The sequence below is a fragment of the Hyunsoonleella rubra genome (assembly GCF_042684665.1).
Classification (GTDB): Bacteria; Bacteroidota; Bacteroidia; order Flavobacteriales; family Flavobacteriaceae; genus Jejuia; species Jejuia rubra.
On the sequence record NZ_JBHULY010000014.1, the window covers coordinates 1 to 57,671 of the forward strand.

At 38.3% G+C, this 57,671-nt stretch carries 55 protein-coding genes (1 of these 55 running past the window's edge); 27 read left to right on the forward strand and 28 right to left on the reverse strand.

The features are described from left to right. Window positions 1–138: 138 nt before the first annotated feature. The 4 genes from ACFSR8_RS07530 to ACFSR8_RS07545 all read left to right on the forward strand — a co-directional run bounded on the left by ACFSR8_RS07530 (window position 139) and on the right by ACFSR8_RS07545 (window position 5,163). Window positions 139–504 carry a BlaI/MecI/CopY family transcriptional regulator gene (locus ACFSR8_RS07530; protein WP_380290645.1) on the forward strand — a complete coding sequence of 122 codons (366 nt, stop codon included), beginning with the start codon at window positions 139–141 and terminating at the stop codon, window positions 502–504. 2 nt (window positions 505–506) lie between these two features. After that, complete coding sequence (locus ACFSR8_RS07535; protein ID WP_380290647.1) at window positions 507–3,182, forward strand: M56 family metallopeptidase; 2,676 nt, start codon at window positions 507–509, stop codon at window positions 3,180–3,182. Window positions 3,183–3,187: 5 nt separating this feature from the next. Beyond that, entirely contained in the window at window positions 3,188–3,928 is a 741-nt protein-coding gene (locus tag ACFSR8_RS07540; protein ID WP_380290649.1) for a TlpA family protein disulfide reductase, read from the forward strand. A gap of 134 nt (window positions 3,929–4,062) precedes the next feature. After that, window positions 4,063–5,163 (forward strand): DUF4407 domain-containing protein, encoded by a 1,101-nt coding sequence (locus tag ACFSR8_RS07545; RefSeq protein ID WP_380290651.1) that lies wholly within the window; start codon window positions 4,063–4,065, stop codon window positions 5,161–5,163. Between the two features lies 1 nt (window position 5,164). Here ACFSR8_RS07545 and ACFSR8_RS07550 read toward each other — a convergent pair whose 3' ends face one another. Beyond that, complete coding sequence (locus ACFSR8_RS07550) at window positions 5,165–5,443, reverse strand: STAS domain-containing protein (protein WP_186558069.1); 279 nt, start codon at window positions 5,441–5,443, stop codon at window positions 5,165–5,167. A gap of 215 nt (window positions 5,444–5,658) precedes the next feature. Here ACFSR8_RS07550 and ACFSR8_RS07555 point away from each other — a divergent pair, with 215 nt between their 5' ends. Continuing rightward, window positions 5,659–6,090: a YybH family protein gene (locus ACFSR8_RS07555; RefSeq protein ID WP_380290654.1), complete on the forward strand. Its 432-nt coding sequence runs from the start codon at window positions 5,659–5,661 to the stop codon at window positions 6,088–6,090. Between the two features lie 7 nt (window positions 6,091–6,097). On the opposite strand, the gene ACFSR8_RS07560 is transcribed toward ACFSR8_RS07555, so the two are convergent. Further along, on the reverse strand, window positions 6,098–6,373 hold the full coding sequence (locus ACFSR8_RS07560) for a DUF1272 domain-containing protein (protein WP_380290656.1): 276 nt from the start codon (window positions 6,371–6,373) through the stop codon (window positions 6,098–6,100). 47 nt (window positions 6,374–6,420) lie between these two features. Between ACFSR8_RS07560 and ACFSR8_RS07565 the strand changes: the two genes are divergently transcribed. Further along, window positions 6,421–6,558, forward strand: a complete 138-nt coding sequence (locus tag ACFSR8_RS07565) for a hypothetical protein (protein WP_186558066.1) — start codon at window positions 6,421–6,423, stop codon at window positions 6,556–6,558. 31 nt (window positions 6,559–6,589) lie between these two features. Here ACFSR8_RS07565 and ACFSR8_RS07570 read toward each other — a convergent pair whose 3' ends face one another. From ACFSR8_RS07570 to ACFSR8_RS07600, 7 genes are all read right to left on the reverse strand, one after another. Then, the gene (locus ACFSR8_RS07570) at window positions 6,590–7,414 is read right to left on the reverse strand and encodes a hypothetical protein (protein WP_380290658.1); all 825 of its coding nucleotides are present in this window, start codon (window positions 7,412–7,414) and stop codon (window positions 6,590–6,592) included. A 353-nt stretch (window positions 7,415–7,767) separates the two neighbouring features. Next, window positions 7,768–8,136, reverse strand: coding sequence for an MmcQ/YjbR family DNA-binding protein (locus tag ACFSR8_RS07575; RefSeq protein WP_380290660.1), 369 nt, complete (start codon window positions 8,134–8,136; stop codon window positions 7,768–7,770). 1 nt (window position 8,137) lies between these two features. Beyond that, complete coding sequence (locus tag ACFSR8_RS07580) at window positions 8,138–8,746, reverse strand: DUF4230 domain-containing protein (protein ID WP_380290662.1); 609 nt, start codon at window positions 8,744–8,746, stop codon at window positions 8,138–8,140. Then, the gene (locus ACFSR8_RS07585; RefSeq protein ID WP_380290871.1) at window positions 8,746–9,495 is read right to left on the reverse strand and encodes a cyclase family protein; all 750 of its coding nucleotides are present in this window, start codon (window positions 9,493–9,495) and stop codon (window positions 8,746–8,748) included. Before ACFSR8_RS07585 ends, ACFSR8_RS07580 begins: the two co-directional genes overlap by 1 nt. 2 nt (window positions 9,496–9,497) lie before the next feature. Next, window positions 9,498–10,667 (reverse strand): radical SAM family heme chaperone HemW, encoded by a 1,170-nt coding sequence (gene hemW, locus ACFSR8_RS07590; RefSeq protein ID WP_380290664.1) that lies wholly within the window; start codon window positions 10,665–10,667, stop codon window positions 9,498–9,500. Then, window positions 10,664–11,254 carry a crossover junction endodeoxyribonuclease RuvC gene (ruvC, locus tag ACFSR8_RS07595; RefSeq protein WP_380290873.1) on the reverse strand — a complete coding sequence of 197 codons (591 nt, stop codon included), beginning with the start codon at window positions 11,252–11,254 and terminating at the stop codon, window positions 10,664–10,666. Before ruvC ends, hemW begins: the two co-directional genes overlap by 4 nt. Window positions 11,255–11,258: 4 nt before the next feature. After that, the gene (locus ACFSR8_RS07600) at window positions 11,259–11,897 is read right to left on the reverse strand and encodes a cell envelope biogenesis protein OmpA (RefSeq protein ID WP_380290666.1); all 639 of its coding nucleotides are present in this window, start codon (window positions 11,895–11,897) and stop codon (window positions 11,259–11,261) included. 74 nt (window positions 11,898–11,971) lie between these two features. On the opposite strand from ACFSR8_RS07600, the gene ACFSR8_RS07605 reads away from it, so the two are divergent. The 3 genes from ACFSR8_RS07605 to ACFSR8_RS07615 all read left to right on the forward strand — a co-directional run bounded on the left by ACFSR8_RS07605 (window position 11,972) and on the right by ACFSR8_RS07615 (window position 14,779). Continuing rightward, window positions 11,972–12,895, forward strand: coding sequence for a lysylphosphatidylglycerol synthase domain-containing protein (locus ACFSR8_RS07605; protein WP_380290668.1), 924 nt, complete (start codon window positions 11,972–11,974; stop codon window positions 12,893–12,895). A 91-nt stretch (window positions 12,896–12,986) separates the two neighbouring features. Further along, on the forward strand, window positions 12,987–14,024 hold the full coding sequence (locus tag ACFSR8_RS07610) for a glycosyltransferase family 2 protein (protein ID WP_380290670.1): 1,038 nt from the start codon (window positions 12,987–12,989) through the stop codon (window positions 14,022–14,024). Between the two features lie 20 nt (window positions 14,025–14,044). Further along, on the forward strand, window positions 14,045–14,779 hold the full coding sequence (locus ACFSR8_RS07615) for a Bax inhibitor-1/YccA family protein (protein WP_380290672.1): 735 nt from the start codon (window positions 14,045–14,047) through the stop codon (window positions 14,777–14,779). Here ACFSR8_RS07615 and ACFSR8_RS07620 read toward each other — a convergent pair. Next, the gene (locus ACFSR8_RS07620; protein WP_380290674.1) at window positions 14,776–15,252 is read right to left on the reverse strand and encodes a hypothetical protein; all 477 of its coding nucleotides are present in this window, start codon (window positions 15,250–15,252) and stop codon (window positions 14,776–14,778) included. The two genes, ACFSR8_RS07615 and ACFSR8_RS07620, sit on opposite strands and share 4 nt — an antisense overlap. 109 nt (window positions 15,253–15,361) lie before the next feature. On the opposite strand from ACFSR8_RS07620, the gene ACFSR8_RS07625 reads away from it, so the two are divergent. Beyond that, window positions 15,362–15,859: a DUF456 domain-containing protein gene (locus tag ACFSR8_RS07625; RefSeq protein ID WP_380290676.1), complete on the forward strand. Its 498-nt coding sequence runs from the start codon at window positions 15,362–15,364 to the stop codon at window positions 15,857–15,859. A 265-nt stretch (window positions 15,860–16,124) separates the two neighbouring features. Here ACFSR8_RS07625 and ACFSR8_RS07630 read toward each other — a convergent pair whose 3' ends face one another. From ACFSR8_RS07630 to ACFSR8_RS07685, 12 genes are all read right to left on the reverse strand, one after another. Beyond that, window positions 16,125–16,799, reverse strand: coding sequence for a DNA-binding response regulator (locus tag ACFSR8_RS07630; protein ID WP_380290678.1), 675 nt, complete (start codon window positions 16,797–16,799; stop codon window positions 16,125–16,127). Further along, window positions 16,799–18,634, reverse strand: coding sequence for a tetratricopeptide repeat-containing sensor histidine kinase (locus ACFSR8_RS07635; RefSeq protein WP_380290680.1), 1,836 nt, complete (start codon window positions 18,632–18,634; stop codon window positions 16,799–16,801). Before ACFSR8_RS07635 ends, ACFSR8_RS07630 begins: the two co-directional genes overlap by 1 nt. 126 nt (window positions 18,635–18,760) lie before the next feature. Next, window positions 18,761–18,913, reverse strand: a complete 153-nt coding sequence (locus ACFSR8_RS07640; RefSeq protein ID WP_380290682.1) for a hypothetical protein — start codon at window positions 18,911–18,913, stop codon at window positions 18,761–18,763. 389 nt (window positions 18,914–19,302) lie between these two features. Continuing rightward, window positions 19,303–20,307: a LacI family DNA-binding transcriptional regulator gene (locus tag ACFSR8_RS07645; protein ID WP_380290684.1), complete on the reverse strand. Its 1,005-nt coding sequence runs from the start codon at window positions 20,305–20,307 to the stop codon at window positions 19,303–19,305. Between the two features lie 79 nt (window positions 20,308–20,386). Next, window positions 20,387–21,412 carry a Gfo/Idh/MocA family protein gene (locus tag ACFSR8_RS07650; protein WP_380290686.1) on the reverse strand — a complete coding sequence of 342 codons (1,026 nt, stop codon included), beginning with the start codon at window positions 21,410–21,412 and terminating at the stop codon, window positions 20,387–20,389. Beyond that, window positions 21,405–22,661 (reverse strand): MFS transporter, encoded by a 1,257-nt coding sequence (locus tag ACFSR8_RS07655; protein WP_380290688.1) that lies wholly within the window; start codon window positions 22,659–22,661, stop codon window positions 21,405–21,407. The genes ACFSR8_RS07650 and ACFSR8_RS07655 overlap by 8 nt, the downstream gene beginning before the upstream one ends. After that, window positions 22,654–24,066, reverse strand: coding sequence for a four-carbon acid sugar kinase family protein (locus ACFSR8_RS07660; protein WP_380290690.1), 1,413 nt, complete (start codon window positions 24,064–24,066; stop codon window positions 22,654–22,656). Before ACFSR8_RS07660 ends, ACFSR8_RS07655 begins: the two co-directional genes overlap by 8 nt. After that, window positions 24,066–24,701 (reverse strand): cyclase family protein, encoded by a 636-nt coding sequence (locus ACFSR8_RS07665; RefSeq protein ID WP_380290692.1) that lies wholly within the window; start codon window positions 24,699–24,701, stop codon window positions 24,066–24,068. Before ACFSR8_RS07665 ends, ACFSR8_RS07660 begins: the two co-directional genes overlap by 1 nt. Window positions 24,702–24,712: 11 nt before the next feature. Next, window positions 24,713–25,759 carry an isocitrate/isopropylmalate dehydrogenase family protein gene (locus ACFSR8_RS07670; RefSeq protein WP_380290694.1) on the reverse strand — a complete coding sequence of 349 codons (1,047 nt, stop codon included), beginning with the start codon at window positions 25,757–25,759 and terminating at the stop codon, window positions 24,713–24,715. Next, window positions 25,756–26,397 (reverse strand): GntR family transcriptional regulator, encoded by a 642-nt coding sequence (locus tag ACFSR8_RS07675; RefSeq protein WP_380290696.1) that lies wholly within the window; start codon window positions 26,395–26,397, stop codon window positions 25,756–25,758. Before ACFSR8_RS07675 ends, ACFSR8_RS07670 begins: the two co-directional genes overlap by 4 nt. A gap of 292 nt (window positions 26,398–26,689) precedes the next feature. Then, on the reverse strand, window positions 26,690–31,570 hold the full coding sequence (locus ACFSR8_RS07680) for a LamG-like jellyroll fold domain-containing protein (protein WP_380290698.1): 4,881 nt from the start codon (window positions 31,568–31,570) through the stop codon (window positions 26,690–26,692). Between the two features lie 655 nt (window positions 31,571–32,225). Then, window positions 32,226–33,542 carry a hypothetical protein gene (locus ACFSR8_RS07685; protein WP_380290700.1) on the reverse strand — a complete coding sequence of 439 codons (1,317 nt, stop codon included), beginning with the start codon at window positions 33,540–33,542 and terminating at the stop codon, window positions 32,226–32,228. Window positions 33,543–34,201: 659 nt separating this feature from the next. Between ACFSR8_RS07685 and ACFSR8_RS07690 the strand changes: the two genes are divergently transcribed. The 9 genes from ACFSR8_RS07690 (at window position 34,202) to ACFSR8_RS07730 (ending at window position 45,004) form a co-directional block, all read left to right on the forward strand. After that, a complete protein-coding gene (locus ACFSR8_RS07690) occupies window positions 34,202–34,861 on the forward strand; it encodes a tRNA1(Val) (adenine(37)-N6)-methyltransferase (RefSeq protein ID WP_380290702.1) in 660 nt (219 codons plus the stop codon). A 168-nt stretch (window positions 34,862–35,029) separates the two neighbouring features. Further along, window positions 35,030–36,208 (forward strand): acyl-CoA dehydrogenase family protein, encoded by a 1,179-nt coding sequence (locus tag ACFSR8_RS07695; RefSeq protein WP_380290704.1) that lies wholly within the window; start codon window positions 35,030–35,032, stop codon window positions 36,206–36,208. Window positions 36,209–36,229: 21 nt separating this feature from the next. Further along, complete coding sequence (locus tag ACFSR8_RS07700) at window positions 36,230–36,913, forward strand: hypothetical protein (RefSeq protein WP_380290706.1); 684 nt, start codon at window positions 36,230–36,232, stop codon at window positions 36,911–36,913. Between the two features lie 189 nt (window positions 36,914–37,102). Then, the gene (locus ACFSR8_RS07705) at window positions 37,103–40,561 is read left to right on the forward strand and encodes a hypothetical protein (protein WP_380290708.1); all 3,459 of its coding nucleotides are present in this window, start codon (window positions 37,103–37,105) and stop codon (window positions 40,559–40,561) included. Window positions 40,562–40,668: 107 nt separating this feature from the next. Further along, window positions 40,669–41,043, forward strand: coding sequence for a hypothetical protein (locus ACFSR8_RS07710; RefSeq protein WP_380290710.1), 375 nt, complete (start codon window positions 40,669–40,671; stop codon window positions 41,041–41,043). A 201-nt stretch (window positions 41,044–41,244) separates the two neighbouring features. Then, a complete protein-coding gene (locus ACFSR8_RS07715) occupies window positions 41,245–42,282 on the forward strand; it encodes a transporter (RefSeq protein WP_380290712.1) in 1,038 nt (345 codons plus the stop codon). Window positions 42,283–42,489: 207 nt separating this feature from the next. Beyond that, the gene (locus ACFSR8_RS07720; RefSeq protein ID WP_380290714.1) at window positions 42,490–43,263 is read left to right on the forward strand and encodes an SGNH/GDSL hydrolase family protein; all 774 of its coding nucleotides are present in this window, start codon (window positions 42,490–42,492) and stop codon (window positions 43,261–43,263) included. Window positions 43,264–43,295: 32 nt separating this feature from the next. Continuing rightward, window positions 43,296–44,195 (forward strand): serine/threonine protein phosphatase, encoded by a 900-nt coding sequence (locus ACFSR8_RS07725; RefSeq protein ID WP_380290716.1) that lies wholly within the window; start codon window positions 43,296–43,298, stop codon window positions 44,193–44,195. Beyond that, window positions 44,192–45,004 (forward strand): DUF1853 family protein, encoded by an 813-nt coding sequence (locus tag ACFSR8_RS07730; RefSeq protein WP_380290718.1) that lies wholly within the window; start codon window positions 44,192–44,194, stop codon window positions 45,002–45,004. Before ACFSR8_RS07725 ends, ACFSR8_RS07730 begins: the two co-directional genes overlap by 4 nt. A 134-nt stretch (window positions 45,005–45,138) precedes the next feature. On the opposite strand, the gene ACFSR8_RS07735 is transcribed toward ACFSR8_RS07730, so the two are convergent. Both ACFSR8_RS07735 and ACFSR8_RS07740 read right to left on the reverse strand, forming a co-directional pair. Next, window positions 45,139–45,888 carry a uroporphyrinogen-III synthase gene (locus ACFSR8_RS07735; protein ID WP_380290720.1) on the reverse strand — a complete coding sequence of 250 codons (750 nt, stop codon included), beginning with the start codon at window positions 45,886–45,888 and terminating at the stop codon, window positions 45,139–45,141. 14 nt (window positions 45,889–45,902) lie between these two features. Continuing rightward, the gene (locus ACFSR8_RS07740; protein WP_380290722.1) at window positions 45,903–46,550 is read right to left on the reverse strand and encodes a DUF4271 domain-containing protein; all 648 of its coding nucleotides are present in this window, start codon (window positions 46,548–46,550) and stop codon (window positions 45,903–45,905) included. 135 nt (window positions 46,551–46,685) lie between these two features. Here ACFSR8_RS07740 and ACFSR8_RS07745 point away from each other — a divergent pair, with 135 nt between their 5' ends. From ACFSR8_RS07745 to ACFSR8_RS07755, 3 genes are read left to right on the forward strand one after another with little or no spacing between them, the layout of a single operon-like run. Next, window positions 46,686–47,414: a polyprenol monophosphomannose synthase gene (locus ACFSR8_RS07745; RefSeq protein WP_380290724.1), complete on the forward strand. Its 729-nt coding sequence runs from the start codon at window positions 46,686–46,688 to the stop codon at window positions 47,412–47,414. Then, on the forward strand, window positions 47,415–48,761 hold the full coding sequence (locus ACFSR8_RS07750; protein WP_380290726.1) for a dihydroorotase: 1,347 nt from the start codon (window positions 47,415–47,417) through the stop codon (window positions 48,759–48,761). Window positions 48,762–48,796: 35 nt separating this feature from the next. Next, entirely contained in the window at window positions 48,797–49,267 is a 471-nt protein-coding gene (locus tag ACFSR8_RS07755; protein ID WP_380290728.1) for a DUF4296 domain-containing protein, read from the forward strand. Here the strand turns inward: ACFSR8_RS07755 and ACFSR8_RS07760 are convergent. Continuing rightward, a complete protein-coding gene (locus tag ACFSR8_RS07760; RefSeq protein WP_380290730.1) occupies window positions 49,227–50,276 on the reverse strand; it encodes an NAD-dependent epimerase/dehydratase family protein in 1,050 nt (349 codons plus the stop codon). The genes ACFSR8_RS07755 and ACFSR8_RS07760 overlap by 41 nt on opposite strands. 99 nt (window positions 50,277–50,375) lie before the next feature. Here ACFSR8_RS07760 and tyrS point away from each other — a divergent pair, with 99 nt between their 5' ends. Then, window positions 50,376–51,671 (forward strand): tyrosine--tRNA ligase, encoded by a 1,296-nt coding sequence (gene tyrS / locus ACFSR8_RS07765; RefSeq protein WP_380290732.1) that lies wholly within the window; start codon window positions 50,376–50,378, stop codon window positions 51,669–51,671. A 116-nt stretch (window positions 51,672–51,787) separates the two neighbouring features. Here the strand turns inward: tyrS and ACFSR8_RS07770 are convergent, their stop codons facing one another. Together ACFSR8_RS07770 and ACFSR8_RS07775 are read right to left on the reverse strand one after the other, a co-directional pair. After that, window positions 51,788–52,768: a LuxE/PaaK family acyltransferase gene (locus tag ACFSR8_RS07770; protein ID WP_380290734.1), complete on the reverse strand. Its 981-nt coding sequence runs from the start codon at window positions 52,766–52,768 to the stop codon at window positions 51,788–51,790. A gap of 108 nt (window positions 52,769–52,876) precedes the next feature. Beyond that, on the reverse strand, window positions 52,877–53,221 hold the full coding sequence (locus ACFSR8_RS07775; RefSeq protein WP_380290736.1) for a T9SS type A sorting domain-containing protein: 345 nt from the start codon (window positions 53,219–53,221) through the stop codon (window positions 52,877–52,879). A gap of 431 nt (window positions 53,222–53,652) precedes the next feature. On the opposite strand from ACFSR8_RS07775, the gene ACFSR8_RS07780 reads away from it, so the two are divergent. Both ACFSR8_RS07780 and ACFSR8_RS07785 read left to right on the forward strand, forming a co-directional pair. Continuing rightward, window positions 53,653–54,330 carry a response regulator transcription factor gene (locus tag ACFSR8_RS07780; protein WP_380290738.1) on the forward strand — a complete coding sequence of 226 codons (678 nt, stop codon included), beginning with the start codon at window positions 53,653–53,655 and terminating at the stop codon, window positions 54,328–54,330. Next, window positions 54,330–55,373 carry a sensor histidine kinase gene (locus ACFSR8_RS07785; RefSeq protein ID WP_380290740.1) on the forward strand — a complete coding sequence of 348 codons (1,044 nt, stop codon included), beginning with the start codon at window positions 54,330–54,332 and terminating at the stop codon, window positions 55,371–55,373. The genes ACFSR8_RS07780 and ACFSR8_RS07785 overlap by 1 nt, the downstream gene beginning before the upstream one ends. Here the strand turns inward: ACFSR8_RS07785 and ACFSR8_RS07790 are convergent. Continuing rightward, the gene (locus ACFSR8_RS07790) at window positions 55,347–56,402 is read right to left on the reverse strand and encodes a glycosyltransferase (protein ID WP_380290742.1); all 1,056 of its coding nucleotides are present in this window, start codon (window positions 56,400–56,402) and stop codon (window positions 55,347–55,349) included. The two genes, ACFSR8_RS07785 and ACFSR8_RS07790, sit on opposite strands and share 27 nt — an antisense overlap. A 187-nt stretch (window positions 56,403–56,589) precedes the next feature. Here ACFSR8_RS07790 and trmB point away from each other — a divergent pair, with 187 nt between their 5' ends. Both trmB and ACFSR8_RS07800 read left to right on the forward strand, forming a co-directional pair. After that, the gene (gene trmB, locus ACFSR8_RS07795; RefSeq protein WP_380290744.1) at window positions 56,590–57,267 is read left to right on the forward strand and encodes a tRNA (guanosine(46)-N7)-methyltransferase TrmB; all 678 of its coding nucleotides are present in this window, start codon (window positions 56,590–56,592) and stop codon (window positions 57,265–57,267) included. Further along, window positions 57,267–57,671, forward strand: partial view of a LysE family translocator gene (locus tag ACFSR8_RS07800; protein WP_380290746.1) — the 5' portion only. Its footprint extends 225 nt past the window's final position; 405 of the gene's 630 nt are visible here — the first part of the coding sequence; the start codon lies at window positions 57,267–57,269; the stop codon falls past the right edge of the window. Before trmB ends, ACFSR8_RS07800 begins: the two co-directional genes overlap by 1 nt.

Below are 57,671 nucleotides of genomic sequence, written 5' to 3' on the forward strand. Positions count from 1 at the left end.
GTTTGTCTTTGATAGAAATATCAACAATATTAAAACTAGCATTATTTAAAATGCACAACGGGTTAATATTATTGTTCTACGCTTGTAGAATTGAATTTTTATTCTACATTTGTAGAAATAATTCTAAACTTATAGAAGATGCAACTATCAAAAACCGAAGAAGAATTAATGAATCATTTATGGAAGCTAAAAAAAGCCTTTATGAAAGATCTATTAGAAGTTTACCCTGAACCAAAACCAGCCTCAACCACCGTAGCTACATTGTTAAAACGCATGACGGATAAGGGGTTTATCTCCTACAAATTATTTGGAAAATCACGACAGTACTATCCCTTAGTGAAGAAAAAGGACTATTTCTCAAAGCACGTAAAAGGATTGGTAAAAAACTTTTTTGATGGAAGCGCAACACAATTTGCGTCATTTTTTACACAAGAAACCAATCTTAGCAAGGAAGAATTGGAAGAGTTAAAAGCCCTAATCGATAGTGAAATTAAAAAGAAATAGTTATGCTTTTGATGATTTTAAAATCCAGCGCCTGTTTAGCCATCCTAATGCTGTTTTACAAACTTTGTTTAGAAAAAACCAGTGCCCATACGTTTAAACGCTTCTATTTGATAAGCATCGTATTACTATCTGCCTGCATCCCTTTTGTAACATATACGGTATATGTTGATGTACCTATACAAACCGCTTCTTTTGATACCAGTTATGGGCAAGGTGAATCCATTATACAACATATTGAAACTGCCGAAGTAAAGTCAACAAAAGACTATCTTCCCAACATTTTATGGGGGATTTATGCGTTAGGTGTTATATTATTTTCTATAAGATTTTGCATCAATCTGTATCAACTCATTCAAAAAATCAGGCAAAATCCGAAGCATAAATCCCAAAGTTTTTGGTATGTTTTACTGAACGATTTAGAAACACCTCATTCGTTTTTTAGCTATATTTTTTTGAATAAATCTCTATTTGAAAAAAAGGTCATTCCCGAGGAAATTCTTTTACATGAGCAAACACACGCGATTCAAAAACATTCCTTGGATATTCTCTTTATTGAAATACTTCAAATTGTATTTTGGTTCAACCCTTTGTTGTTTCTAATAAAAAAAGACATCAAACTCAACCATGAGTTCATAGCAGACCGGGCGGTTCTGAAAAACGGTGCTGATGTTTCCGCATACCAAAATATAATGCTGGAATTTGTGGCTTTGGTTTCCCGCACCACTCTTTCCAGTAGATTCAATTTTTCACCCATCAGAAAAAGGTTTGCCATAATGAAAAACAGCACTTCTAAAAAAGTTTTATGGGTCAGAAATATGGGGCTTCTTCTGTTGGTTTGCGGGTTAGTTTTTGGATTTGGCCAAAAAAATACCGTAAAAAGAAATGTTGAAATACAGCGTATTAATCTGGACCAAATACCTCCGGGGGAAGGCGTAAGCAAATCGATGATGAAAGAGTTTATCGATTTTAATGAGAATTTCAAACGCACCAGAGGTTTTGCCCATGAGAAGCTGTCAAGGATACAAACCATTTATAAAACGATGACCGCTGAACAGCGTAATTCTATCAAAGATTTAGACTTAAAATGGATGACTTATCAGCGGAATTACGCTGTCCCGCAACATCCCTCCCAAGAAGAATTTGATAGTTGGAAAAAAACGACAAACTATGTCTTCCACATTGATGGAAAACCAATCCCAACTTCAGAATTAAATAAGTACTCGCCCAAAGATATTTATAGCTACACCAACAAATTTGCTATCGATGGCAATCCAGATAATGGCACTTACAACTCCAACAATTTTATGTTATTGACCAAAGAAGGGTATCGCTTATCCATGCAGGACAATAGAGCGAGATCATACAATAAAGCACTTCTAAAGTATAAAAATGAAATTGAACATTTTCTAAATTCTGAAAACAAAGACGACAGTGAATTAAAACTCCTAAAGCATCTATTGGATGATTTATACAATGATTTACAACCTGAAGATTTCAACAAATTCAACATACGACAAGCTCCTGAAATTCCTAGTTTGACGTACACAAAGCCCAACCTTTCAAAAACATTGTCCGACGAAATCGTTGAATATAATACTCTGGCAAAAAAATATAATGACCAAAATGTTCAAAAGAAAATATTCATTAAATCTAATGAAATAAGACGCTTGTATTTTCTTTATGAGAACATGACCGATGACGAAAAAAATATTGCTGAGCCCTTCCCATATTTCCACAATAAATCCTTAGAACACAATTCTATAGGAAATATTAGAGTCCAAAGCAAAGAAAGAAAAAGTGCAACACCAGCCATGATGCAAGAATACAATGCATTTATGGACAATTATGAAAAAACCAAAAGAATTCATCACGACGAATTGCGCAGGGCCATTGCTATTTATAAAATCATGACCAAGACTCAACAGGCTACCGTTAAAATGTATCCCGACGTAAAATCCTTTAAAAATCCCGAACCAACAAAATTAGAACAGCCAACGCAAACTCAACTTGAACAGTGGCAAAATGACACAGATATTACTATATCCATTGATGCCCATAGGATAAAAAACATAGAGTTGAAAAACTATAACCCAAACGACTTCGTTTTTTATCGCATGGCTAAAAGTGCTAAGTCTAAACATGAAGCCCTTCAAATAAAGAAACCGAATTCGTGCGCATTATATACTAAAGATGGCTATGAAAACATTGTCTTGAAGGCAAATTATAACAGCTATCATAAACTATACGTAAGATATCTAAATGAAATTGAAAAACATCAAAAAGGGGATAATCCGGACGCTTCAGAATTGTTAATTTTAAAGAAGCAACTGGATAACTTATACGGTAATTTCTCTGAAAAGGAATTAGAGTCCTTTAAACCGCGTAAAGCACCTAAACTACCTTCAAATTCTGTTAGGAATGCATCCATAAGCACCATAAAAAATCTATCCAAAAATGCCAAAGCTTATAATATTTTGGCAAAAAAATACAATAACCCCAATCCTAACGGGCAAAGATATCCCCGTCCTGAAATAGATAAATTATTCCTGTTCTATAACCTACTGAGTGAGGAAGAAAAAGAATCGGTTGAAATTTTCCCAAACCTGCCATATCCCGTCATCAAACAGTATGAAATAAGAAGAAAAGTATTTCCAACAAAACAAATTCAAAATAAATAAGTTACATGAATAAAGTTATCTCCATATTAGTTATCGCATTCATTTTTATTTCAAATATTGAAGCTCAACAAAAAGTATATTACAAGACGAATAGCTCAACAACAATTCACTCTGAGGAATCCTATCAACTGCTAAAACAACACATTAGAAAGAAACTCAGTGAAGATGGAACAGAAGTGACAATAAACGAAATCTTGACAGACAGTGTTGTATCCAATGATTCTATAATTAAGACGATGGAACTACATATTAAAAGAACAAGACACCATAAAGGCTCAAAAAGACTTCCCGAAAAAATCAATACTTACCTCAATAAAGAACTGCCAAATTTTAGCTTAACCACAGCGGAAGGAAAGGAACTTAACTCAAATGACCTTAAGGGCAAACCTACACTTATAAATCTATGGTTTACAAGATGTAAGCCTTGCGTTGAGGAAATCCCCGTTTTGAATGAGCTGTCAAAAAAATATGCTGATAAAGTAAATTTTGTCACAATAACTCCCGATCGCAAAGAAACAACCTTAGAGTTTTTAAAAAATCAGCCATTTCACTTTATTCACTTAACCGATGCCAGGGCATATTTAGAAAAAATTGGCAATAGTTCTTACCCGAAAAATTTATTCATTGACAAGAATGGCGTTGTTAAAAAAATTGCGCGAGGGCTCCCCCATTTCAAAAAAAATGGTAAAATGGAACTTGGCAATGGGGAAATGTTTGAAAAATACATTTTAGAACTGCTTGAATAATTTAATTGGAAGTTTTTAGCAAAAAACATGTAACAAATCCATCGCTTTAACGTTCTAATAGTCAACCTGTGCTGAGCGCAGTCGAAGTATCAACTTGCCCTGAGCTTGTCGAAGGGTCAAAAAACGACCACATCATGTTAAAGCGCTTTTTCATCCTCTGCTCTGGGGCAGATACTCATATTTTAGAAGAATGTTCTGTTGGAGAGCAAAACAAATATGCTGGTATTGGAGCTACTGTTTTCTTTACAGCTATTATGGCTTTTATAGCGGCGAGTTATGCGCTCTATACTGTTTTTGATAATCTATATACTTCCGTTTTCTTCGGACTTATTTGGGGACTTCTCATTTTTAATTTAGACCGTTATATTGTATCTACCATTAAAAAGACAGGGAGTGCGCTGGACGAATTCATTCAAGCCCTGCCACGAATTATTTTAGCCTTCATCATTGCTGTGGTTATCGCTAAACCGTTAGAACTGAAGATTTTTGAAAAAGAAATCAATCAGGTGCTTTTAGAAGAAAAAAATGAAATGACACTTGGCAACCAAGAGCAAATCGCGCAACGTTATACTCCTGAAATCACTTCGCTTCAAAGTGACATTACAGCCTTACAAAAAGAAATTAATGATAAAGAAGCAGAAGTTAATAGCCTATACGACATATATATTTCCGAAGCAGAAGGTACTGCCGGCACAAAGCTTTTAGGCAAAGGCCCGGTGTATAAGGAAAAAAGAGAAAAACATGATACCGCATTGGCAGAATTGCAAGCCCTTAAAGAAGAAAACAAAGCCAATATATTTGCCGCGGAAAACGAAATCGCATCCTTAAAAGAGGATTACAATACACAAGTGGTTAATACCCAACCCATCATCAATAATTTTGATGGATTGATGGCGCGGGTTAATGCCTTGAACAAACTGCCATGGTTGCCTTCTTTCTTTATTTTCCTTTTGTTCCTTGCGATTGAAACCGCCCCCATCTTTGCAAAATTATTAGCCCCAAAAGGTGCGTACGACCATCATCTTGAAGAACAGGAAGACACCGTAAGGAGCATTATTCTTCAAAATAAAGCACAACGCGCCAACTTGATACAAACCGAAAATGCCTTAAACAACAGTGTTTATACCGACATTAAAAATGACGAAGAACTATACGCATATAAACACAAAAAGGCTCGCGAATTGATGCAATTGCAAGCCGATGCGTTTTACAACAGGCAGAAAACTGCGCTTTGACCTAGGCCGCTTCGTTAGTTTTAAAGTGGTCGTAAAGTTCTTTACAACCCAAACCAACAATAGACAGTTGCTTGGCAGTTTTTAAAGACTCCTCGTGCAAATCCATTAGGGCGTTAACACCATAGCGGTCCACACTCTCCAGACCTTCAATACTAATGGTCAGGTTGTTAAATTTTTGAAAAGCGTCTTTGAATTCTGTTTGAAAAGCGTCAACATTTGATTTGTTGAGCACACCTTTTAGTTTGTAGAAATTATTACAACTAGTAATTCTTAATTCCATTATAAATGATATTAGTTCGACAATAAATTTGGGCTATTAATAGTCTGATAATGTTGTAAATATAAAAAGTAAATTTGATTACGCAACAATTTATCGACAAATTGGTTTTTACACTAGTTGAAAAATCAGTCGGTGTCAATTTCATCGACGAGTAGCAAGTTTAGCATAATATTTGATTATTTTAGCCTAGTTTTACTTTTGAAAAACCTACAACAATGAAAAAAATAGTTACACTTTTTTGTCTGCTAGTTTTCAGCATATCATATGCCCAGACCCCAGAAAACGAGGACACCAAAGCCATCAACAAAGTTTTAAAAAACGCCCGTATCGCATGGTCCAATAACGATATTGAGGGTTTTATGGACAGCTACTGGAAGAGCGACTCCCTAGCGTTCTACGGCAAAAAGGGGGTCACCTACGGCTGGCACGAAACCTTGGACCACTACCAAACTTATTACCCCACGGCCGCCTATACCGGCAAGTTGAGTTTTAAAATAAATGCCATCAATAAAGTTTCCTCAGATTCCTATTACGTTTTGGGCGAATATCATATCAAGCGCGATATCGGTAATGCCGATGGTATTTTTATGCTGGTATTTAAAAAAATCAGTGGGGAATGGAAGATTATTGCGGATACTTCGGTTTAGACAATCTTTAGGAGTTAGTAGTTTTGTTCAATAGTTTTTGATGGTTGATAATATCCACAGGCCTATAAACCACCACCTCAGAAACCGGATACTTCTCCAACAAATGCTCTGGCCGAATAGGGCGTTTTTCAAAATTACCACCACAGTTTGGGCAAACCTGTTTTAAAACCGTTTCCACACATTCCCGGCAAAAGGCACATTCAAATGTGCAAATCATAGCGTCTTCGGCATCAAAAGGCAAAGCCTTGTTACAGTTTTCGCAGGTGGGTCTGATTTCTAACATATCGATTGATATTTTACACTTTGAAAATAGTCAATTATTTTTGCCCTATGAAATATAGCTACAAAGTTATACTGATGGTCATTCTGGCCGGCATCACCATTTACGGATTGATTACGGGCAGATATCTCTTTTTGGTATTTATGTTTCCCTTTGGCCTGGGGCTTTTCAAAAAAAAGGACACTTAAGAAGTGCCCTTTTTACATACCTAAGCAAAAATTATTTGGACAAACCAGCCACAAACTTGTAAATAGCATCTCCGTGTACCCCCGTAAAATATTTTCGGAGCACCTCATCCCGCTTTTTTCTATCGGCTTCATCAGGGTATGCTTTTTCTAAAGCGTCACCAAGGCCTTTAAAAACAGCATCCAGATCCGTCATCGAATCCAAAAAGTAGGCTTCCATTATTTCCCTGCCATCACTGCCCCAAGCGTGTCTGTGCGGATAATACCCTTTAATCAATGGGTTGTCCTTAATCATTTTATTAAAATCATCAGTCATCACCTTTTTGATTTCATCATCATCGCCATCATCCGGAAACGCCAAATGCGATGTCCTAACATAACAAATCATGTCTTTTGAAGCATCTTGTACCAGTTTTACCAATGGCAAAGTCGCAAATATTTCATCCGTATGATAGCTGGAATAATAGGTATTGCGCTTTTTCATGTAAGCATTTCTGGCATCCTCATCGGGCCAGCCCTCCTCCTCCAATTCACCATTTCTTTTTTGAGCTTTCTCGATGTCAGCCCAAGTATTATACACCCTAACATACACCAACTCCCGGTTATCAGGTGTCAATTGGTGCAAATAAAATGACGAGGCCGCTACGTGCTCATTTTTGACGGTTACTTTGTCCAGGTATTCCTTTTCAACGGATTTCCACTCATCCATATCAAAATCCTCCATGTCCATGTTCCAGTGCATGGTGGTCATAGTCATGTACTGCGGGCGAGGCGCCTCTTTTTCATCTTGTGCAAAAAATGTGGCAGGAGCCATCAGCAATACAAAAAGCACTGCATAAAATTGGTTGGTAGTTTTCATAATTAGTAAAAATTAAAGTTAATATATTGATTAATCACACTCTACTTTAACCTGATTTCGAAACAGTATTATTCATTTGGGCGTTACCCCAAGGGGTCGGGCTTTCACTACTCGCTCTCTCCCGATAGCTATCGGGAGAGAGCTCAAACAGGCCGTTCAATCCCTAACGCGGGGCAAACCTGCCAATGCTTTTAAAAAACCTCAAACAGCATAACCTATCCGCAAAATCCATTTCAAACTCACGTAACATTAAGATTCGGGGCTAAATTCTGGTGCTATTAAAATGTGATGGAGAATTGAGAGTATCTAAATATACAATAAAAAAACGGCTGTTTTAATAAATCACAAATGTTTTAGGAATTTTGAAGTTTCTCCCGCATCTTTTTGGTCATCCCTTTTACAACCATCTCATAGGAATGGTCAATTAATTCCTTTATAAACTGCGGTTTCAATTCGCCTTTGTAAATATCGATGGTGTTCCAATGTTTGTTGCTAACGTAGGGCCCGGGGTAAATACTTTCGTAATCGACCCGCAGTTGCTCGGTGTATTCTGGGTCGCATTTTAATGTGATGGTATTCTCGCCCTTATCCCATAAGTTTAATGGAGCCATCAAAAACATTTTGGTCAACACTTTAAAAACCAAAGTGCTTTCATCAAATGGAAAACTTTCTGATGCGCCTTTTTTACTTAAGCAATGTATTCTGATTTGCTCTATGTCCACCTTATTCCAGTTTTTTAACTTCTTTGCTTTCGATTTTTAAAGCCGAATAATCCAATGTCCAGCCAATGGTTTCTACAATGGTTTCAATCAACAAAATGGTTTCCAAAGCTTCCTGTTGTGCTATTTGAATAAGCCCACTTTCAGGAATTTTATCCCGAATATGCAACTTGGCTTCATTGTGCAAATCGGTTAAATCATTCGCTTCAAACTTATTAAAATACCCGTCGCTTTTATCGTAATAATTCAAATTGGTTTCAATGGATAAAACCTCGGGTTGCGGAAAATGTTCTAAAATAATTTTGCGGTTGTCATTGTCAGCCTTCAACTGAATTTTTGATAAATCGTACCCAACATGTGCCTTTGCATTGATCACCACTAAGGCTTTCTTTTTACTGGAAATCAGTTTTAAAAACTTTTGTTTTACGTCCTCGTAATGGTAAATCTCAGCAAAATCACCCTCTACAGTGATGAACTTGCATACCTTTTTAATTTTATTGAGAAGAATGGTGGACTGCGCATTGACCAACTGCTTTTTCTTAAAGGACTTCACAACAGTAACCACACCAAGGGTGACCAAAATTGCTATGATAATTGCAATAAATACTTCCATTAATCTATCACTTCAAATAATACAGGACGACTTGGTGAGGCATCATTTTCAAAAGGAGCCACCTGTAAATTCAAGAAATATTCCCCATCCTTAATCCGGTTATCCACATAAATAAACTCCGTTATGGTAGCATCCATCCGTAATTTTCCTGACGTATTCCAAAAAGCGTTGTGTCCCAATAATTCACATTCATCCTTTTCCCTATCAATACTCGGGGTATCTATCAAAAGGTGTTTGATGCCTTTGCTTACCAGAAACTCCACCGCCTCTTTCATTAAATACGGCCAGTTGGTATTGGAATGTTGTCGCGTCAATTTTTCCCTGGTATTGGGCATGGTGCGGACAATCAAAGCGTCCCTTTTTTTGTGCCCCAGTGCAAATTGGAGCTGTTTTTTGGAAATCACTTTGTCCTTCATATAGTTTTCCGGGGCCACAGTAATCACTTCGGCCAAAAAGAAAAACTGGTTTAAATTTTGGTTAATCGAATGTACTTTTTCTGTAATATGCCCCACGCATTCGGTATGCGTCCCATGCGAATGTGGATTGAATTTTATATTATTAAAATTGATACATGCCCCATCCTTTACCGTAGCTACCCACTCGCCATCTCTTACAGGCTCAACACTGGGTTTATCAATGTACCAAGCATTTACATTGTCCTGTCTATCACTTACGGGAATGGAAATATCCAAGGGTTTGGACAAATCTATCCGCAATTTTCTGGAATTGTATTGTACGGTTGCAATCAACATTAGGTGATTTTAAAAAGGTGTGAGGCGATACCATCGCTCAAAAATTTACCCTTTTTTGTGGTTAATAATTTAGCTCCATCAATATACAATAAATGTTCGTTAATATAAATTCCTGACTGTTTCAAAAGGTAATTTTTGTAATCCAAACCAAAATCCTGCTCTACTTTTTCCAAAGAAACACCCCAAATGGTGCGCAAACCGGTCATAATATATTCGTTAAATCGGTCCCGTTTAGTTAGGGTTTCAATTTCTTGGGGCAATTCCCCTTTTTGAATGGCTTTGATGTACTTTGTATTATTGGACACGTTCCAACTGCGCTGGTCACCATTAAAGGAATGCGCCGAGGGCCCAATGCCCAAATAGGGTTTTCCCTGCCAATATGCTGAATTGTTTTTACTGAAATAATTTGGCTTCCCGAAATTGGACAATTCATAATTGATAAAACCTTCCGTCTCCAATTTATCAACCAAAATATGATATTGTTCCTGTGCCATATCGTCGTCCACATTGTCTATAATGCCTTTTTTGATGAATGAGGCCAGTGCCGTTTTTGGTTCAACGGTCAAAGCGTATGCTGAAATGTGGGGGACTTTAAACGATAAAGCTTTCTCGATATTTTCAATCCATTCTTTATTGGACAACCCTGGAATACCATAAATCAAATCGATGGAAATATTTTCAAAATGACGAACCGCCTCCGATAGACAGTCTTCCGCTTCTTCAGCATTGTGGGCACGGTTCATCAGTTTTAAGTCTCGCTCGAAAAAGGATTGGACACCAATGCTCAGTCTGTTTATTTGTAAAGTTGTTAAAGCGTTAAGTTGTCCTATGGATAAGTCATCGGGATTGGCTTCAAGGGTGATTTCTGGAGTTTTACAAACCTTAAAATTCATATAAACAGAATCAATCAAAAATCGTAATTCGGCATTCGGCAATAAAGACGGTGTACCTCCCCCAAAGTAAATGGTTTCAACAGTGTCTCCTCCCAATTCATCTTTGCGCAATTCAATTTCTTTGGCCAAGGATTGTACCAATTCATCCTTCTTTTTTAAGGATGTTGAAAAATGAAAATCACAATAGTGACAGGCCTGTTTGCAGAAGGGGATGTGGATGTAGATGCCGGCCCCTCCCTTCCTCCCCAAAGGGGAGGAGTACTCACTCGAACTCATTTATCAGGCTGTTTTATTCCCCCTTTGGGGGTTAGGAGGCTTGTTCTTTGCGGATTCTGTTTCACAAAAGCACTCCATCCAGAATAACTCTTCCCCACCTCAACTCTACCGGAATTATAAAAATGGCAAACCGCGGCGGCCAATCCATCGGTGGCATCCAAATTCTTTGGAAGCGTTTTAAGCCCCAATAAACTTTGGAGCATTTTTGCCACCTGCTCTTTGCTTGCATTTCCATTGCCTGTGATGGCCATCTTAATTTTTTTTGGAAGGTATTCGGTAATGGGTATCTGTCGGCTCAATCCGGCGGCCATGGCCACACCTTGTGCTCTGCCCAGCTTGAGCATACTCTGCACGTTTTTACCATAAAATGGAGCTTCAATCGCAATTTCATCGGGATGATGAGTATCGATTAGCTCGATGGTACGCTCAAAAATCAATTTTAATTTTAGATAATGATCGTCGTATTTTTTCAAATCCAATTCGTTCAACTGCATAAACTGCATGGTTTTACCCACTACTTTTATAAGTCCAAAACCCATAATGGTCGTTCCCGGATCAATGCCTAAAATGATTTTCTCTTTCATAATTTTTCTAATTTCCACAATAATAACACCCGCTGAGCGAAATGGAAACACCAAAAGTGATGGCCAGCAAGTTACCGTTAAATGAACCAAAGCCATCAGAAACAGGGCTAAAATCCTTTGCAAAACCAAAAACATAAGAGCCGTCCAAATACACAGTCAAGGTATCTGAAATGCCATAGTGCAATTCCACACCGCCTATCGTATTAAAAAAAGTGGTTTTGTTGGCCCCAAAATTTCCTAGTGGTTTTACAAACGACAACCCTGGGCCTGCATGGAAAAAGGTGCCCATTCGCTGTGAAAATGAAATCAGCCTCGAGGCATCGTAAACCAATTGGACGTTGACTCGCGAATAGTTCAACTTAAATTCCTGCGAATTGGAAGTATTGGAAATTCTGCTGAAACCATAATCCAATTTACCTCCCAGTCTGGGTTTAAACATATATTGAAAACCTAAACTCACAGATGGAAAATTTACAGATTTGCCTTCAAAACCATCCACAAATCCTCCACCGGACGGACTGCTAACACCTAAAGCAACCTGCCCTTTTATTGTGCTGGTATCCCCTTGCCCAATAGCCCTAAAACCGCAAAACAAAACACACAACCATAGCAATACCGCGGTAAGTTGATTTATTTTTGGGTTCATAAGGACTTTAAGGTTATTTTGCAAGCTGAAACATGCACAACTCGCTTCCATACAAAACTAAACAATTCTTTTTTGTGCTTATTAAATTAAGCATCGTTGCGGGTGCATTTTATTTTGTGTATCAAAAGTTGACAGAAAATCCCGATTTAAATCTTTCTGAATTTATTGCATTTACTACAGAAAATAAGGTGTTATCGAGTAAAAACGTCCTTATTTTGGTGTTGCTCTCTATTCTTAATTGGTGTTTTGAAATTTTGAAATGGAAGTATTTGACAAGCTCTGTTGTAAGACTAAATTTTAAACAAGCCATGGAACAAAGCTTAGGGGCATTGATCGCCTCCCTTTTTACTCCCAACAGAATTGGGGAATATGGGGCAAAAGCTATTTACTTTGAAGGCTCAAAAAGGAAATCTATTTTGATGGTGAACCTATTGGGGAATATGCTACAGATGGGAATAACAGTTATTTTCGGCATCATTGGCCTTAGTTTTTTTATGAACCGGTATCATCTCGAAATTGACTTTTATAAGTTCGCCCGATTACTTGTCATTTTCCTTATTGCGATTGCCCTTGTCGGATTCGGCATTCGAAAAAGTAAATTTTCGATTAAAGGATTTTCTTTTGAAAAGGTGAAGCAGTTCGCTTTCAGCTATCCCAAATCCACGCTAAGTTTAGGGGTTTTGTTTTCATTGCTTCGGTATCTCATCTTTTCGTTTCAGTTCTATTTGTTGCTGCATATTTTTAATACTGATTTGGGGTATTTTGAAGCTATGATGGCCATTACATCCATGTATCTTTTAGCTTCATTGCTCCCCTCAATTTTTATTTTCGATGCAGTCATCAAAGGTGGCGTTGCCGTTTATTTGTTTTCATTTTTAGGCATCAACCCACTCATCATTTTAAGTACGGTGACCATAATGTGGCTATTGAATTTTGCCCTCCCGAGCGTATTCGGCAGTTACTATGTGCTGAATTTTAATGTTCCAAAAAGCGAATAATATGGTCGTTTTCAGCATAATTGTCACACTTTCTTATTTGCTTTTGATAGGAAGTTTTATTGTGGGGTTTGACAAAGTCAAATCGTTTCATTTGAAAGACGTTACCGCCAAAACGAAATTTACACTGGTGATTCCTTTTAGAAATGAAGCTGAAAATCTGCCAGAATTATTGCACTCCATAAATCTGCTCAATTACCCAAAAGATCTATTTGAAGTGATTTTGGTGGATGATACTTCGGAAGATAATTCAAAAGAAATCATTGAAACATTTTTGGAGGAAAATGCAATTCTCAATATCCAGATTATTGACAATGAAAGGCGCACCAAATCTCCAAAAAAGGACGCCATCGATACAGCAATAAACAAAGCAAAGCACGAATGGATAATGACCACCGATGCAGACTGTGTTTTGCCGAAATTCTGGCTGGAATGCTATGACGAATTCATTCAGCAAACCGATTCAATATGTATTGCCGGCCCTGTAATGTATCATGACGGCACAACATTTTTGGGCAGGTTTCAACAATTGGACCTCTTCAGTTTACAAGGTGCGGGCATTGGTAGTTTTGGTTTAAAAAAACCATTTTTGTGCAACGGGGCAAATTTCGGTTATACCAAAACTACTTTTCAGGAAGTAAACGGTTTTGAAGGCAACACTAATATTTCAAGTGGCGATGATATTTTTCTATTGGAAAAATTCGCATCAAAATTCCCAGATAAAGTGCATTATTTAAAATGTGAAAAAGCCATTGTAAAAACCAATCCGCAACCCAGTTGGCATGAACTTATGCAACAGCGGTTGCGCTGGGCGTCCAAAGCCAAGGCTTACAATAATTGGATTGGAAAATTGACGGGCATCATTGTCCTTTTAATGAATATTTTGGTAGTGGCACTTCCACTTTTAGCCATTGCCGGTCTATTCAATTTTAAAATCTGGGTGTATCTTTTAGTAATTAAATTGAATATCGATTTTTTGCTACTATATAAAACGGCCACATTTTTTGGCCAGAAAAAAGCATTTCTTAGTTTTTTGACCAGTTTTTGTTTCTATCCGTTTTTTAGTGCTCATGTTGGGCTACTATCAATGTTTGGCGGGTATAGTTGGAAGGGCCGTAAATTCAAATTATAATTTTTAGTAGATTTACCCTAATGAAACTACTTGACAAAACAAGCAATCCCGCTTTTACCGATTACTTTTTTAACAACGATAGTCCTTCTTCCGATACAATGACGGTGACGGGAATCTTCGTAAAATCTTTACTTTCCATCACCATTATTATCATTATTTCCATCGGTATTTGGAAATTATACACTGAGGGTACGGATGTAAAATGGTACTCCATGGGCGGAATGCTGGCCGCCATCATTATCAGTATTGTGATTTCCGTGCGCCAACATTGGGCACATGTTTTAGTACCCTTGTATGCCATTGCAAAAGGCTTTTTCCTGGGAGCTACAACAGCTTATGCCCATGCCCGTTTTCCCAACTTGCCATATCAGGCTATTGGAATAACTATGGTGACATTTCTCGTTATCCTTTTATTATATCAAACCCGAATTATTGTTGTTACAAAAAAGCTTCGAAGCGTAATTATAACAGTCACCGCAAGCATTTTTATTATTTATATCATTTCGTGGATTCTCGGTTTTTTCGGTATTAAAGTATTTATATGGGGCACCTCATGGCCTGCCATCATTTTCAATATCGTGGCTGGTATTTTTGCCGCCCTTTCCTTGCTTTTAGACTTTGACTACATTGAACGCCATAAAAACTCCTCACCAAAATATAAGGAATGGCTGGCTACTTGGGGGCTTTTGGTAACGTTGGTTTGGTTGTATATTGAAGTGTTGCGCCTGATGCGAAAACTGGCTATTCGGTTTTAATCCACTTTTACGATCAAGGGGAGTTTGAATTCGGTCGTTACCTGTTGGCCACGCTTTATGGCTGGATAAATTTTAGGCAACGAATCCAAACTTTTTTGCAAGAGGCTTTCCAATTCGGGAATTTGCTGTTGTGTCAGCGAATCCATTTCAGTTTTCAGCAATACGAGTTCACCTTGATCGGATAATTTGAATTCCAATTGCAACGTATCATTAACATCTTCAGTCACTACGATGATTTGATTCTGAAGAAACCCACTAATCTCAGCATACAGAGTACTTTCAAAGCACGATTTTTTTTCGGCCCTTGATTGTAGTTTATCGCATTCCGAAAAGCTTGGATAAGTATCCACCTCATCCCAATTAAATGTCTTTAGTTCCTCCTTTAAAATAGCTTCGGGAGTTGTTTTTTTTACGTTGAAATACTCGCAGGAGGAGAGGGCAAAAAAGAGTATTAAAATCAAAGTTGGTCTCATTGAACTATTCTGAAGCCGAAAAGTACAATTTTTTTGTTTCTCAAAGAATACAAGGACTTACTTTGTAACAATAATAAGCTCAAACCGTCAAATTAGTAAAAATCAATACATGGATATTATTTTAATCATCATAGCGGGCCTATTTATGATTCTGGGGATTTTGGGCAGTTTTCTACCTGTTTTGCCAGGTCCTATTACCAGTTGGGTAGGCCTTTTGCTCATACATTTTACGGATGCCATACCGATGAACAAATCCTTTTTAGCGGTCACATTTATCGTGGCAGCCTTAATTTGGCTAATGGATTATATTATTCCGGCAATGGGCACGAAACGTTTTGGCGGGTCAAAATATGGGATGATCGGCACTACGATAGGGTTAATTGTTGGACTGATTGCTCCAATTCCTGGAGGCATAATTATTGGTCCATTTTTCGGAGCATTGATTGGTGAACTTATCAACAAAAATGATTCTAAAACTGCTGTTAAAGCCGCCTTCGGTTCTTTTATCGGCTTTCTCACATCAACTTTCTTAAAATTTCTAGTTGCAATCATTTTCCTCGGGCTATACATTGGAAAATTCATAGAATATGGAGGCAGTATTTTCTAATGCTTGGAAAGAAGTAGCCCTGTGGGTCTCTCACCTCCACAGGGCATTTGTAAATTGCTATTATCAACAAAAAAATCGAGGGATTAATTAATCTGATATGTTGACAAAACAAAGATAACCATAAGATATGGCTTTGAGCTGCGGAAAAACCGTAACAGAATTACGGTTTAGTTATAGAATGTACTGTTTGAGGTACTTTTGGGAGGAAAAAAATGTGTTTTTTTTACTTTATTTCACGTTTTAATTCTTTTCTGGATTGGAAATATTAAATAAACCCTTTGTCACGGGCTTCTTTAAGTAAGGTTTCATCCTTTCCGTCCTCAACCGAAAAAATCTCCTTTAATTGCTTTTTGCGCTTTTCAACAGCACTTAAAGAAATATCCAAGTGGGACGCCAAGCTTTTGGTTTTGATTCCTTGAGACAACAAATGTAAAATCTTTCGATTTCTATCATCGATAACTATATCACTGGTAATGGATTTCCTGATAAAACTATTTACAGTACCACTATAAAATGGTGGATTATTCAAAACAGCCTGAAAAGCACTGGCCAATTCGCTGGAGGTCAAATCACTTTTTATCAAAAAACCTTCGGGATCGATATTTTTCATGATGTTGTGAATCCTGAAAGATTCGTTGAACATGGTAAGAATTACGATTTTGGCATCTGGCAATACCTTTCGGGCATATTCTGCCAAGTCTTCCCCAGAACTCATTTTTCCATCGGAAGAGGGGGGTAGGCTTATGTCTACGAATAACATATCATAAGGCAAACCATTGGAGACGGACTTATCCATAAATATTATGGCCTCATCGCAATTGTTAGCAATATCGATACTCAGTTCTTGATTTTCTTTCTTAGTAAACAACAATGTATTTTGATACCCCTCAATAATCATTGGGTGATCATCAATCATTAAAATTTTGATGTGTTCTGTCATTATACTTCTATTTTAGTTGGTATTTCAATGGTTACTGTCGTACCTTTTTCTTTTTCCGACTCTATATGCAAGTTGCCCTCAACTTCACCTATCCTGGAATTCATGTTCTTCAAGCCAATCCCAGATTTGGCCTTGTTTACATCAAACCCGGACCCGTCGTCCTTAATTATTAGACAAATTACATCATTTTTTAATTTAAAACTAACGTCAACTTTAGTCGCTTCTGCATGTTTATAAATATTGTGCAGTGCTTCTTGTAGCATTCTATATACATGTATTTTGTATTTGTTAGAAACGCCATCCCAGTGAATGTCATCGTCATGGGATAAATCATATTCAAGTCCATATGCATTGGTTTGGGTTTCAACAAGTGTCTCGATGATATCTACAAACCCTGAACCTGAAACAAAATCAGTATTCAACTCGTGGGATACCTTTCGGATATCCTCTTCGATAGTCTTCAATTCGTCAATATACTGTCCTCGGGTTTTAATAGCCTCAACCGAAGGGTTCAGGTTTAAACTATCCAAACTCAAACGGGTTCCGAATAGTCGCCCTAAAACCCCATCATGCAGTTCTTCTGAAATTCGTTTTTTCTCAAGAGCTCTAGCTTCCTCGATTTTATCATTTTGAGCAAGCATCAGATTATAGATTTCTTCATTGGCTTCTTGTTGTTGCCTATTGAATTCCAACTCTTTATTCTTAGCCCTTTGAGATATAATCACATAAAGCAGCAGTGCCGCCACCAATAAGATGACCGAGATAATGATCAACCACATGCGTTCTCGGGCTATACGTATGTTTTCCTGCTCTATCTGTTGGGTTTCAAACCTTATTCTTGCAAATTTATTTCTGATGGCACGTTCAGCCTTTTGCAGGCTATCGCTTAGTGTAACATACTGTTCAAGAAATTTAGTGGCCTTTTCACCTTCTTCAATTTTTGAGAGCAGCATCAGAGATTTCAATAAATCGTCATTGGCATAATCCTTGGAAATTTCTTTTGCCTTATAGGCATAGTATTTTGCGGAATCTGTGAGATTATTATCATTATAATATTCGGCAAGATGCTGGTGCAAGATTATTGAATTATAGCTGTCATTTATACTATCGGTTATTTTTAAAGCTTTTAAATAAATTCCTGGAAGTTGTTCCAAGTCGCCTGACTCATAAAGTGTTTTGCCGTAATTTCCAAGTGCCAGAACGTAGATATCAGGATGACTATTAACAAGACTTTTGTTGGAAATTATTTGATTGTAGGTATCCTTTGCAAGCTGAAATTGACCTGATCTTCTATAGACTTTCACCAAATTATTTAAAGTTGCTCCTATGCTCCTTTCAAAGTCTCCTTCAAGCCCCATTTTAATAGACAGAGCTAAATCGTAATATTTTATAGAATCTTCAAAAAGTTCAAGTTCATCAAAAATAATTCCCAAAAGATTATAATTATATGCTTTAAACTTTCTTATTTCATTAGTTTGTGGCAAATCCTCAAGCAGTGCAATAGATTCGAAAGCACTAACCTCACTACCAGTATAATCCTTATCATAAGCTTGCATCCCCGCAAGTCTGTACAGGGTGACTGAAGTCTCAAATCTGTTGTCAAACTGTTTAAATACTTTTTTAGCCTTTTGGTAATAATAATATGCGCTATCATTTATTAGTGCATACCTATATAGTTCACCGATTTGGTAGTGCTGATGCGCAATTGAAAGTGAATCCGATGACTTTATTGAAGATATATATTTATGAATTGAATCTATCTTATTTAAATTCTCACTTTGCTGAGCATTTAGAATGCATATACTAAAAAACAAAAACAACAAAGTAAATTTCAACTTCAAAATAAATTAATTGCGCTACTTTCCCTCAAATGTATTTATTATTTGTCAAAACAAAAAAGCCCTCCAGAATAATCTGAAGGGCTTTTTCTTAATTCTATGCTAATCTTGAAATCTAATATTTTAGTTGTCAAGAGCATTACCTCCTGTAAAAGGAGCTGGCTTACTGGTATCAGGTGATACTAAAACATCATCTTCATTCAAATCCTGCTTTACGCAAGAGGTTAAAGAGGCAGCTAAAAAGGCTAAGATTAAGGTAATTTTTAGGGCTTTCATATTCATTCGAACATTTAAGGTTAAACTATTTCTCTTTATCTAAGTTTTAAAAACTTACACGTTAAAAAAATCAAGATTTTAATTTAAAATCTTAATCAAGGGAAAATGGAATAATTAACTTTAAAAATCGGATGCATAAAAGCATACGAAATGATTTTTAAATTTTTGAGGGAGAATGACCTGGGTCAAAAAAAGGATTAATTAACATAACGTGCAGAGAGGGAATATAGCTTGCTCGTTATATGGTACGAAAGTAGAGGCGAGAGGTAGTATTTGATAAAATAATCGATAAAAAGCATATTTTATCGACAAAAAACATCGATTAACTGCATATTGTGTTTTTTACCTGTATTTTCTTTCAACTAAGCCCATCATTCCAACCCAAAGGTTTATAAGGTCGATTCGCTTTTTACAAAACTGGTTTTTATCACCTTTGTTGAAAAATCAGCTTGTGATTCAGTAGTACTATTTAAACGCGCAATAAGCATCTCTGCTGCCATGGCTCCGATTCTTTTGGCATGTTGTCTGATAATAGCCAATCTAGGTACCGAGTGATTGGATACAGCTTTACTCGAAAAACCAACTACTGAAATATCTTTTGGCACTTTTGTCTTCAGGTTTATCGCCATATTAATGGAAACAACTCCAGAGGCACTCTCTGCGGCCACAACTCCGTCAATAGTTTTATTCTTTTTTAAAAGCTTTTTAATTTTTTGTTGGATATCATCGCCTTTCTTAATTTTTAAAACCAAAGGCGACATTTGAGCTTCTAAAATTGCTTTGTTATAGCCACGTTCCCTTAATTTACCAACACTTATGTCATCTATTTTACTAATAAAGACAATATTTTGCCTTCCTTCGGCAATTAAATTCTTGGTCGCATTATAGGTTGCTTCAAAATTATCCACAATTACCTTATCGCACATGACGTCATGGGCTACCCTGTCAAACATCACAATAGGCAATCCCTGCACCATGGTATCCCTTAAATGCTGTACTTCATTTTTTATTTGGGTTTCTTCAGCCAAACTCAAAATAAAACCGTCCACGCTCCCATTGGCCAAAAGTTCCAGGCTTTCCTTTTCCTTTTCCAAGGATTCATTGGAGATACATGTGATAATATTATAGCCATGCTTACTGGCCTCCCGCTCAATCCCAAAAAGTACTTTGGATAAAAAATGGTTTAGGATATCCGGGATGATCACCCCAATGGTTTTCGTTTTGTTTTGCTTTAGGCTCAGCGCTACCTTATTGGGCTTGTAGTTATACAATTCAGCTAGCTCCTTTACGCGCTTCCTGGTATCCTCACCTATTTCTTCACTATCGTTAAGTGCTTTGGAAACGGTAGAAATTGAAACGTTAAGTTCCTTTGCAAGCTGTTTTAAAGTGACCATCCGGATTATATCTAAGTAAAACGAAGATGCAATTTACAAAAATAGCATGCTAAACAACTAAGTTTTACAAAATTGAACCCTAAATTATTTTGATTGATGAGTTGGTTTCAGCAGATTTATATACGGCTTCCTGGATTTTCAGTGTCTTTAAATAGCTTGGGCCATTGGTTTCAAAAGATGCTCCTGAAATCAGTTTATCGATAAAATCGCGTTGAAAGATATAGCAACAGTCTCCAGCGAAACCAATGTTGCGATGTTCATATTGATGCTCTTTTTCAGTTTTTCCCAAATGCTGTACAGTAATTTTACCATCATTATATAAACGGATAGAGCCCTTTGAACCTTCCACCAAATACTCACCAAAGGTATATCGGAAATTTTCAATATTACTCTCATTGTATCGGTTGGCATCCCACACTGCAGTAGCTCCCGATTCAAAATTCATCACCATTAATCCAGCATCTTCACCTTTAATGACGGGATTATGTCGTTTTAAAATGGCGTATACATTGTTCACCTCTCCAGCATGATATCTGAAAGTGTCAATAAAATGGACACCCGTTTCATAAATCAATAGTTTTTTATAATCCCGAAAGTAGGGCTGGCGGGATAGGTATGCATCCTCTCCCCATCCATCACCCATGCGAGACCTAAAATTAAGATTGAAAAGCGCTCCGACTTCGTCATTTTCAATCAGTTTTTTAATCTCCCTGTGCCAAGGTTGAAATCTGAAATTTTCGTGAACCACGAAACGCACATTCTTTTTCGAAACGTAATCCACTATTCGCACTGAATCTTCGTAAGTTGGTGCCATGGGCTTTTGGCAGATAATATGAACGCCATGGTCTGCAGCAAACTTGCACATCTCAAAATGCGTTTCAGGTGGTGTGATGATGTCCACAAAATCAGGTCTTTCTTCAAGAATCATTTCTTTATAATCGGTATAATGTTTCTTTACACCATAAGCATCCATAATCCCTTTTGCCCGTTCTTTGTTGGAATTACAAAGCGCCGTGATTTCAACTTCTGGAATTCTAGTCCACGCCTGATACTGAAACTGACTAAAATACCCGGCCCCTATTGCAACTCCTTTTAATTTACGCATCACTTAATTTTTTATTGGGGTTCATAAAATACCAGCAAAATATGGCCACAAATCCAAGCGCGGCGGCAACATAGAAAAATGGCTCATCGGCTCCAGTCCATTCACGAAGGTATGGAAAAGCCAATGCCGTTGTAAATGCACCGATATTCCCAGCCATATTCATCATTCCAGAAACCTTTCCGGAATTTTCTTCACCAATATCCATACAAAAAGACCACGATGGGCTCAAGGTCATATCTGCTCCAAAAATAGCAACCGATAAACATAATACCGCGCCCAGAGGTGTATCCATATACAGACTGGAAAGTATACCTATCACCACCAAAACAAATCCAATGGTAGCGGGGATTTGCCGGGACTGCTTCCATTTTCCTGTTTTGTAAATACTGTCCACCATAAAACCTGAAACCCAGTTCCCCAATGCACCTGCCAACAAGGGCATCATGGCATAAAAACCAGTGGCTACAAGTCCTAATTCATACTTCGCTTTGATATACGGAAACAACCACGTCAACATAAAAAAGAAAATAAAGTTACTTCCGATATACTGTATCATGGCCAGTATGACATTGTTTGATCCAAGAATAGTGCCTATTGAAAGATTACCTCCTTTTTTCTCAACGGCCTGTTGCCTATTGTTCACGATATATTCCTTTTCGGCATCGGATAACCCGGGGTGATCTTCCGGTTTGTTTCTAAACGCCCAGTAAAAGATAACAGCGAATATAATCCCTATGGCTCCAAAAAAGTAAAAGATATTCCGCCACCCCCAAGCATCAATAAGATAGGCCACCAATGGCAGAGCGAAAGCCGCACCTAATCGGGATCCAGAAAAGTTTATGCCCTGAAAGAGGCCTCTTTCCTTTGTTGGTATCCATGAGAAAGCAGCCCTTGAAATATTGGGAAATGCTCCCGCCTCTCCTGCACCAAAAGTAAATCTGAAAAATAACATAGATATGTAGTTCCACGCCGCTCCGGTTAATGATGTAAAAATGGACCACAATACCATAATCCATGTCATCACTTTCCTAACCCCATATTTGTCTCCTAATGCACCTCCGGGCACTTGAAACAATGCATATCCAAGGGCAAAGGCACTGAGTACCCAACCCATTTGGATATCGGTCAAAACTAAATCGCCGGCAATAGAATCCTTAGCCGAAGAAATACATACCCTGTCCACGTAAAGCAACAAAGTAATTAAGAATGAGCCAAGGAAAAACCTATAGCGTTTGGAGTTTCTAATCATGGTGTTTTAGTTTAGTTATAATGGTTTTTAAAGTATTGGCATCCCCAACATTTCCAGGAAAAACAATGTATGGCAATCTTGGAAAACGGGTGTCCTCGCCCATTTCCCATAGAGGGATTCCAGGTTGTACCTGCCCCAAAACTTTGGATCGTTTCATACCAAGGCCTTTTGTTGCCAAATCGTGGGATGTAATCCCGCCTTTTGCAATGATGTATTTCGGGCGTATAGAAATGCCGCTCACGAGGGTTACCAAAGCGTTTGAAATCTTCATGGCAATATCGACTGTGTCATTCTGGGAATTCCCCGTTATCAGTTTTCTACTGGTATAAACGATAACATCTATGCCATGAGAAATATGAGCATCTATTCTCGAAATCAGGTCATTCAAATATGCCTCATATTCAGTGGAAAGTACTTGAGATACATCTACTTCTACGATGCTCTCCTTTTGAAAAACAGAAAGGGCATTACTCAATTGTTCTGAAGATTTTTTTACGTAGGATCCTACAATGGTCAAACCTCCATTAGTGTTGTGTTCAGAAAACACATCTTTTGAAGTTAGTAATCCTCTGGGTTCTAACCCGATATATGATGGCACGAAAGAACTTGAAGTCCTATAAACTATTGGTTTGCCTAAAGACTCCGCTCTTAGTAATGCCTGAGATACTTTATCCAAATCGGCGTAATTCAAACTATTAAAAATACAGTAGGCCATTGCTGGGATTTCCAAAATATTTTCAGCAAGGACGTTTACGTCCAATTGCCTAATATCCTCCAATGAAAAAGAGAAAACATCAGAAACCTGAATATCGCCATTTGTTTTTTCTGCGATATAGGCTTTTAAATTTGCGTTTGAATATTTAAAGGAATGGTCTTGGGCAAAAGGGGTTTCATTAACCGGGGTGAGGTCATCCCCATTTTTAATAAAATGGACATCCTCCACAGTAACACGATTGCCCTCAAACATTACCGGAATAAATACGGTAATGGCCTCATTTAAATTCAAATGTTTCTGCAGCATTTTAGGCTCCAATGGAAAATGACCGCGTAATGTGGAATCGCTTCTGCTAACTATGCTGAACTTTCTTTGGGTAACCTTTGATGCCTTCAAAATATTTTGGGCTATTTCCTCATAAATTTTTGAAGTGGCTTCCGGTGTTAAACTTCTTGAATTTGTCAATACATAAAACACTGGCGTGCCCTCAATAAATTCCTTTATAAAGACGTCCATGCTCCATTCTGTCAATAATGGAATGTCATAAACGGTTTGATTCCCAGTGGGGTCATCGTCAATAACGATGCAGGTTTTATCCAATTTGGAAAACAACGCTCTGTTTTCGGAGCGATAATCATTCGTATCTTCAGAAGGAAGATTGCTTAAAATATGTTTAAGGCTTTTTGGCATCAATAATTTTCAATGGCGATAACACGTGCGGGAGCTCCGTCACCTTCTTTAATCTTTAATGGCAAGGCAATAAGCTGAACGCAATTGGATTTTAAACTTTCAATATTGGTAATACCTTCGATAATCACCACACCAGCGAGAAGAATCTCATGGATTTTGGTCACCTCATCCAGATTATTTACATCTGCCACCGACGGTGGTTCCACCGCAATCATTTTTACTTTATGTTGGATACACCAATGGGCAAATTGCTCACTGATTCGCGGTAAATTGTCCCGATACTTTTGTGTTCCAGCATGTTTAGACCATTCCGTCCAAATGATCAAACTATCGCCCTCGATAAATTTTTCACGAACTTCATTAGGAATATGATTTACCTCAATCAACCCCTTAGGTCCTACCTCCCGTGCATCAATTACATAAGCACGTCCAATAAAATCTGACACAGGGATTTCATCAATGGTTTGGTTGCTTACATTGAAATGAAATGGGGCATCCATGTGTGTACCCACATGGGAATAAAAGGATAGGGTACTGGCATTCCACCCGTCTTTATCTTTGGTTTTTGCAACTTCTTTGGAAAAACCATTGATACCGTTGTGGTATGCCATAGTTAGATCAACTACCCTATCCATTTTGCTACTAATCAAAGGTTTGCTATGACCGCGTCGGCAACGTCAGTAGTACTGGCTTTGCCTCCTAAATCTACCGTCAACACCCCTGAAGAGGTTGACTTGTCAATAGCCTCCATAATATTGTTTGCTGCTTCGGACTCGCCTAAATGCTCCAACATTAAAGCCACAGACCAAATCTGCCCGTAAGGATTAGCAATATTCTGACCTGCAATATCTGGAGCCGACCCATGGATCGGTTCAAACATTGATGGAAATTCCTTTTCAGGGTTGATATTACCACTACCTCCTAAGCCAAGACTTCCCATTATAGCACCTCCTAAATCACTCAAAATGTCACCGAATAAGTTTGTAGTCAGAACTACGTCAAATTGTTCTGGCTTTAGTACGAACATGGCCGTAGAATTGTCGATATACATCTGTTGGTGTTCGACATCCGGATATTGTTCGGCCACTTCTTTAATCACCCTATCCCAGTAAGATAAACTATTGATTAAAGTATTGGACTTTGTAATATGCGTTACTTTGTTACGCCTGGTTCTGGCCAACTTAAACGCATAGTGCGCCACGCGCTCAATACCTTTTCTCGTAAAAACACTGGTATCGATACCCATCCCGTTTTCAAAATCTGGCAAATATTGCCCGCCCATTTGGACAAACTCTCCTTCATTGTTCTCTCTTACAATTACAAAATCGATATGCTTTTCAGAGCGAATAGGTCTCGTTACGCCCGGATATGTGCGCACAGGTCTATGATTCACATACTGATTGAAATGTGTTCTCACCTTAAAGGTATAGTCTTTTGCCGGCAAGGTGTCGTCCACTGCTGGAAGACCAACGGAACCAAAATACACTGAATCAAATGCCCTTAACTTTTCAATCCCACCATCTGGCATAAATTGATTGTGTTTCAAATAATATCCCGCACCCCAACCAAACTCCTCAGTTTCGATTGAAAAATTGTGCTTTTTGGCCACGGCCTCTAAAACTCTCAGTCCTTGTGGTACAATTTCATTACCAATGCCATCACCTGGCACTACTGCAATTTTGTAATTACTCACTTTCTTTGTTTTTTACTTTGGTTTATTAATAATTCTTTTGATTTACTGATATGTGCTCTTGCAAGTTCTTCAGCTCTATCCGCATCCCCTTCCTCGATCGCTGCAATGATATTAAAATGTTCTTCCAAGGTCTCCTCTGGTGACCTCACTAAGCCGTGCCCGACAACCTTATCGTGTATGTTGCTAAAAAAGTAGATATTATCCAATGGTTTGTTGCCCGTAAGTGTTATCAATAGTGAATGGAATACCTCATCCGCATCGGCGTAAGTTTGCTGGTCGATCTCGGTCAAACCAACAAAAGGAGAAAAACAGTCTTTTAGCTTTTTAACCGCGGTAGGCTCTTTTTTTTCTGCCAAAATTCTGGCGGCCATACCTTCCAAAGCCTCTCTGCACACGTAAATATCAATAATTTGACTATGGTCCAATGTCTTGATGTACATGCCACGTCGAGGGATACTTTCTACCAAATACTCATTCTCAAGGGCCAGCAAAGCTTTCATAAGTGGCGTTCTACTTACTCCTAACTGTTCGGCTATCTTTTCCTGCACTATTTTTTCTCCCTGCCTCAATTCGCCGTTTCGAATCATCTCCTTTAAACGCTTATAAATAGGCCGGCTTAAGTCTGTATATTCAATCACTTTTTCGATATTGCATTTTGTATACAAAATGCAATATTACAGCTTTTTTCTGTATTTATAAAATGATGCTCTCTGGAATAGACTCACCATAAAAGATGTCCGAAGAAAATCAAGCTCCTTTTTTAAATGATGTGATTTCGACCTAAGAATTTAAATTTTATGGGGCTTTTAATGAGAAGCGCTTTAAAAAACCGAATCCATCAAGTAGAATTTACATTAAAGGATAGCATAAGAACAATTAGTCGCTTATTCGCACGCGCCCCCTTTGTTCTGCCAAATTACGATCCTTTTTCTATTCTAAAATTAACTTCTTACTTAGTGTACCCTGTGCGGTTTTTACGTTTAAAATGTAAACGCCTGAATTGACATTTATTGGCATTTTGAAGTTATTCGAGGAAACGTTTTGTTCCAAAATTTGTTGGCCCATTATATTTGAGAGCGAAGCGCCTAAGGCCTCGGCTTTTGAAATCAGGTTTACTTTTAGTACCGATGCCTCTCTATCAAAATAAGTTTCCAATTTACCCTGTGCGGATTGAACTCCATCAATTGACAATTGAGATTGGCCTGCAAATACCAGTTTAAATCGATCATTATATGTACCGGCCTCCAAATACACCTCAAAGGGTTCGTTTTCAATGTTAAAGACTTCACCAGTTTCAGTATCTTCAATATGGACAGCAACATCGCTATTTTCTTTAAACTCCATACTCATTTTTGCAATTCCGGCTTCTTTAACCTTTACTCCCAAGTCATATTTTTGTGCTTGTTCAAATCCATCTACTCCCTGAATCACAAACCTGCTATCATTAATCAACCAATACATGTCTTCAATACCAACATCCAGCATAAAAGCATCATAACCTAAATCGAAATCTAAAGATGCATTTGGATCAGCGCCCAAAACCAATTGCCTATGGTAGCCTTGCGGAGAACTATAAATCAATTTTATCATCGGTTTTTCTACTCCTGTATCTGCAATTTGTTTACTTCCTTTTTTTGAGCCAGGTTTTGTAAAAAGCGATGTACTCCCATCTTCCCTGGCGAAAATCCGCTGGCTATTTTTGAAGACAATATCACCACCATCAACCGTAAGTATTGGGGTACCGTTATCGTTATCAAATCCGTCCAACGCCGTGGATACGAAAAACCCCTGATTTACGGGAATATATTCCCCCGGAACTTTTGTCCCCGTTGCGGCTCCTCCACCGTCAGATGTGTTATTGATTCGAGCATCATTAGAAATAGCGGCCGCACCACCAGTTAAATTTCGAGTAGCATAGCCCCCTACATATTCTTTTAAAACATGAGAATTCTCCTCACCGAAATGATCCCAAAAATATAATGCGCCATTAAAAATTGTTCCGTTGGTATTAGTACCTCCGTCAGCAATACTTAAGTTATCCAATATAAATTCTGTTGCATCTATGGCGGAAGGATATGGGTTACCAATTAAGCGATCAACTTCTCCCGATGAATTATCCAACTCAAGCGTGATATCCCCATTGTACGGTAAGCCTTCAAAAACATAGTTTTGGGGCGTAGTTATTGCAACCGTGCCTGATGTCCCCTTCATAGTGAATCCTTCGCCAGGTAGTAAAGCCGTGTTTTCATCAATCTTCTCCCATGCAAAATAATTGTCGGCTTCACCGTAAAATTTATATAGCCAATGCGAACTAATGGTTCTGGCAAATCCTGGTGGTGGCGGAGTCCCATCACTTGCAGTTGCAGAAGTACTGTAAGTCAAATCTTGGTAAAGTCCTGAAATGGTCCCGTCATTTAAAAAGCCAACCATGTTATTATTTGCGTTAGATGCCGAAATTCCAGTACCTCTAGTAGCGGTATTTCCTGTAATTGGGCCAACGGATGATGACCAATAATTATAGTTAAAGCCATTTGCCGTACCCTGTTGGTCCCGCTCAATATAACCACCACTATCGGCATCAATTATGCTTATATCTGTTTGTATGAGTTGTGATTCTCCTACCAAATCAATTACGCCATCAATTTCCAAATAGTGGCTAACTGTTAATGCCTGACCTGAATTGGTTTCATTTTGAGTTTCAATAGGATCGGCGATGGTTAATTTTCCTGCGGTTTGGGTGAGTCCCAGAACCGAAATATCCCTGTCTCCCGAGGTAATGTTATGTCCAATTTCAACAATATTCCAGTCCACTACTGTGGAACCATCCAAACTTGTTGTATTTGGAACGACTTGATCGGCATTATTACTCCATGTAGTTGCTGTATCCCAAGTCCCATCATTTGCCGAAATATAAGGCGCAGGAATGGTTTGCGCATCAGTCATGGATTTGTCTTTATCCAAATATTTCAATCTCAAGAAGTATCTAGCGTCTGTCAAACCTTCGGTAGTTGAGCCGTAGAATGAATTAAAGTCATAATAGGCCCGTAAATGAGACCATTGAATAGCAGCAACTTCATTACTGGCACTGGCTTGGGGAATAATTTTACCTGTAACGTAATCAGTACCCGAAATATCAAAACGCTCCACTTCTTGATTCATAAGATATCTAATTTGGTCTTCAGAAAGCCCACAATCCCAAACATAAATTTCATCAATTTCTCCCAAAAACGGATTGAGTATATTGTTTTTATTAACGTAAACCGCACCAACAGAAAAGTTATTGTAGTTTGGTGAAGGGTGCACAACATCCTGCTCGGATTTATCTAAAACGCCATCCACATACAAGAAAATAGTACCACTATTATACACAAATGTAATTTGGTGCCATTTGCCGTCATTAATTTGAACATTAGATGTAAACCGTGGGGTAACGGCATCATCCATCATCACCTCAATTTCCTCATTGCCGTTCAATCTCAATTGTAATTTTTCGCCTTTGGCCATTATAGTTCTTGTTCCGGACGTTGTCGTATTTTTTATCCATGCGGAAATGGTGAAGTCATCAACGTTTAGGTTTAGATCGTACTCGCCTACCATATAGTCGCCCGAACCAATACTTACTGCCCTGTCATTTGAATACTTGCCGGCCTTGCCGAAAGTAAAATATTTTGTTCCATCAAAATCGTACCAAGTTTGTAGATTTCCCGAGCCATCATCTTTTAAGGGAATCACATCGATAATATCAGCGTTGGCGAACGTATCCGCATCTGCGACGACTAGCACATATTCCTCGTCTGCTCCTAAAGTGAAACCACTAAAGGCTCCCGATGGAATGCTAAGGAAAACGTTGCCAACGTCACTTGTAACCTCAGTAGATTCAATAATTTTCCACTGGCGCAATACTCTGGTTAAAGAAGTAGTAATTCCAGAACTTATAGTAATAGTGTTTGAGCCACTTGCCGTATAGGCTAAATCATTTGAACCCCAAACCAAAAAGTCGCCATCATTTTCAAACTCATGAATATTAGCACTATTGGTAGTTGAAATACCATTTAGGCCTACAGTCACTTCGTTGAGCATATTCAACGTTTTAGATTGCTTTTGATTCAAATCAGAAATAGAATCCCTACCAATTCCTGCCACATGATAATTATAACCGGCATTTGCGGTAATGTCCCAAACTTTTGTGTCAAAGGAATTGATATAGTCCTTTTGGGCCTCAGTTGAAGCACCTAAAGTCAGGCCATATTTAATGGCCAAGTAGGATTCTATTTTTTGACGATCTGCATCTGTAACGCGTTCAGCAAAAGTGAAAATTTCAGCTACCCTTCCATTTAAACTTCCTTGGACATCAAAATTACGACCTATCCAATATTCAGTACCTAAAATTGGAGGGCCAGGTGAGCCCACGTTCGCAAAAGCAATATCATTAACGGAATTGGTAGACAAAACCACAGAATTATATAATATATCCTGTCCGGTGGGCGAAGTTGCCGAGTTGTTTCTAACATTAATAATCCCCGCATTAGCATAGGTAGAACTAATTTCTGCCTCGCCATTATAACTACCGCCACCAGCTACGTCCTGATTGTAGGACAGTGTTTCATTAGTAAATTCTGAAGAATAATCCCCAAAGCCTACACCTGTGATATCCCCGGCATTTCCGGAGGATGTTCCCGCAAAAATCGTGTTTCTGGCGGATGCGTTTGTCATCGTAGCATCGGGAATCATCACTATAAATATGTCCTGACTATAAAAGCCATTGGTGGCATTGTATAAATATTGCTCCGTTGCACCACCGTCATTTTCAAATTTTATTACAGGGTTAAAGTTTATATTGTCCGCTGCTGTATCTAAATACGTTGGTTGATTGGTGCCAGTTGGCTGAATGGCATCTTTGCCATTCGTCCCTAAATCTTGCCATTCTGAAACTTTTGATGCGGTATCAACAATACCTCTTGTAGATTTTAACCAGAGCCTAAAATCGGCGGTAATACCTCCCGGACCTGGAATATTCTCGTTAAACATCTCGGCCTCAACTACAAATGTGAATGTGGTGTTATCTGAATTCCCAATGCTTATGGTAGCAGATTGCGTTCCAGTACCAGCCACTGGAGCGGTAAATGTTACGTCAAAAACAATGAAAAAGAATGGATCCAAACCATTAAATGGAATGGGGTACGGGGATGATACAGCAAAATCTGAATTTGAGCTTGTAATTGTGGATATATCCAAATCACAGCTTCCAATATTGGCGATAGCATATCGCCTTACCTCCACATTACCTTCATCTACAATACCAAAATAAGTACCGTTTGTATCAGAAGTAGCAGTGTCACCATGCATGATATCGGCAAATGGACTCCCACCCAAAACATATATTTCCGGGGCGGAATTCACCTCTACCGTAAAGGTAAAATCCGCTTGGTTTTTGATTTCAATAGTTACTAAAGTACTTGTAGTTGTGCAATTAGGACTTATATTCTCAATTTCAAAATCAAGGTATTTTTTCCAGTTTTTACAGCCTTGAGACCGAACAGTTCTTTTCGGATTATTTGGGCTAATATCAAAATCGGTAGTATTTGAAATATCAACATCTTGTACTTTTAACTTCGTACATCCAGCAGATGTATTCGTAATTCTAAAGTCAATGGTATTTCCTGCATTGATCGTAACAGTTGAGCCTTGGGTCACCACCGCTCCTCCCAGCACTTCTACTTGTATTGTCTGAGCATTTGCAATGCAAATCCCAAACAAAAAGACGCAGATTACGGTTAAGATAGGAGAGCAAAAATTGTACTTTTTTTTCATAATTAAGAATTTGGGGTTGGAAAATTCCTAATCAACATTATCGATAAAAAGCAAATTTACTCGACAAACGTACAATTTTAGTTTCAATTTCGCAAGAAAAAGTCCATTAAATCGCATAAAATATTGAAATTATAAATCTGAAATGCCTACTTTTCCATTTTTGTTGACACTCTTTTCCCTACTTAAAACAAAAATTTCAAATTACATAGCAACTGATCAAATCCTATTACAAATGACTGATATCCAATTATTTATGTAGGATTTAGCCTTTATTCATGAAATATATTGTTGTAGGGTTTCGTGCCTTCGGTTTTTATCACGTTAAACCATCTTCACGCTAAGACAAAAACTACAGACGGTAAAGTTTTAGCTTTGAATGATGTTGAAGTTTCAGCAAAAAAGCCCAAAAAGATGACTTTCTCGGACTCTTTAGGTTATTTTTAAATTGAATTTATACAAAATGGACAAACTTTCTTTTCGCGCGACTGGTCTTCAAGAATTGAACCAGAACAAGGTAGCTTCAGTAGAAGTGCTTACTGGAAATGACGGTGCCCATTGGGATCCTCTAGGTGGTATTGGTTTGGTTGAGATTACCCAGAAAGCTATTCAATGCATCCAGCCCATTTTTAACCGTGCATTTTACACTTCAAATGAATTATTCAAAATCTTTTATAAAAGTCACCCAAATATCCCAATTACCCATATTGTTTGCCACATCGCCGTCCGTTGACACTGAACTCCCAACAACTACCAAATTATCGTCACTATCCAATATAGCCCCAGAAGCTCCATCATGATCACTACCCCCAATAGTAATTTCATCTAAGACCGTAAATGCAGACGACAGCCTCAAAATCCATACATCAGAGGAGGCAAAGGCATTACTGGCTGTAATTAAATGTGAGTTTGTATCACCTATCAAAAGTAACTCGCCATTGCCTTTTTCTATTAGTCTACTGGCATAATCCATCCCCACACCACCAAAGCTGGCTTGATTAGCAATATTGAAGTTACTATCTATTGTAAACAACCATACATCCTGTACGCCTTTATTTTGCTGGATAATATCTTGATCGGAACCGGAACTGGCACTTAGTACAACAATTTGTCCATTACTAAGTTTATGAAGTCTTGCGGCGCCGTCGTTTTCAGAAGAACCGAATGTTTTACTGGTCAGCAACTGACCCTGTGAATTTACCCTAAGCAACAGCACATCGCTTTCACTAGTAGTGACAATACTGCCATTATTACTGGGAATTTCAACGGACAAAGAGCCCCCTATCAAAAAATCACCGTTGCTATCTTCCATAATTGAAGACAACCCTTCATCACTGTCAACCTCACCGAAAGTTTTGGACCAAACCAAATCACCTCCCGCATCAATTCTGATTACCAAAATATCCGTTTTAGTATCTAAAATACTTGCAGGCAGAGGCTCTGTTAGCTTACTACCGGCAATAACAATATCGCCATTGGAAGCCTCAATCATATCCATGGTTGTGTCCGTAATATAATTGAAGTTGAACGTATTCTCCCAAAGGATTTCACCGGAATCATTTATTTTAACGGCATATACGTCTAAGTCTAAATCATTGCCAGTAACTTCGGTAAAACCAGTTGCAACGTAATTGCCATCTTTCGTTTTAATAATCCTCTCAAATCCACCTACACCGCTTGTTCCCAATCTTTTCTCCCAAATTACGTTCAGGTTTTTATCTATTGCAATAAGATAAGGGCGTTCGTCATTTGCCACGCCACATATTATATAGCCGTTATTGGTGGCTATAATGTCAATTCCAAACTCATCGTCCACACTACTTAAACTTACTTGGTCAACAAGTGCTAAACCTGAATGGTTCTCTTCAGTTTTTTCTTCCTTTTCTTCACTTGCAACATCATTTTTGCTACAGTTAAAAAAGCTCATTAATACAAGCCAAATAATGGCACAGGTTTTAATTTTAAAATTTTTCATTTTTATGGTAGTTTAATAGGCTGAGTTTACTCTTGTCCTTTCTTCGTTATTTAGTTTATAGGGATAATTATCATTTTAAGTTCAAACTCATCGGAACACGAATTTTTAACATAAATATCTTTTCGTAAGGATTGCTTTGCTTCAACCAAAAGCCAGTACTAAAATTGAAAGTGCTAGAAATAAAATCATTGGTTTCATGACATCGATTTAATGGATTACACTTACACATCGGAGAAGGTTTTGAAATGTCATCAAAAAAAGTTCAACACAATTCATAGTATCTATAAGTAACCTGGAAAGACCTACTCATTTTTTGACATTTTCAATCGTAACAAAAGAGAAAAATCAAACCATTAGTTCGATACGATTATAATTCCCCATTTACTTGATGCAAATGCCAAAATATTGTATTTCTCAGCTTACGGCATCTAAAAAATAACACCTGTTTAATTAGCAGAAACAACGTTTGTAGATGAACCTTACTATCCTGCGCCCAGACCTGATGTTCGGTTTTAAAAATTCACTTTTTGTGTAAATCTCAAAATAGTATCTTCGGACTTTAAACTTTTTACTATATTTTTAAAAGTAAGCTTGCCTATTCAATGAAAAACGCTACGTTTCAGTTCAAAAATTTTAAAGTCGATCAAGATAAATGTGCTATGAAAATTGGCACTGATGCAGTACTACTGGGTGCATGGACTTCCATTGAAAAACAACCCTTTTCCATTCTGGATATTGGAGCTGGAACGGGTATCCTAGCCTTGATGTTGGCACAACGCAGTATTGCGCAAGTGATTGACGCCTTAGAAATAGACAGTGATGCCTATGAACAGTGTGTTGAAAACTTTGAGCAATCACCTTGGGGAGACCGACTATTTTGCTATCATGCCTCTTTAGAAGAGTTTACCAATGAAATTGACGACAAGTACGATTTAATTGTATCTAACCCTCCATTTTATCTGGAAGGTTATAAAACAAGGAACGAAAAACGGGACTTGGCAAGGTTTCAAGATGCCATGCCTTTTGAGCATCTTTTGGAAAGTGTATCCGAATTATTATCCGAAAATGGTAAATTTTGCGTTATTGTGCCGTTCGAAGAAGAAGACAGATTTATTCAATTGGCTAAAACAACAAGGCTTTTCCCTAGCAGAATTCTAAATGTAAAGGGAAATGCAACTTCAAATTTTAAAAGAAGTTTGATGGAGTTCTCATTTCAAAAAACAACGATATCCAACAACACGTTGATAATAGAAACGGAACGCCATCAATACACGGAGGACTACATCAATCTGACAAAGGATTTTTATTTGAAGATGTAACATACTCAAATTTCAAATCCCAATTCCAATAGCGATCGAGACAAAAGCCAAACTCCAAAGCCTCTTGTTTCCTGTTGGCTGTTTTTTGATTAAACATTTCTCAGTAAAAACTATTTTTGGCAAACTATTTTCAATAAATTTGCAATAAAACTGAATAATATATAATTTATGAAACCCGATTTGTTCGAAGCCCCGGATTATTACAATTTAGATGAATTACTTTCAGACGAACATAAATTAGTACGAGATTCTGCCCGTGAATGGGTAAAACGGAATGTTTCTCCCATTATTGAAGACTATGCCCAAAAGGCAGAATTCCCCAAACAAATTATTGGCGGTTTGGCTGAAATCGGAGCTTTTGGCCCTTATATTCCGATGGAATATGGCGGGGCAGGTTTGGACCAAATTAGTTATGGCCTGATTATGCAGGAAATTGAGCGGGGCGATTCCGGGATTCGCTCGACAGCCTCTGTGCAATCTTCATTAGTGATGTATCCTATTTGGAAATACGGCAGTGAGGCACAATGCAAAAAATACCTACCGAAACTGGCCAGCGGAGAATGGATCGGTTGTTTCGGCCTCACAGAGCCAGACCACGGGAGCAACCCCGGAGGCATGACGACCAACTTTAAGGATAAAGGCGACCACTTTCTTTTGAATGGTGCCAAGCTATGGATCAGCAATGCACCCTTTGCCCAAGTAGCTGTAGTATGGGCAAAAAATGAAGAAGGTCGCATTCACGGATTGATCGTGGAACGAGGCATGGAAGGATTTACTACTCCTGAAACCCATAATAAATGGTCCCTTCGGGCATCGGCAACTGGAGAATTGATTTTTGATAATGTTAAAGTACCAAAAGAAAACTTATTACCCAATAAATCAGGGTTAGGCGCACCTTTGGGCTGTTTAGATTCCGCACGCTACGGTATTGCTTGGGGCGCCATTGGTGCTGCCATGGATTGCTACGACACCGCACTGCGATATAGCAAGGAGCGCACGCAGTTTGGCAAACCCATTGGGCAATTCCAATTGCAACAAAAAAAACTGGCCGAAATGATTACCGAAATCACCAAGGCGCAATTGTTGGCATGGCGACTCGGGGTTTTAAGAAACGAAGGCAAAGCTACCTCGGCACAAATCTCCATGGCAAAACGCAACAATGTTGAAATGGCCATAAACATAGCTCGGGAGGCACGACAAATTTTAGGTGGTATGGGCATAACTGGAGAATATTCCATCATGCGCCATATGATGAATTTAGAAAGCGTCATAACCTATGAAGGCACTCATGATATTCATTTACTAATTACGGGATTGGATGTAACGGGTTTGAATGGGTTTAAGTAAATTAGCACAAAGAAACCATTGATGAAAAAAATTGTTATTGTCCTAATCACCTTTCTCACATTCCAATTTTCATTTTCCCAAAAAAAAGAATTTGAAAATGTAAGCCTCGACAAACTTATCACCGAAACGCAATATTCCAGTGACTCTACAGAATCCATTGATCTAATTTGGTGGATTCCTACAGAATATTGGAATGTGGTGTTTTCTCAGGATAAAACAGTCTCCAAATCAGAAAGTGAAGCCATCATAAATCTTCTAAAAAATTATGTGACCATAATTGCCGTAAAAGGAAAAGTAGGGTTGTTTGGCGGTGTCACCTATGCTTCGAAAGATTCCATTCAATCCTCTTTAAAAGTCAAATTCAAAACCGAAGAACTTCAGCTTGAGAACGAAAAAAACTACGATCCAGATTTGCTCAATTTTTTATCACTTATAAAACCTATGATGAGTAATATGCTCGGTCCTATGGGTGAGAATATGCAAGTTTTTCTATTCAAAAATCCCGGTTTTAAAAAAATTCTTCCGGTTGACCCGTACAGTTCTGAAAATCTTTATTTTTCTCTTGGTGATTTTGAAAATGTAGTCGAATTGCCATTAGGTTCTTTGTTAAAGGAAAAAGTCTGCAAGGAATGTAACAAAATGCTAAACGGAAAATGGTCCTACTGTCCGTATGATGGAACTGAGCTAAGTTTGGCCGATAATTAGGTTAACATTTTGAACCGTCCTTAGGTATTATCTCATTAGTTGGTTAAGATTATTCCCCATATTCACTACATCGTTGTAGCAAAAATAATCCCAGCAACATGACTTTTGACATGTTTTTTTAGGCATCGTAATTCTAAATTTGCTTTGAATATGAATGTATTCACTTATCATTCAATAGTTTAAAGCATCATGAAAGAATCAAGAAAAGACATTATTCAATTTATCAATCTGCAATTAGCGTCATTAGGCCAACCCACTTTTAAAGATAAACCAGACAGTAGAGAAAAATTTTTAGATCCGAAGTTTGAGGAATTAACCGGTGGACTCATCAAAAGCTTGAAGGAGAAATCCCGATTGCTGTCCAGCCATCATTCCCCTGTGGATAAGAGGATCCAAAGCTTTATTGACGATTACCTTAAGGAAATTGATATTAAAAAACCGATTATGGTGCCCAACCACACCCTCATCCTAACTAAAAAAGGACAGGCACGGGAAATTAGTTTGCCCCCAGATGGCAATCTCTTTAAAAGTGATTTGGTAACGTCCAACCGCATAAAGCAGGGAGTTTTGAATAACCCGCTTCACGATAAAAGAACCACAAAAGGAACGTTCCATATTGTAGAAGGCACCTTACCTGTGCCTTTGGATAAAAAAGAAGTACCGAAAGTGGTATTCGCCCACTTTTTAAATGCCGCATTTAACCCACCAGAGGACTTAAAAGTATTGCCCTTCACCTCCAGTCAGGAAGACAAAGCCAAGGTAATAGTATCCATGATGCTAAGGCCAACGGTTTGCCCAGAAGTAAAGGGTATCGTTCCTAAAAAATCCTTGGAAGTGCGCTTTTTTGTTCCAGGGAATTTGGTAAGTAATCTTGATTTTGTGGAAAATATTTTTGGTAATGCGGGAGACCCAAACCTTGCCCAAAACGATGCCGCACTGGATCCTGAACATTGGACAGGCCATACCGGGTGTATCGTTTTAGCGCCTCATTTAAAAGAATTGAAAAAGAAAGATTTGGGCTTACCTCATTATGATGATGCCACCGAAAGACAACGTAAAGATGGCATGTGCTGGACAGATGAAAATGAGCTTTACAATGACGGTGGTGCGTTTAAAATCACTTGCAGGGATGACCGAGGTGTAGTCATTACTTTGATAGCGGACAACTATTACGGCTATTCCAAAAAGGAAATCAAAACGCAAATCAGCTATTCAGCCAACCTTTACGGATCATTGGAAGAAGAGCATGCCGGTGGCGCCATTGCCTACGCAAGACGTATTATGGGGGATACCGTAAACGGCGTGGATTATTCAAGGTATTACGGATTGACCCACACCTTTGAGGAGGTAAAAACACTATTAGCAGACAGGATTACTGTTATGCCTGAAAACTATGCGGTGGACAATAAATATCCAAATATCATTTATATCCCCGAGACGTCCTATTTCAATATTAACAAAAACAATATTACATGGGAATACAAGGGCAAAACCCAGAAATTGACGTTATCGCCTTTTAAAACTTATGTGCATCCAACTGGTAATAAGCTCAGATTGGAAAAACACCCAAAGATTAACTTGTGGCGTATGGTGGAAACCTTTCCAGAAGGTGTGTTTTGCCACAAACCGTGTACCGTGTCTGGAGGTGGTAAATCAGAGATTTCCAAGTCCATGCAAAATGCAATCACATATAGCAACTTTAACCTTCAAAATATTGAAGAAGATTTCAAAAAAGCTGAGGAAATTATTGAGTTCAACTACTCTACCCGTTGGAAGGACAAAGACCCCAACCGTCCAAAATCAAGATCCTTCTTAAGTGAAAAAAGAACTCTTGGTTCGGTGGTGAAATTGTTAACGCCGTCCGACGAAAACTCCGATGAATTCAACGCTTGGCTAGAAGGCATTCCGGTTCATGTGCGTTCGTTAGTTCTATTCATAAAACGCTTGTACAGACAGGCACATGGTGCCACCCTTAACTGGAAGGACATGATGTCGGTAGAAATTGTCAATGGCGTTCAGGGGACTTCATTACGATACAACAATAACCCTGTTATGGGTAGTTATGTGCGCATTGGGTTCAATCAGCAAGGCAACTGGATGTTAAATAAGTTGCGTTCGGATTTCTCGGCAAGTGAAAAGATACAAACCGAGGACGATATTTCGGCTTCAATCACATTACCAAGAAACCAGTTTAAAAACCTGAACCCAGAGTACAGCAATCCTAGTGTAAAAGTATTGATAAACTGTGAAGCCCACTTGTTCCAAAGACCAGATGAGGCCATCGTTAGGGGTTACGACAAAGGTGCGGAATTGGATATCATTTCAGACGGTAGATTTTTGACCAATTACCAAATGTTAACCAAGGACGATGCCATTGCCATCTATGAGGACACCATTAATTTTGACAAGTACACTCAACCGGTTAAGGATTTTATCCTGGATATTATTAATAAGGATGACGACGATATCCAATTTGTGCTACCGTCCCACCCAAGGATTATTGAGGATGGCCTACCAACCAAAAACCCGCGTTATTTGGAGCCAAACAGATTCTATAACGAAAATGAAGCATCCTACGTTTCTGATATCGGGGTACGTTTGCGCAGAAGAATTAAGGCCGAAAATCCTGTGATCCATGTGGTAAATGCAGTTCTACCAGGCAGAAGAAACAACCCAGTGGATAAAAAGGCGGGCATTAGACCATTAGCAGTTTACAACCCGATCCACTATCAGGAAACCCCTGAGTTGTTTATGGATTTTGTTTGTAGTTTAACTGGTAAATCGCCGTCCACTACGGGAGCTGGTTCCGAGGGTGCGTTAACCAAGGCACCGTTTAACATGTTAACACCAACAACGGATCTGAACAACGCCTTATTATCTCATATTTTGACTGAATCTAATGGATTTAGTACTGCAGCCGGCTATGTTGGAGCTGAAAACAGAATTGACCACGACGTAAGTTTATTGATTCCTGAAATTTGGGCCAGAATGACTCCCGAGGACAGGGATCCTAAAAACCTGATTGCGAATGGCTCCTTAGAAAAACTAGAAGATTTTGAATACAAAGGCAAGAAAATTTTAGCAAGCCGCCTAGGTTATAGAATTACCAGAAAATTTGACCTGTATTGTTTGAATCGTATATTCGACGAACCTACCGCAGTGTTTAGCGAACGCATGTTGAAACCGGAACTTCAGGGCATGGAGGACTATGTGGATGGCATCAACAACATCACTGAGGCGCAACAGAAAGTAGCACTGAATTATTTTGAAGATGGAAGTGTTAATGCGGCCATTCCTCCGCTACAAATCCTGTTGCATATCATGGCCTATGGTCATTATGAAGGCAAAGATATAAGCGACCCAGAATTGCGTAAATTCTTTGACAGGGATTATGTGCTCAAAAGTGATTGGTACAAAGAACGACTGAAATTAAAACAACAAAAGGACATTCGTTTTTACGATGCTCAAATCAGCTATTTGGAAGATTTTATTTCAAATTCAGATAACGAGGAACTGGTTGCCGAGATGAATATCAAAGATAGATTGAAATCGGTAAAGGCGCTTTATAAAGAGGCAAAATCAGATACCTATCTTGAAAGCTTAATTGGGACTATTGGAGCCGATCCTTTGTTTAAAAAAGCAAGCTAATTGAGTTAGTAATATTGTTTTTAATGTGAGGAAAAAATCCGGGCAATTTAGCTCGGATTTTTTTGTTTCAAAGTGAACAACGGGTATATTTGCCAAAACTTGATTTTTTGCACAAACTAACTGCCATTTTTTTTGTAATGCTGTACATGCTTGCCATGCTAAGGCCAGTGCAACCTTATGTGGAATACGTACTTAACCAAGACTATATTGCTGAATTTTTATGTATTAACAAGGACAAACCTAAACTACAATGTAACGGGAAGTGTTATTTGGCAAAACAACTTGAAAAACAGCAAGAGCAAGAACCGTTTTCTTCGCTTTCCATTTCCTTGGAAAACTATCCCATTGGGTTTGTTGAGATTTTGAATATTGACGTTTCAATTGGTATCGCCCAAAGTGAAAAACCAACAAACACCCCTTATCAAAAATTATATTATTTCGATTATAATTATTCTGCATTTCAACCCCCGGACATAGTGTAATTACATCTTTCGGATTTTTCTTTTGCGTTAGCGATAGAAGCGACATCCTTTTTTGATAATCCAAATTTATTATGCATCTCCTGCACATAAAGCTAGCGGAGGTGGTATTGATACGACCTTGGTTTAATTTTCAAAAAAGATACAGCGGATAGCACGACCCTTGTGGTAACGCCCAAATAATTAAACTTATATATTTTACAAATGAAACAACTATTTTATGTTGCGATACTTTGCGTCGCATCCACATTTTCATACGCTCAACATGAACACCACAATCACGACGAAGAATCAACGCAATGGTCTTCCGGCCGACCCGATGGTCATGCGCCAATATCAGTAATGGGAGACCATACACATCATAAAGGAGGAATAATGTTTTCTTACCGGTATATGACCATGGACATGCGGCAATTAAGATCGGGGACCGACGATGCCACAACCGCAAATGCCCATGCCAATTATATGGTTGCACCAGTTGATATGATAATGAACATGCACATGTTAGGTGCTATGTATGCTCCATCTGATAAAATTACCATTATGGCCATGGCCAATTATTTGGAAAACGACATGAATCTGCAAATGCGAAATGGCAACCAGTTTTCTACCAGCACCTCGGGTTTTGGTGACGTTATGGTGAGTGCGCTGTATAGCATTTTCAATAAGAATAGAAAAGCGATGCACGCGCAATTGGGCATCAACATTCCTACTGGCAGTATTGAAGCGATGGATGTTACACCAATGTCAATGGGCAATGAAGTGCAATTGCCTTACCCAATGCAATTAGGTACAGGGTCATTCGGCGCAAAATTAGGCTTGACGTATTTAGGTCAATCCGATAAATTTTCTTGGGGACATCAGCTAACCGGAATGATAAATTTCAATGACAATGACCAAGATTATAAATTTGGAAACCAATATCGATTTAATAACTGGATTGGTGCCAAAGCTGGTGAAAACCTCAGTGTTTCCATAAGACTGGAAGGCGTGGTTATCGATGAGATTGATGGCGCGAGTTCATTATTGAACCCTATGATGGTGACTACGGCCGATGTTGCAAACTCAGGAGGCACGTTTATCAATTCTGGATTTGGCGTAAACTACATGATTAAAAATGGCGGTTTGAAAGGTTTACGTTTTGCCAGTGAAATCAGTACACCTTTGTATCAAGATTTAAATGGCATTCAATTAAAGCAAAATTATAATTTGATGTTTGGATTGCAGTACGCCATGCACTAAACCTCCTTTTTGCTCCAAGTTAAGAAAAAGCTGCCTAAAAAGTAATTATTCCTGTCTGTTCGAGCGCAGTCGAGAACTCCAACCTACTCAATATTAATGGAGGTTTCGACTGCGCTCAACCTGACAAAGCCATTTCTTTAGCTTTCTAGGCAGCTTCTTCTATAAATTTTATCCTCTCAGGTCAAAATCGTATCTTTAAACAAAAAGATGAAATTGAATTATAATTTGCTATTCATAGGCATAGGATTCTTTGTGTGGCTTGCGTGTTCTTCAAATGCGGAGTTAAATATCGATGATGAAACCCAAATGGAAATTGATGATATGGGTGAAACTATAGAAGACAATGAAATAGAACCCTCTTTAAAAGACACCATAAAAATCCTTTCCCTAGGAGATAGCTACACCATCGGGCAAAGCGTTTGCGACTCTTGCCGATTTCCTGCACAATTAAGGGACAGCTTAAATAAAAGGATAGATTCTACAGATAAGTTCGAGCTCGAAATTATCGCTACCACAGGATGGACAACTACGAATCTCATAAATGCAATAGCTAGTGAAAATCCTTCAAGCGACTTTGATTTGGTAACACTTTTAATTGGCGTGAATAATGAATTTCGAAAAAAACCATTTTCACTGTACGAAACCGAATTTCCACAATTGGTAAATACAGCGATTAAAAAAGCTAAAGGAGACAAAAGCAACCTTATTGTTGTTTCTATCCCGGATTATGCGTTCACACCCTTCGGAAATGGAAATACAGAGATTTCAACCAGACTGGACGCCTACAACAATTTTGCTGAACAATATTGCGCCCAAAATAACATTAACTATGTTTACATCACCGATATCACTAGGCAAGGCCTTAACAGCCCGGAGCTTGTCGCCTCCGATAGGCTACATCCTTCAACCTTGGCATACACAAAATTTGTGGAACGGATCTTACCCATAGCGCTTGAAAAAATTGAGGTAGACAATAACTAATTATGCCTATATTAGCCTAAAGCGCTAAAGGTATGTTTTCCTCTAAAAAAAGACTTGATAAGGCCTATAAAAACGCTAAATTTATTGATTTTGATGATGATAGCAAGTTTATACTCTTTAGTGATTGCCACCGGGGCGACAACAGTTTTGCAGATGATTTTGCCAACAATCGTAATATCTATTTTCATGCTCTAAAACATTATTATGCAGAAGGTTTTCAGTATTGCGAATTGGGTGATGGTGACGAACTTTGGGAAAACCTGTCCTTTGAATCCATTTTAAATGCACACAAAAATGTGTACATGTTAATGAAACTGTTCCATAAGGATAGCAGACTTCACATGATTTGGGGCAACCATGATATGGTATACAGAAATCCCGATTATGTTAAAAAGCATTTATCCTCTTATTTTGACCCAAAAGTGGGCGAAGATGTGGAATTGTTTGGGGACATTACGTATCACGAAGGCATTGTGCTAAAACATTGCAGAACAGGACAGGAATTGTTTTTAACCCACGGGCATCAAGCGGATTGGTGGAACTACCTCTTCTGGAAGTGGAGCCGTTTTATGGTTCGAATTCTTTGGAAACCCCTCAACGTTATGGGTATTGCCGACCCCACAAGCCCCGCTAAAAACTACAAAGAGTTGATTAAAGTGGAACGCCGCACCAAAAAATGGATATCGGACAACAACAATCTATTAACCATTGCTGGACATACCCACCGCCCCCGTTTCCCGGAACCCGGGGATATTGCTTTTTTTAACGATGGTAGTTGTGTGCACCCTAGAAGTATTACAGGTTTGGAAATTGAAAACGGCGCTATTTCCTTGATTAAGTGGCAAATTGCGACCAAAGATGATGGGACTTTGCAGATTGTTAGGGTGTTGTTGGAGGGGCCGAGGAAGTTGGAGGATTATAGAACAGAGTGAAATTTAAGTTGACCAAACTCCAAAAAAGATACGAAGGTTTTTTACGCACCCCTCTTTTGTGGTTTGGTAATGCTGCCTATAATTTGTGGCAATTTGAAATAACTACATCTTCTCAAAAAATTGATATTGCTGTTGACAGCGCTCTTCGCCTGGGTAAATATGTGGAACGTTTAGTTTCCTTTCAACTTCAACAAAACAAGAATATTTCTGTTTTAGCTGAAAATGTTCAGGTTCAAGAAAATAAAACGACTCTAGGAGAATTGGACTGTTTGCTTTTAAAAGACGGCAAACCCATTCATCTGGAAGTGATCTATAAATTTTATCTGTATGATTCATCGGTTGGCACTACTGAAATTGAACATTTCGTTGGCCCTAACCGAAAAGATTCTTTGATCCAAAAGCTAACGAAGCTTAAAGAAAAGCAACTACCTCTCCTCTATTCTGAAACCTGCAAACCATATCTTAAAAACCTCAACTTAAAATCAGAAGACATTATTCAACGGGTTTATTTTAAGGCCCAATTGTTTTTGCCTTATTGCAGTCAAAACATTCAATTGAATGCCTTAAACCTAGATTGTATCTACGGATTTTATATCACCCAAAATGAACTCGATACTTTTGAAAATTGCAAATTCTATATTCCTTCTAAAAAAGATTGGTTGATTATACCTCATCCCAATGTGGATTGGATAAACTTTAAAGAATTAAGAGATATAACGAATGAACTTCTTGAGCAGAAGTATTCTTGTCTTTTTTGGTTGAAACATAAAAGTGGTGTAATAGAAAAAGTGTTTTGGGTGTGGTGGTAAGTCGCACGTGCTCCACATGTTAGGATTTAGTTAGTGGAAGCAAAATTCCTTTTAGGTAAGGAACAAAAGAATTAAAATAAAAAGAGGGGTAAATTAAAAATCCACCCCTCTTTTTATGCTATATTTTCATGAAACTACTTCCCCTTATTGACCTTCTCAATATACTTTTCCAAAGCCATGGTCATAGATGGTGTTTCGGGTGTTGGCGCCGCAATATCCACGCGTAAGCCTTTCTCCTCAACGGCTTTTATGGTTGTATTTCCAAATACCGCAATGCGCGTATCGTTTTGCTGAAAATCCGGGAAATTCTGAAACAAAGATTCAATACCCGATGGGCTAAAGAACACTAATACATCGTAATACACATTTGCCAAATCCGAAAGATCGCTTACTACAGTTCTATAAAAAGTAGCCTGTTTCCAGTTTACGCCAAGGGCGTCCAAAGTCTCCAGAATTGTTGGTTTTACTTTATCGGTGTTTGGCAATAAGAATTTCTCGTCCTTGTATTTTTTGATTAATGGCGATAATTCTGCAAAAGTACGCTTGCCCACATAAATCTTGCGCTTTCTGTACACCACATACTTTTGAAGGTAGTACGCCACCGCTTCAGACTGGCAGAAATACTTCATCGTGTCCGGTACTTTAAATCGCATTTCTTCTGCGATCCTGAAAAAGTGATCCACGGCATTTCTACTGGTAAGTATAATGGCAGTATAGTCGTGCAAGTCAATTTTTTGATGCCTGATCTCTTTGGCTGAAACCCCTTCAACATGAATAAAAGGCCTAAAATCTATTTTTACTTTATTCTTCTCCTGTAAATCAAAATATGGGGAGTTCTCAATTTTAGGTTCTGGTTGAGATACTAAAATAGTCTTCACTTTCATAGGTCCAAAATAGTTTAAAAGGCACTATAAATCGAGTAAATTACTACGTATGGTGCGATTTCGAGAGCGCAAAGATACAAAATAAAATAAAATAAGTTGCTTTTTATTTCATTTTGATAGGCTTTAAATGTTGTAAATAAACCACTTATATTCACGATGAAAAGTATTCCGAAAACCGTGTATATCAAAGGAATCGTTGGTGAAAAACTAAAAATCAACAAAGCGTTGATAGGCAAGAGTAACAAACCCAAATAATTCTTATAACTGATTTTTTGAAACAAATAATCGTCAATTAAATAGTCTATTTCAAAAAGGCTTCCGATCAGGCGCTCCAAAAGCACTTTGCTCAAAATAAAAACTCCTATACCCACGATTAGCTTCACTATTAACGTTAAATCCATATAGGTTTCACCAGTAAACCCTTGAAGACAAAGGGCTAAAAAAATAGCTGAAGAAATAATGAGATTTAAGAATAAGGCACCGTCATAATAATCCAAAAACTTTTGGTCCTTGCCATAAATTTTAAGGTACTTGGAATTTCCAACAACCATTATAAACTCTCTAAAACGCTTGGGGTCAATACTTTTCGCCACAGCAATAGCTACAAGTCCAACTATCAAAAGAATAGTAAAAAGCGTATAAGACGGCACTTCCCTTAGCATGTCGTAAAATTATCATAATTATTGTTTAAGCTATGAAATATTACGAAATTTTTAAAAAAAAGAAGAGTCGAAAAATGTACATTTGCGTCAGTACGAAAACTGTAAATCGTTTTTGTGCTGGATTATCAGATTGAGATGAAGAACGCCGTAGTTATAATACCTACATACAACGAGATTGAAAATGTTGAGGCAATCATCAGGGCGGTATTTTCAGAATCCAAAGATGTTCATATTCTAATTGTGGATGATAATTCCCCGGACGGTACGGCGAAAAAAGTGAAGGCGCTTCAAAAGGAATTCTCAGGTAGATTACACTTAAAGGAAAGAGAGGGCAAGGGTGGTTTAGGAACCGCCTATATTCTCGGCTTCAAATGGAGTTTGGTCCGATCTTATGAATACATTTTTGAAATGGATGCCGACTTTTCCCATGACCCCAAAGATTTGAAACGACTGTATAAGGCCTGCGCGGTGGACGGTGCCGATATGTCTATCGGGTCGCGATATGTAACCGGTGTAAATGTAGTTAACTGGCCGATGGGCCGGGTGCTGATGTCTTATTTGGCATCAAAATATGTACGGCTGGTTACAGGGATGAAAATTAATGATACCACCGCCGGATTTGTATGTTATAAACGCAGGGTTTTGGAGACTTTAGACTTAACAAAAATCAAGTTTATCGGTTATGCCTTTCAAATAGAAATGAAATTTAAAACCCACCTAAAACACTTCAAAATTGTGGAAGTTCCAGTTATTTTTACCGATAGAGTACGCGGGGAATCCAAATTGAGTTCTGGGATTATTTCCGAAGCTGTTTTTGGTGTCATCTCAATGAAGTTGAAAAGTTTATTTAAACGTAAAAGCTAAATGAAGTTAAAAAGAACACTTATAAAAAACGCTAAAATTGTAAACGAAGGCACAATTTTTAACGGCGATATATTAATAGAAGGCGAATTTATAAAGAGAATTGCGAAGTCAATTAGTGCAAAATCGGCCGATGTACTGGTGATTGACGCCGAAGGTCAACATGTTTTGCCAGGTGCTATAGACGACCAAGTACACTTTAGGGAACCTGGGCTGACGCATAAAGCGAACATTGAAACTGAATCCAAAGCGGCCATTGCCGGAGGCATAACGTCCTTTATCGAAATGCCAAATACAAATCCTCAGACCACCACAATTGAGAAGCTTAATGAAAAATTTAAGATAGCGGAGAAAACCTCCTCAGCCAATTATTCCTTTATGTTTGGTGGCACCAATGATAATTTGGATGAGATTTTAAAGGTGGACGAAACGGCAGTTGCCGGATTAAAATTATTTCTCGGGTCTTCCACAGGAAATATGCTCGTGGACGACCCGAAGGTTTTAGAGAAAATCTTCAAAAGCACCAATATGGTGATTTCGGTGCATTGTGAAGACGAGGCGACAATAAAAAAGAATATGAAAGCCCATTTAGACGAATATGGGGAGGATATTCCTATTGAAAAACACCCCATCATACGGAGTGAAGAGGCCTGCTATTTGTCTTCTTCCCAGGCTATTGAGTTGGCAAAAAAAACGGGGGCGAGACTGCACGTTTTTCATTTGTCCACCGGAAAGGAAACCAATTTGTTTACCAATAAAATTCCGTTAAAGGACAAAAAGATTACGGCCGAGGTATGCATCCATCACCTGTGGTTTTCAGATGAAGACTACAAGAATAAAGGCACGCTTATTAAATGGAATCCGGCCGTAAAAACCAAAAACGACCGAGAGCAACTGTGGGAAGCTCTTTTGGATGACCGCATTGACGTTATTGCAACTGACCATGCGCCACATACTATGGAAGAGAAGAAAAACGTTTATACAAAAGCACCTTCCGGCGGGCCATTGGTGCAACATGCGTTGCCTGCCATGTTGGAAATGTTTCATAAAGGTAAGATTTCCATCGAAAAAATTGTGGAAAAAATGTGCCATAACCCGGCCATTTTATTTCAGGTGGAACGTCGCGGATATATCAAAGAAGGCTATTATGCCGATTTGGTGTTTGTGGATTTAAATAGCCCCTGGACGGTGAAAAAGGAAAATATTTTATACAAATGCGGTTGGTCTCCTTTTGAAGGGTCTACCTTTAAATCTAGAATTACGCATACCTTTTTAAATGGTACTTTGGTATATCGAAATTTTAAATTTTTGAATGTAAAATCGGCCAAAAGGCTCACTTTTAATAGATAATGCTCAAAAAGCTAAGTTTACTTTTATGTGTCTTAATGGGAATAACTTCCTGTTATAAATACAACAGGCCAGAGAAGCCAGAACCTTTGCTAACGAAGGAAAAGATGGCTCATATCCTTATCGATTTAAAGATAATTAACGCAGTTACCGGTTTGGACAAAAGGGTGTTGGACAGTGCCAATGTTACGGCGGATGGATATATTTATAAGAAATACAATATTGATAGCATCCAATTTGCGCAAAACAATGCCTATTACGCCTACTATGTTGATGAATATGAGGAGATTTACGCTTTGGCAAAAGACAGCTTGGATAAGTTAAAAGCTAAGTATGATTCTATTGTAAAAATTGAAAAAGAAGCGAAAAAAATCAAAGATTCATTACAACGAATAGAAAAAGATTCTTTGAAGAACATTCAGAAGGAAACTATTAAGGAATTAGAGGGGCTTGAGATCGAAGCAGAACTTATTGAACCGATTTCAGATACTGATTTGACACCTCAGTAATACAGTCATCAATTGATGAAAATTGATAGTTCAGATCTCTGTTTATTTTAGCACTGCTGTATTCATGAGGTTTGCTAAGTGAATGCGCTAGATGTTTGGTCAATACTCTTCGCTTTCCCGTTATTTTATGTTTTAACCAATCCAAGCGCCATGCTATATTCAAAAGCCAAGGTTTAGCTTGTTTTTTTGGAATTCTTGAGTTTAAAGATTTGGCCAAGGTTTGCAAAAACCTTTGGTAGCACCAATTTTCGGCAACTAGAATGTAACGTTGATTTTTAATATCACTTTTTAAGAGCTCTATCATAACTTTCACTACATCTTGGACTGCAACTAGTCCCACACTTCCAGCAGTATAATAACTAATCCCATTGTAGGCTCTTTTAAACAAATTTCCCGAACCGTAACTCCAAATTCCGGCGCCTAAAACAACTCCTGGATTGACAACAACGGCATCCAAACCTTCTTGGGTGCCACGCCAAACTTCCATCTCAGCTCCATATTTTGTTATGGCATACACGCTATGGTCTTCCTCGGGATTATAGGCAGTTTCCTCAGTAATCGTTTCACCATTTAAGGGGCTACCTGTAGTAGCAATTGAGCTAACATAACACAATTTTTTAACTCCATTTGCCATACTGAGATTTACCACATTGGCTGTACCCTCAATGTTAGTGCGTCGAAGCAGTTGGTATTTATCTGGTTCAAAAGACACAAAGGCGGCGCAATGATACACGTATTCCACACCTTTTAAAACGACATCCAATGCTGGGATATCTAAAATATCGGCTTTAACCCATTCAATGCGGTTAAAAATAGGCTGATAGTTGTCCGAGTACGTTGAGAATATATGTTTTACGTTTTCAAGTTTCCGTTCCGTTCTGTAAATCGCTCGAACAGTTTCTTTGGAAGTCGCCAATTGATATAACAAATGCGCTCCTAACAAACCAGTGCCCCCTGTGACTAAAACCATAGGGCGAAAATAATGAATATTAATAACTGCACAGTCCATGGTTTTAAGTTGATTTCAGAAATTAATTTGATACCCTTTTATGGCACCCATTTATAAGCGTCTTTTTATATTTGCGCTAGTTTTCAAAATTATCAAAGCATGAAGAAGAATTTTGTTGAAGAATTGACTTGGCGGGGTATGATCCATACGGTAATGCCCGGTGCGGAAGAACATTTAATGGAGGGGATGCGAAGCGCTTATGTTGGCTTTGACCCTACGGCGGATTCTTTACATATTGGAAACTTAGTGCCCATAATGCTTTTGGCGCATTACCAACGTTGTGGGCATAAACCCATTGCATTGGTGGGTGGTGCCACTGGAATGATTGGAGACCCGTCAGGAAAATCGAGTGAACGTAATTTGCTGGACGAAAAGACATTGCGCCATAACCAAGAAGCCATAAAAAAACAGTTGGCCCATTTTCTGGACTTTGAAAGCGATACCGAAAATGCGGCCGAGTTGGTCAATAACTACGATTGGATGAAGGAATTCTCGTTTTTGGAGTTTATCCGAGATGTAGGGAAGCATATCACCGTAAATTATATGATGGCCAAGGATTCAGTAAAAAACAGGATTTCATCCGATGATTCCGAAGGGATGAGCTTTACCGAGTTTACCTATCAATTGGTGCAGGGCTACGACTTTTTGCATTTGTATCGAGCTAATAATTGTTCCATTCAAATGGGCGGGAGCGACCAATGGGGGAATATCACCACGGGTACCGAATTGATTCGCCGTATCGGAGCAGGTAAAGGTTATGCCATCACCTGCCCATTGATTACTAAATCCGACGGTTCAAAATTTGGAAAGTCTGAAGGCGGTAATGTTTGGTTGGATGCGAATAGAACTTCACCCTATAAATTCTACCAATATTGGTTGAATTCAAGTGATGAAGATGCCGAAAAGTACATCAAGATTTTTACCTTTTTAAATGAAGGGGAAGTTGAAGCTTTGATTTCTGAGCATAAAGAAGCACCGCATTTGCGAGTTTTACAAAAGCGTTTGGCCGAAGAGATCACACAGATGGTGCATTCCAAATCGGAATTGGACAATGCCATAAAAGCAAGTAATATTTTATTTGGAAAGTCCACAAGTGAAGATTTAAAAGAACTAGATGAAAAAACCTTTTTGGATGTTTTTGAAGGGGTACCACGAACCGAAATTGACAAATCTGAAATCGAGGCAGGATTGGATATGATTGGTGCGCTGGCCGAAAAGGGAAGCTTTTTGAAATCTAACGGAGAAGCGAGGCGTGCACTAAAAGAAAACTCGATTTCAGTAAATAAAGAAAAGGTGAACGAAGCCTTCAAAATCACTAAGGAAGACTTGATAAACGAAAAGTTTGTGCTGTTACAACGCGGTAAAAAGAACTACTTTGTAATCACTGTAAAATAAAAGAATCCCGACGCTACGGTCGGGATTCACAAACTAACCAACTTACTAAAAATAATCTTTCTTTTATCTTAGCAATCCCTTTGTCGTATTCATTTGCGATTCCTTACAAAATAATTTTATAACGCCATTAAATTGCACCCCCGGATATCGGAATGGTCAAACCGGCCTTTTACTTCAAAATTTCCGTCTTCGTAAACCGTTCCCAAATCTTGGGTAGCGATGAAGGCGCAGGAGTTGATATTCGCTAAATCAATCACGTTTAAACCACCCGTTTTGCCAATCATTTGAATGCCTAACGGGTCTTCTGTATCCCTAGTTAGCACTTTCATCCAATTTGGACATTTGAAGATTCCGTTTCCTTGAGAATAGGCTTGGCTTAAAAGTTCTGTCATGCCGTATTCACTATGCACGTTTTGTACACCAAAACCTTTTTTAAGGGTAGTGTGTAATTCCTCCCGAATCATTTCTTTTCGACGTCCTTTCATACCCCCGGTTTCCATAATTATGGTGTTTTTCAGTTGAAACGAATCGTTTTCAATCAAATCCAATAAAGCAAAAGATACCCCAATGAGGAGCACTTTTTTGCCAACTCTGTCCAATCGCACCAAACGTTCCTTTAAATCCGAGAGGTTATCTAGAAAAAACCCGCTTTCAGAAGCTTTAGACTTTGCAATTAAATCATTCACCATAAAAACCAATGAAGATCCTTGGCGTTCCAAATAGGAAGGAAGCAATGCCAAAATCACATAATCTTCAATATTTCCGTAAAATTTCTGAAAACCAGTTCTAAAACTTCTGCGATAAAGTTTCAAATCCGATACATGATGCTTGCTGGTTTGTTGCCCTGTAGTTCCCGAGCTTTCAAAGATAATTTCAGCATTTGTTTCACCGGAAATAACCTTTCGAGTTTTAAAAAATTCAATGGGCAAAAATGGAATGCCGTTGATGTTTTTTACATCGCTAGGATGCTTATACAACAAATCACAAAAGGAACGATACACCCTATTCCTTTCAAACTGAAATTCAAACACTTTTAAAGCCAAGGCTTCAAATGCGTCATCAGATTCAATATTGAAAATCGTATTTGGGTCAACCATGTATTGCTAAAAAGAAGATTCCGAGAATGCCTAACGGCATCACAAATGTATATAAAATAAAAAAGCATTGCTAAAAGCAACACTTCAAAAAATCAATGGTAAAAATAGTTAGCGAATAACTAGTTTCCGGGTTTCTGTCACCGCATTTTCGGTAATTTTCAAAATGTAAACCCCTGAGCCCAAAGTTGAAATATCCAATTCTTTCCGAGTAATTACGGGCGCAAGAATTTGTTTGCCCAAAACATTAAAAACGGCCACTGATTTCAGAGCGTTTTGTTTGGTGTCAATGTAAATTGTTGATTTTCCAATATTTACTGGATTTGGAAACACCGACAGTCCTTCGATACTGAGACTGTTTTTAAGGTCATTGGAAGCTATGTCCTGTGAGAACCCATCGAAGGTCATCAAGGATAAAACAAGGAGTAAAACATAAAAAAAGTAGTTTTTTTTCATAACGTCTTCCAATGTGGTAAAATTACTGCTTTTACATCAAAAGCTGTACCAAAATTCTGTTAAAGATTATAGCGATACGTCGAAAAGTTAATCTTTTGTAAGCCTTGTGTTACCTTATTGTTATTTGTGGGCGATTTTTAAAAGTTGAATGTTATTAGTTTTATATTTACTCGAGGAAGAATTCCTTGATGCTTTGCGTCAAGGTCTCCATTAAAATTGTCATTCCCGTGAAATCGAAGATTCATGAATACCATAATATTGAGCAGAATCAATGAATAAAACGGGAATCTAAATAATTAAAATTTCGGTTTCTGGGCTTACTTCCAATACCAAACAAATTATGAGTGTGCTTACTTTATAGCTCAGATGCACGGATAGTTTGTTTCAAGAAATTTTTTATTTTTGGAAGCGTCAAAATATTGATTTCAGTAATGAACAAAAAAGACATAAAAATACTGCTAGTAGATGATGAGCCGGACATTTTGGAGATTGTAGGTTACAATCTGTCCAACGAAGGGTATCAAGTAATTACTGCCGAAAATGGAGTTGAGGCTGTTAAAAAAGCCAAAAAGGAACAGCCCCAATTGATTATTCTTGACGTAATGATGCCTGAAATGGACGGTATTGAAGCTTGCGAACAAATTAGAAAAAACCCCGACTTAAAAGATGTGGTCATTACCTTTTTAACTGCCCGGGGCGAGGATTATTCGCAAGTGGCCGGTTTTGATGCGGGAGCTGACGATTATATCACAAAGCCTATAAAACCAAAGGTGTTGGTAAGCAAGGTAAAAGCGCTTTTAAGACGTTTTAAGGACGATGTAAAGGATACGGTTAAGGTGGGTAACCTTGTGATTAACCGCGATGAATACAAAATCAGCCTCAAAGGAAAAGAAATAATTTTACCAAGAAAAGAGTTTGAATTGTTATCTTTATTGGCGTCGAAACCTGGAAAAGTGTTTAAGCGCGATGAAATCTTGGATAAAGTTTGGGGAAATGAAGTTGTTGTGGGCGGACGAACCATCGATGTTCATATCCGAAAATTGCGCGAAAAAATAGGAGATAAAAGCTTTAAAACAGTAAAAGGTGTCGGCTACAAGTTTGTAGACTAATGCAGGTAAAAGTTAAGAAATCCTATCGCTTTGCGGTTAAAACATCGCTATTCATAACTTTGTTTTTCACACTCTTAATGAGTGTTTTTTTGTACTATTACTTTTCGTTCAAATGGGCGCCCATCATAGTTTTTGCGGTGGGTTGTTTTCTTTTTTCCTTTATGGTGATACAATATCGTGTAGAGCGCTATATCTACAAACGCGTAAAGAAAATATACGACGATTTGACCCTTTTGGAATCTGCAAGTTTTACGAGGGGTGCGATCACAACCGACATGGCTACGTTGACCCAAGAGATTGATAAATACGCCCGCGATAAAAAATTGGAAATCGAAACCCTTAAAGTCAGGGAGCAGTACAGAAAAGAGTTCTTAGGTAACGTGTCGCACGAGCTTAAAACCCCACTTTTTACAATCCAGGGCTATATTTTAACCTTATTGGATGGAGCCATAAATGACAAGGCTGTGAGGAAAAAATACCTTAAACGCGCCAATAGTGCCGTGGAGCGATTGAATTATATCGTTAGCGATTTGGATTTGATCACCAAACTGGAAGCTGGGGATTTAAGGTTAAATCCTGAGGAATTTGATATTGTGGAATTGGTTAAGGAAGTTTTTGGAATGGTGGAAATGAGAGCCAATGATAAGTCAATTACCTTAACTTTTGATAGGGATTATCCGAATCCCATTATGGTGCGGGCAGATAAGGAACGAATTCAGCAGGTACTAGTGAACCTGATTATCAACTCCCTAAAATATGGACGTCTGAAAGGCACCACCGAAGTGAGTATAGAAAATTTAATTAAAAACAAGGCCATAGTCAGGGTAACCGACAACGGCGAGGGTATTGAAAAAACGCATCTGGCACGCTTGTTTGAACGTTTTTATCGTGTGGACAAAAGTGGATCGCGAAGTGAAGGAGGCTCCGGTTTGGGACTTTCCATAGTAAAGCATATCATCGAGGCCCACGACGAACGTATTTATGTTGAAAGTGAATATGGCGTTGGGAGCGAGTTCTCATTTACCCTGGAAAAGGCCGAATAGCTTTTTATGATTGATATCGACGTTGAAACTTTTCAACCCTTTAAAATCCGAAACGATTTCTAGTTTATCAATTGAAAATTCTTCTTGCGAACAACTTGGAGCAAAGCCCTGCTCCGTCATACGCTTTGCCAAATATTCCTGCTCGGACTGTCCCGGAGTTGGGATAAAAAATGCCAGTTTTTCCAGTTTAGCCAAATCCATAACCGTGGTGTAGCCCGATCTGCATAGTACCAGTTTACTCTCGTTTATGGTTTTTTCCAATAATACCGAAGTCATAAAATTATAAATGGTCACAGGGCCTTTTTCGGTAATCGTTTGTTTTTGCTCCATCACACCTCGCACAAATACCACCGAACCCTTAAAATTCCCAACTTCCTTCAAAAGTTTTTCCTCAAGCATAGTGCGCTGAGGCTCTGGTCCGGAGAGTAAAACCAATAAATCAATACGATTTTGGGTATTTGATTTATTAAATCGGCTTAAAGGACCTATATATTTTGTTGGAATATCGAGATGCTTTTTGTGTCCAAGTTTGCCCGACAAATTGATGTTTCCCTCATTATCGGGCACCCAACACTCATCAAATTTGGTTATGAATTTTTCATGCAATTTAGTACTAAGCCATGTAGTGCGTCCACTTAGTACATTAAGCTGATGAGTTACAAAAACACTAGGCACCTTTTTATCGTAAACCCCTAATCTGTTATCTGAAATTACCCCTGCAATACGGTGATTTTCAACAATCAACTTTGTCGCTTTTCTTTCAGCCTTTATAGTTTTGGCCAATCTTGGAGAATCCTTTAAAAGCTTCAGCTTAAAATGCTTGCCTTTTTTGGCGTAGGTAATGTTGTATGAAGGCAATTCGATAGACGAAAATCCAGGAAATTCCTTCCTTAAAAGTTGCAGTGCGATACCATCACTGGCTATAATGGGTTCAAAGCCATTTTCGTAAAGCGCCTTAATGATAGGAATGCACCGTGTTGCGTGGCCTAATCCCCAATTTAAGGGTGCGATTAAAATTCTTTTTTTCATTATTTGGGCGTGCCTCTCGTACCTCAAGTCGGGCTTTCACTACTCGCTCTCTTTGAGGAGCTCAAACATGCCGTTCAATCCCTCACGCGAGGTTTGAGGTAAATTCAAAAGTAAAGATAACAACGCTGTTGTATATTTCCGTAATTTTACCAATTCTAAAGCAATACTAAGAAATAGTTAAGAGATTGTGGGAAGCAAAAACAAGCTGAAACGGTTTAAGGAAAACGACACCTTTTCCAATGTATACCAGCCAAAACGCGAGGAATTAATGGATTCCGAGTTCAGGTTAAAAGGCCATTGGCGAGAAGAAGTCTTTAAAAATGACAATCCCATAGTGTTGGAACTGGGCTGTGGCAAAGGCGAATATTCGGTAGCATTGGCCCAAAAATATCCAGATAAAAATTTAATTGGGGTGGATATTAAGGGTGCTAGATTTTGGAGGGGAGCTAAAACCGCCATTGAAGAAAATATTCCCAATGTGGCATTTTTGCGGACGCAAATCGAATTGATTGATTTCGCTTTCGCCGAAAACGAAGTGGACGAAATTTGGATTACCTTTCCAGATCCACAAATAAAATATAAGCGCACCAAACACCGTTTGACCAATATGAATTTTTTAGAGCGCTATAAATCCATTTTAAAACCAGATGGGACTGTTAACCTTAAGACCGATAGCGAATTTATGCACGGCTATACTTTGGGCTTATTGCATGGTTTGGGGCACGAGGTGATGTATGCCAACCATGATGTTTACAAACAAGAAGGAAGTCCTTCAGAGGTTACTGGTATACAAACCTTTTACGAATCGCAGTATTTGGAGCAAAATAAGCCCATTACTTATATTAAGTTTAATTTTTCCTCCTAATGGACTTGACTTTTATCTTTTTGTGGGGGCTACTTTTTGCCATTATAGGGGTAATTCCGCCAGGGTTGCTCAATATGAGCGCTGCAAAAATCAGCCTTAAAGAAGGCCATGTAAGAGGTATTGTGTTTTCCATTGGCGTATGCGTTGTATTAATGGCCCAAGCGTACATCGCGGCGATTTTTTCACGTTACCTAAGCAGGCACCCCGAGGTTATAAGTATTTTGAGGAGTGTTGCCTGTGTGATTTTTATTTTGGTGACAATTTACTTTTTGTTTATTGCAAAATCAAAACCCAAATCCCAAAAGGAACCGAAAATTAAGAGTAAGCACAGTCGGTTTTTTCAAGGAATGTTAATGTCGGCCATAAATGTATTTCCCATTCCATATCAATCTTACCTAATCATT

Coding starts and splice junctions, on each gene's coding strand:
- ACFSR8_RS07640 (WP_380290682.1), bottom strand. CDS start 18,913: ATGAAAGCCCTAAAAATTACCTTAATCTTAGCCTTTTTAGCTGCCTCT.
- ACFSR8_RS07690 (WP_380290702.1), top strand. CDS start 34,202: ATGAAAATTGGCACTGATGCAGTACTACTGGGTGCATGGACTTCCATT.
- ACFSR8_RS07625 (WP_380290676.1), top strand. CDS start 15,362: ATGGATATTATTTTAATCATCATAGCGGGCCTATTTATGATTCTGGGG.
- ACFSR8_RS07630 (WP_380290678.1), bottom strand. CDS start 16,799: ATGACAGAACACATCAAAATTTTAATGATTGATGATCACCCAATGATT.
- ACFSR8_RS07735 (WP_380290720.1), bottom strand. CDS start 45,888: ATGAAAGTGAAGACTATTTTAGTATCTCAACCAGAACCTAAAATTGAG.
- ACFSR8_RS07775 (WP_380290736.1), bottom strand. CDS start 53,221: ATGAAAAAAAACTACTTTTTTTATGTTTTACTCCTTGTTTTATCCTTG.
- ACFSR8_RS07550 (WP_186558069.1), bottom strand. CDS start 5,443: ATGGAATTAAGAATTACTAGTTGTAATAATTTCTACAAACTAAAAGGT.
- ACFSR8_RS07750 (WP_380290726.1), top strand. CDS start 47,415: ATGAAGTTAAAAAGAACACTTATAAAAAACGCTAAAATTGTAAACGAA.
- ACFSR8_RS07600 (WP_380290666.1), bottom strand. CDS start 11,897: ATGAACCCAAAAATAAATCAACTTACCGCGGTATTGCTATGGTTGTGT.
- ACFSR8_RS07725 (WP_380290716.1), top strand. CDS start 43,296: ATGTTTTCCTCTAAAAAAAGACTTGATAAGGCCTATAAAAACGCTAAA.
- ACFSR8_RS07555 (WP_380290654.1), top strand. CDS start 5,659: ATGAAAAAAATAGTTACACTTTTTTGTCTGCTAGTTTTCAGCATATCA.
- ACFSR8_RS07695 (WP_380290704.1), top strand. CDS start 35,030: ATGAAACCCGATTTGTTCGAAGCCCCGGATTATTACAATTTAGATGAA.
- ACFSR8_RS07790 (WP_380290742.1), bottom strand. CDS start 56,402: ATGAAAAAAAGAATTTTAATCGCACCCTTAAATTGGGGATTAGGCCAC.
- hemW (WP_380290664.1), bottom strand. CDS start 10,667: ATGAGTTCGAGTGAGTACTCCTCCCCTTTGGGGAGGAAGGGAGGGGCC.
- ACFSR8_RS07615 (WP_380290672.1), top strand. CDS start 14,045: ATGAAACTACTTGACAAAACAAGCAATCCCGCTTTTACCGATTACTTT.
- ACFSR8_RS07700 (WP_380290706.1), top strand. CDS start 36,230: ATGAAAAAAATTGTTATTGTCCTAATCACCTTTCTCACATTCCAATTT.
- ACFSR8_RS07535 (WP_380290647.1), top strand. CDS start 507: ATGCTTTTGATGATTTTAAAATCCAGCGCCTGTTTAGCCATCCTAATG.
- ACFSR8_RS07770 (WP_380290734.1), bottom strand. CDS start 52,768: ATGGTTGACCCAAATACGATTTTCAATATTGAATCTGATGACGCATTT.
- ACFSR8_RS07660 (WP_380290690.1), bottom strand. CDS start 24,066: ATGCCAAAAAGCCTTAAACATATTTTAAGCAATCTTCCTTCTGAAGAT.
- ACFSR8_RS07685 (WP_380290700.1), bottom strand. CDS start 33,542: ATGAAAAATTTTAAAATTAAAACCTGTGCCATTATTTGGCTTGTATTA.
- ACFSR8_RS07560 (WP_380290656.1), bottom strand. CDS start 6,373: ATGTTAGAAATCAGACCCACCTGCGAAAACTGTAACAAGGCTTTGCCT.
- ACFSR8_RS07650 (WP_380290686.1), bottom strand. CDS start 21,412: ATGCGTAAATTAAAAGGAGTTGCAATAGGGGCCGGGTATTTTAGTCAG.
- ACFSR8_RS07620 (WP_380290674.1), bottom strand. CDS start 15,252: ATGAGACCAACTTTGATTTTAATACTCTTTTTTGCCCTCTCCTCCTGC.
- ACFSR8_RS07665 (WP_380290692.1), bottom strand. CDS start 24,701: ATGGATAGGGTAGTTGATCTAACTATGGCATACCACAACGGTATCAAT.
- ACFSR8_RS07755 (WP_380290728.1), top strand. CDS start 48,797: ATGGGAATAACTTCCTGTTATAAATACAACAGGCCAGAGAAGCCAGAA.
- ACFSR8_RS07680 (WP_380290698.1), bottom strand. CDS start 31,570: ATGAAAAAAAAGTACAATTTTTGCTCTCCTATCTTAACCGTAATCTGC.
- ACFSR8_RS07580 (WP_380290662.1), bottom strand. CDS start 8,746: ATGGAAGTATTTATTGCAATTATCATAGCAATTTTGGTCACCCTTGGT.
- ACFSR8_RS07565 (WP_186558066.1), top strand. CDS start 6,421: ATGAAATATAGCTACAAAGTTATACTGATGGTCATTCTGGCCGGCATC.
- ACFSR8_RS07705 (WP_380290708.1), top strand. CDS start 37,103: ATGAAAGAATCAAGAAAAGACATTATTCAATTTATCAATCTGCAATTA.
- ACFSR8_RS07740 (WP_380290722.1), bottom strand. CDS start 46,550: ATGCTAAGGGAAGTGCCGTCTTATACGCTTTTTACTATTCTTTTGATA.
- ACFSR8_RS07760 (WP_380290730.1), bottom strand. CDS start 50,276: ATGGACTGTGCAGTTATTAATATTCATTATTTTCGCCCTATGGTTTTA.
- ACFSR8_RS07785 (WP_380290740.1), top strand. CDS start 54,330: ATGCAGGTAAAAGTTAAGAAATCCTATCGCTTTGCGGTTAAAACATCG.
- ACFSR8_RS07715 (WP_380290712.1), top strand. CDS start 41,245: ATGAAACAACTATTTTATGTTGCGATACTTTGCGTCGCATCCACATTT.
- ACFSR8_RS07530 (WP_380290645.1), top strand. CDS start 139: ATGCAACTATCAAAAACCGAAGAAGAATTAATGAATCATTTATGGAAG.
- ACFSR8_RS07570 (WP_380290658.1), bottom strand. CDS start 7,414: ATGAAAACTACCAACCAATTTTATGCAGTGCTTTTTGTATTGCTGATG.
- tyrS (WP_380290732.1), top strand. CDS start 50,376: ATGAAGAAGAATTTTGTTGAAGAATTGACTTGGCGGGGTATGATCCAT.
- ACFSR8_RS07540 (WP_380290649.1), top strand. CDS start 3,188: ATGAATAAAGTTATCTCCATATTAGTTATCGCATTCATTTTTATTTCA.
- ACFSR8_RS07645 (WP_380290684.1), bottom strand. CDS start 20,307: ATGGTCACTTTAAAACAGCTTGCAAAGGAACTTAACGTTTCAATTTCT.
- ACFSR8_RS07655 (WP_380290688.1), bottom strand. CDS start 22,661: ATGATTAGAAACTCCAAACGCTATAGGTTTTTCCTTGGCTCATTCTTA.
- ACFSR8_RS07745 (WP_380290724.1), top strand. CDS start 46,686: ATGAAGAACGCCGTAGTTATAATACCTACATACAACGAGATTGAAAAT.
- ACFSR8_RS07720 (WP_380290714.1), top strand. CDS start 42,490: ATGAAATTGAATTATAATTTGCTATTCATAGGCATAGGATTCTTTGTG.
- ACFSR8_RS07780 (WP_380290738.1), top strand. CDS start 53,653: ATGAACAAAAAAGACATAAAAATACTGCTAGTAGATGATGAGCCGGAC.
- ACFSR8_RS07545 (WP_380290651.1), top strand. CDS start 4,063: ATGTTAAAGCGCTTTTTCATCCTCTGCTCTGGGGCAGATACTCATATT.